The following is a 57671-nucleotide window of genomic DNA, read 5'->3' as shown; positions in this document are numbered from 1 at the left end:
AGAGCGTCCCGAAGCCGTCCTGCTGGTCGGGGATGGTCCCCGAGAGGCGCACGGTGGCGTAGCGGTTCCCGCCCGCGCCGTTGTAGAGCTCGACCGACCAGTCCGAGAGGTCCGTCCCGGCCGGTCCCGCGACCTCGACGAACTCCCCGACGTCTCCGCCCGTGTTGTCGTAGTGGATCTCGTTGACGAAGACGCTCTGTGCAGACGCAGCGGGGCTGGCCGTCATCATGAGGGCGGTCCCCATCAGGAGGAGGAGGCCATGGGACGCGGTCCGCACGTGGGCGGGCGGGGTGGTAGCAGGTGTGAGCATCGTAGGTAGAGAAAGAGGGCGCGCAGGCTTCGCGTGTAAGACGATCAGGATCAGACAAGTAAGCCTGTGTCGGGGTGAGGCACAAGGTCACTTGGTGCTCATTGTCTGCTCATTTATCTACTGCGGATCCAGAAGCCACGTCCACCGTCCAGAAGGTGGTGAGGCTCCGCTCTGGCCCATGGTGGCCCGCCCCGCCCGCGTGGGCGGGGCGGCTCCGGGCGGGGCGGGTCAGCGGACGACCGTAAGCCGGGCCGTCCGCACCCCGCCCTCGGTCGTCACGCGGACGACGTAGACGCCGGCCGGGAGCGCTCGGGCGGGGAGGCCGACCACGTGGCGGCCCGACCCGAACGGGCCGTCGGCGGCCACGGCCACCTCGCGCCCGAGCGCGTCGTAGACGGCCACGCGGGCCGCCCCGCCCGCGGCGAGCCCGAAGGCTGCGGTGGCGGCCCCGCGCGTCGGGTTCGGCCACGCGGCCACCGCCAGGTCGAGGCCGCCGTCCGCTTCCGCGGGCGTGGCCTGGTCGAAGACGGCGGCGAGGGCCTGCTCGAACGCCTGCCTCTCCGCCTCCGTCGCCCCGCCCGCGACCGACGCGGACACCGCCCGGTCCCGGTCGTAGACCACGGCCGCGACGACGCGGCCGAGCACGGCGGCCACGTCGTCGCCGACGGCGGCGGTCCCCTCGGCGAGCGCGAACGCGCCCGGCCCGTCGGGGAGAGTCTGGGCGGGGAGGACCTGGTCGCCGCCTTCGTTCGCGAACACGTAGGCGCCTCCGGCGACGACGGCCCCCGAGGCGGGGGCCGCGTACGTGACCTGTCCGGCCGACGCGTCGAGCGCGACGAACGAGCACGCCGAAAGGTCGACGGCCGCCCCGCCCGCGCCCTCGTGGCGGACTCCGGCAAACTCGCCGAGGGCGTCGCCGTCGTCCGTCGGGTCGAAGTCGTCGGGCGCGACCGGGCCGCCGCTCCCGTCGACGTCGAACGAGAGCGGGGCGGCCCGCGTGCAGGCGAGGGGCGCCACGGCGGCGACGCCCGTGACGGCCACGTCGTCGAGGGCGACGTCCTCGTCCCCGGCGTCGAGCCGGATCGTGATCGTGAGGTCGAGCGTGGACCCGGTCCCGGGGATTGCGGCCGAGAACGCGGCGAACGCCGGCGTCAGCTCGGCGCCGTCCCCGACGCCGTCCAGGTCCGTGTCGACGCGGGGCGCCGTGTTGGTCTCGCCCTGGTCCTCGATCGCGAAGACGCGGACGGCCGCCCCGCCGTCGATCTGCGCGACGACGCGGACGTAGTCGGACGCGTCCCAGTCCTCGTCGCCGTTGGCGGCGTCGTCTTCGGCGAACCGGGCCGAAAACGAGAGGTCGGCGAGGCCCGAAATGTCGATCCCGCTGAACGTGAGCGACTGCGTCGCGCTGCCCCCGTCGCCATCGACGTCCTGGGCCGCAAAGTAGAACGCTCCCCCGGCCCCGGTGACGGCGTACGACGGGTCCACGTCGGAGCCGTCCGTGCGCGTGAAAAAGTCGCTGCCCCCGTCCGTAAACTCAGGCGTCGACGTCACGTATTCGACGGCGCCGTCCTCGAAGTCCTCGAACAGGACCGTTGTTTGGGCGCGCGCGGCGGAGGTCATGACGACGGCGAGGAGGGCGAGCCGCCCCAGCGACAACGCTGAGGCTAGAAGGGCACGCTGCGTCCGGGGAGTAACGGGTGGGGTCATCGGTGGCTGAGGCGGATGGAGAAGAGGGGCCGAACCCGCCGTCCGGCCCGTGCAAGCAACCCGGCACGGACCGGGCGTACAAGCCGCTCCGCTCGGCGACGCTCCGCCGCGACCCTGAAACCAGGGCGCCGTGGCCCCGCCGGGCGCCTGCTCCCGCTCCGCCGTCGCCTAAAACGTCATGGGGATGAGCCGTCGTGGCCGCCCGCGTCCGGTCCTAACGGCTCTCGATCCAAGCTGCCCGCCCCGCCCGCTGCCCGCCCCGCCCCGTCCTGCGCCCGCCCCGCCTGCATGGGCGGGGCGGTCCTGATCTGGTCGCCGCGGCGAACCGCGCCGTCCGGTCGTCGTGAGCGGGGCATGAGCAGCCGCAGCGACGCATGATCGGGAGACGTGGGCGGGGCGGGGCGGACCCGGACGCCGACCTCCGCGGCGAGGTCGGGTTCGGCGCGCTCCTGCGGACGAACGCCGACGTCCGGCGGCTGTGGGGCGGGACCGTCGTGTCGCTCTTCGGCGACTGGTTCAACACGCTCGCGCTGTACCGGCTCGTCCTGGACCTGACCGGGTCCGAGACGGCGCTGGGCGGCGTGTTCCTGACCAAGCTCCTCCCGCTCGCGCTGGCCTCGCCCGTCGCCGGCGTGCTGGCCGACCGGCTCGACCGGCGGAAGCTGATGATCGGGGCCGACCTCGTGCGCGCGGCGATCGTGCTCGGGTTCCTGTTCGTCCGCGACGCGGGCGATCTGTGGCTGCTCTACGTGTTGGCCTCGGCGCAGATCGCGGTGAGCGCGGCGTTCACGCCGGCCAAGAACGCGGTCCTCCCGGCGATCACGAAAAAGGGCGAGCTGCTGACCGCCAACGCGCTGCTCTCGGCCACGTGGTCGATCATGCTCGCCGTCGGGGCCGCGGCCGGCGGGCCGGCGGTCGACGCGTTCGGGACCGACGTGGTGTTCTGGCTCGACGCGGCGACGTACCTCGTGAGCGCCGCCTTTATCGCCCGCGTCCGCGTGCCGCCGCGGGCGCCGGACGCGTCGGGGGAGGGCGACCAGTCGGCCGCGCGGGGCGGCGTGGGCGGGGCGGTGCGCGAGGGGCTCGGCCAGATCGTCGAGGGCTGGCGCTACCTCCGGCGGCGCCCGGCCGTCGGGCGCATCGCGCTCGCCAAGGCGACGTGGTCGGTCGGCGGCGGCGGCCTCGTGCTGGCCCTCGCGCTCATCGGCGACCGCCTGTTCCCGTCGGCCGGGACGACCGGGATCGGCGTCCTGTTCGCGGCGCGCGGGCTGGGGACCGGGCTCGGGCCGATCCTCGCGCGCGCGCTCTTCCGCGACGCCCGGCGGTGGCCGGCGGTCCTCGGCGCGTGCGTGGTCGCGAGCGCCGTCGCCTACGCCGGCGTGGCGGTCGCCGGGGACGTGCGGTGGGCCATCGTCGCGCTCGTGGTCCTGGCCCACGCGGCGAGCGGGACCAACTGGGTGCTCTCGACGACGCTCCTCCATGACCGGGCCGAGGACCGCTACCGCGGGCGCGTGTTCGCGACCGACTGGCTCCTCGCCACGCTCGTGCAGAGCGTGTCGATCGTAACGACGAGCGTGCTCCTGGAGTCGGGCGTGAGCGTCGGGGCCGTCATCCTCGGGCTGGCCGCCGTCGAGGGCGGGGTGGGCCTGCTGTGGCTGGCGACCGTCGTCCCGGCGGAGCGGGCGGCGGAAACGGTGGGTCAGTAGGGTAGTGGGTCTGTGGGTCGGTAGATCGGTGAGGCAGTGGGAGGCGCTGGCGCCCACGTCGGCCGCCCCGCTCGCGCCGACCGCCCCGCCCGCACTACGGGAGGCGCCACGGCAGGGTCGTACGCTGGGGCGGGGTGGGGGAGGAGCCGCCCCGCCCTGCGGTAGGCCAGAGCGACCGTCCTTACTGACCTACCGACTCCCTGATACGCGCTCTGGAGGTTGGCTGTGCACCCGCCCCGCCCTGGCGCCTGCTGCGCGGTGTCCCTCTCCCCGTAGGAGAGGGACACCGCGCAGCGTCGGCGCAGCCAGGGTGAGGGGTCGGGCGGGGTGGCGAGTGCCTTACGAACTCAGCGACCCCGTATGACCCATTGGCTCACCGGCCCTGTTCAAGTCCTGGGCGGGGCGGGCGATACCCCGGCCATGACGACTGCCCCCGAGGCTCTCCCCGCGGCCGCCCTCGCCGAAGCGCCGGCGGCCCTCGCCGTCCTCGACGCCGGGGGCGGGGTGGTGTGGTCGAGCCGCGCGTTCGATGCTCTCTTGGGTTCGCCGGACGCCTGGGGCGACGCGGTGCAGGCTGGGCTCGGACGCCTGGTCGCGGGCGCGGACGCCGCCAAGGTGGTGCGCCCGGGGCACGCGGTCGAACGGCTCGACCTGCGCGCGCACGCGCTCGACGGGGGCGGGGCGGCCGTCGTCGCTGCCGTCGCGGCGGACCCGCTGGGGGCGCGCGTCGCGGCGGCCGAGGCTGCGCTCCACGCGCTCGCTCGGCCCCGCCCGGACCTTCTCGCGCTGCTCGAAGCCGCCGCTGTCCACGTCGGGCAGGCGCTGGCGGCCGGCGTCGCCGTGGCGCTCGTGGGCGGGGCGGACGACTACGTCCGGTGCGCCGTGTGGCCGCCCGACGCCGCGCCCGGCCTCGTCACCGCAGCGGTCCCGCCGGGCGACGGCTCCGGCCGAGCGCGCGACGTGTCCGCCCCGCCCGTGCTCGCGGCGCTCGGGGCGGCCCACGCGCTCGCGGTCCCGGTCGGCGGCGACCTCCCCGCCCTCGTCGTCGTCGGGCGCGGCCGGCCGTGGCGCCCGGACGAGCGCGCGGCGGCCGACCGGCTGGGCGTGCTCGTGGCCACGCTCTGGGGCTGGGCCGAGGCCGAGGACCGCTTCGAGCGGACCGTGGCCGACCTCGACGACGCCCTGTTCACGGTCGCCCACGACGCAGACGGCCGGCGGCGGTACGCGTTCGTGAGCCCGCAGGCCGAGGCGCTGACGGGGCTCGACCCCGACGCCGTCCTCGCCGGCGACGCCGACTGGAGCGCCCTCGTGGTCGACGGCGACCGCGCGGCGTTCGCGGCCCACGACGCCCGGCTCCGGGCGGGGCGGCCCTCGACGGTCGACGTCCGGCTGGTCGTGGGCGGCGACGTCGCGTGGGTCCGCGAGCGGGCGACGCCCGGGCTCGACGCGGCCGGGAACGTCGCCACCGGCGGCCTTCTCGCCGACGTGACGGCCCAGCACGAGGCCGAGGCCCAGCTCCGGCGCGCCCGGCGCGCCGCCGAGCGGGCGGCCCATACGCGGATGGCCTTTCTCCGCACCATGAGCCACGAGCTCCGCACGCCGCTCGGCGTCATCCGCGGGTTCGCCGACCTGCTGGCCGACGAGGTGGCCGATCTCGCCGCCCCGCCCGAGGTGGCCGAGTTCGCGGACGCGATCCAGACCGCCGCCGGCCGCGCGCTCCGCCTGGTCTCCGACCTGCTCGACCTGTCGCGGCTTGAGACCAAGGCCCTCGACCTGCGGCGCATGCCGGTTGCCCTCGGCCCGCTCCTGGCCGCCGTCGCCGGGCGCCACCGCCCCGCCCTCGACGGCCGCGGCGTGGCCCTCCACGTCGAGCCCACCGACGCGGCCGCGCTGGCCGACCCCGCGCGCGTCGAGCAGGTGGTCGAGCAGCTCCTCGCCAACGCCGCCAAGTTCACCGAGCGCGGCGCCGTCGCCGTCCGCGTCCGGGCCGAGGGCGGGGCGGTCCGCGTCGAGGTCGCCGACACGGGCGTCGGCGTCGCCGCCGACGCGCTCGACGACGTGTTCGAGCCGTTCGTCCAGGGCGACGCCCGCGTCAACCGCCGGTTCGAGGGGACCGGCCTGGGCCTGGCCGTCGCCCGCCGCCTCGCTGACCAGATGGGCGGGGGCCTGACGGCGACGAGCGTCGAGGGCGAAGGCTCGACGTTCACGCTCACGCTCCCCAGGGACGAGGGCTGAGCAGGTGCGGCACGCCCCGCCGCCCCGACCGTCGGCGCGGGCGGCCTCGCCCTACGGCCGCTCCGCCCCGCCCCCAGCGGCCCGCGCCGCGTTGCGCACGTTGCGGACGAACCCCTCCCACCCCGCCCGCTTGACCGGGCTCCGGCGGAACCGCTCGCGGAAGGCGGGCAAGTCGATCTCGGCCCACTCGGCCGCCGGCGTGTCCTCGGTGCCCGGGCGCGGGAGGAACCGGGCGTCGCGCGTGGGCTGGGAAAACTTGGTCCACGGGCACACGTCCTGGCAGACGTCGCAGCCGAACGCCCACGCCCCGAACTCGGCGGCGAGGGCGGGGAGGTCCGGCCCGCGGTGCTCGATCGTCCAGTACGAGATGCAGCGCGTGGCGTCGATCTGGTAGGGCGCGTCGAGCGCGCCCGTGGGGCAGGCGTCGAGGCAGCGCGTGCACGAGCCGCAGTGGTCGGCCGCGAACGGGGCGTCGGGCGCGATGGGCACGTCCGTGATCAACTCGCCGAGGAACACGAACGAGCCGTGGGTGGGCGTGATGAGGTTGGTGTTCTTGGCCTGCCAGCCCAGCCCGGCCCGCTGCGCCCAGGCCTTGTCCATCACCGGCGCCGAGTCCACGAACGCGCGACCGCCCGCCCCGCCCGTGCGCCGGTCGAGCCAGTCGAACAGCTCGGCCAGCTTCTCCTTGAGGACGTCGTGGTAGTCGTCGCCCCAGGCGTAGCGGCTGATCTTGGCCGCGCCGGGCTCGCCCCCGCCGGGCCGCCGGTCGGGCTGCCAGTAGCTGGCGAAGACCGAGACCACGCTCCGCGCGCCCGGCACGAGGACCGTCGGGTCGATCCGCTTCTCGAAGTTCCGCTCCATCCACGTCATCGCGCCGCCGGCCCCGCCGTGGCGGCCGTCGGCGAGCCACGCGTCGAGGCGGCGGGCCTCCTCGTCCAGCCGCTCGGCGACCGCGACGCCGACGCCGTCGAACCCGACGCGGCGGGCCTCGGTCTTCAGGTCGCGGGCGAGGGCGGAGGCGTCGTAGCCGGGCACGGGCGGGGAGGGTGGAGCGGGCGGGGCGGTGCAACGGGTCGGGCGGGGCGGTCGGTACGCCGGACCCGCGCCGCGCGCCGCTCCGTAGGCCGGTCCTCCCCGCCCGCTCCGCCCATGCTCGTCCTCCTCACCGGCGCCACCGGCTACGTCGGCTCCTACGTCCTCGACGCGCTCCTCGCGCGCGGCCACACCGTCCGCGCGCTCACGCGGGGCGCGGCGCCGGGCCTCGACGGCCGCGACGGCGTCGAAACCGCGCGCGGCGACGTGACCGACCGCGGCTCGCTGGGCGGGGCGTTCGACGGCGTCGACGCGGTCGTCCACCTCGTCGGCATCATCGACGAGCAGCCGTCGAAGGGCGTCACGTTCGAGCGCGTCCACGTCGACGGGACGCGGAACGTGGCCGAGGCCGCGCGCGCGGCCGGCGTGGGCCGGTTCGTCCACATGAGCGCGAACGGCGCGCGGGCCGACGGCCGGAGCGCCTACCAGACGACGAAGTGGCGGGCCGAGGAGGTCGTCCGCGGCGCGGGCTTCGAGCACCTCGTCGTGTTCCGCCCCTCGACGCTCTTCGGCGACCCCGGCTCGGACAACCCGGAGTTCGCCAAGCGGCTGTGGGAGACGCTCGTCAAGCCGTTCCCCGTCCTGCCCGTGTTCGGCGACGGCGACTACCAGCTCCAGCCGGTCCACGTCGAGGCGTGTGCCGAGGCGATGGCTGAGGCCGTCACGCGCGACGCCTCGGCCGGCCGGAGCTACTGCGTCGCCGGGCACGAGCGGGTCGCCTACAAGGAGGTCCTCCGGCGGATCGCGCGCGGGGGCGGGGTGGACCCCAAGCCGACCGTGCCGGTCCCGATCCCGGTCGCGCGGCTGGGCGTGAACACGCTGGGCAAAGCGGGCGTGCTGCCGATCTCGCCGGCCCAGTTCGAGATGCTCGTCGAGGGCAACACGTGCGACGCGTCGGCCTTTTTCGCCGACTTCGATGTGGCCTCGCCGCCCTTCGACGCCGACAGCCTGGCCTACCTCCGGCGGTACTGACGCCGGCCGTCGCGCCACCCCGCCCCCGGGCGCGGTGGTGGTGCAAGAGGAGGGGAGAGGCGCCACCCCGCCCAGCTCGCACCGGGGCGGCTGGGTGTCTCAAACGACGCGCGCCGCCCCCGGCGTGGGGGCGGCGCGACGGAGCGGGGCGGGGAGGACGCCTAGCCGCGCGAGCCGGCGGCCGACACGCGGAGGCGCTGGCCGGGCCGGATGACGTCGTTGCTCAGGCCGTTCCACTCGCGGATCTGGGAGATCGTGACGCCGTAGCGCTTGGCGATCCCCGTCAGGTTCTCGCCGCCGCGGACGCGGTGCGTCGTCGGGCGGGCGGGGCGGGCCGCCTTGGCGGGGGCCGGCGCCTCGCCCGAGACGCGGAGCGTCTGGCCCGGGTGGACCGTGTCGCTCCGCAGGCCGTTGAGCGCGCGGAGGCGAGCGACCGTCGTCCCATGCTCGCGGGCGATCGAGGTCAGGTACTCGCCGCGCTGGACACGGTGCGTCTCCGGCCGGCGGTCCGAAACCACGCGGACCGGGACGACGGCCTCGGCGGCCGGGGCGGGGCGGCTCGGCTCAGCCGCCGGCGTCGGCTCCGCCTCGGACCCCGGCGTGGGCTCGCGGCGGGCGACGAAGGCGGGCTCGGCCGCCGGCGCCGGCGCGCGCTCCACCCCGCCCGGCGCGTCGGCCTGGGCGACCTGGGCGGCGGTCTGGTCAGCGCGCGCTTCGGCGGCGGCCACGGCGGGCGGGGCGGCGGCGGCGTAGCGCTCGACCGGGACCGCGCGGCGGACGCGCTGCGGGCGGGGCTCGCTGGCGCGGCGCGTCTCGCGGCGGGCGACGAGCGTCGCCACGGCGTCTGAGTGCTCCTGCGGGGCGAGCGGGCGCACGGCGCGCGGGCCGAACTGGACGGTGCCGGCCGCGAACTGCGCCCCGTTCGCCTCGGGCGGGGCGAGCCGGTCGAGGGCCGCGGCGTGCTCGGCGTAGTACCCGGCCGGGATGCGGACCATGTGCGGCAGGCGGACGGCCGGGGCCGAGCCCCGCTTGAGCGACGGGTTGAGCGCGCGGAGCACGGCCTCGTCGACGTCGATCGCGCGGGCCACGCTCGCCAGACGCGTCCCGCCGGCGACGGGCACGCGGTCGAACACGTAGGCCGGCCCCGGCTCGTAGGCGCCGAGCCCGTAGGCCGACGGGTTGGAGAGGACCAGCGACGTCGCGATAAACATGGGCACGTAGGCCCGCGTCTCGCGCGGGATCACGTGGTCGATGTCCCAGAACGTCGCTTGCTGCCCCGTCTGGTTCTCGAACCGGCGCACGCCGCGGGCGATCACGGCCGGGTTGCAGTTGTAGCCGGCGAGCGCGAGCTGCCAGTCGCCGAAGCGGTCGTAGAGGTCGCGGAGGTGGCGAGCCGCGGCGCGCGTGGCGGCCTCGGGGTCGAGCCGGTCGTCGACGTCGCGCTCCGAGCGGAGCCCGTAGGCCCGGCCGGTCGCCCGGATAAACTGCCACATGCCGGCGGCGCCGGCGTGGCTCTGGGCGACGGGGTTGAGCGCGCTCTCGACCATCGCCAGGTACTTCAGCTCGTCCGGCACGCCCTCTTCGGCGAGCACGCGCTCGACCATCGGGAAGTACGTGTCGGCCCGCGACTGGAGGCGGGAGACGTGGCTCGGCCGCTTGAGCAGGAACTGGAGGTAGCGCTCGACCTGCGGGTTCACGTCCATCGGGACCTGCGTCGCGAACGCGCCGAGGTCGGGGAGCGTGACGTGGTCGAGGAGCGGGGCGCCCTGGTCGAACCCGCGCTCGACGGCGTCGGTGCCCGCCGTGCGCACGGCGTACACGTCGCCGCGGTCGAGGGCGGGGCGGTCGTAGAACCGCTCGTACTCGGTGAGTACGGAGCTGTAGACGGCGCGGAGCCGGTCGTCCAGGAGCGCGCCCGGCCGCTGGGCCGCAAGACGGACGTCGCTCACGAGGTCGTCCAGGAGGACGGCGTAGCGGGCGGCGTCACCGTCGGCGTCGGCCTGGAGGAGCGCGGACTGGCGCGTGTAGAACGCGGCGACGCGGCGGGCGAGCTCCTCGTCGGAGACCGAGTCGGCGGGCACGAACCCGGGCAGGAGCGCGTCGGCCGCCGTGGGGAGCGGGGTGGCCGGGCGCACGGGCGCGGTGTCCGTGGTCGCCGTCTGGGCGAGGGCGTCGGGTCCGAGGGCCGGACCCGCGACGAGGGCCGCCGCCGCCAGGAGTGTGAGGCGTGTCATGGGCGGGGGGACTGTGGAGAGCGGGGGGACGTCGAGCGAACGGGCGGCCGACCCCGATGGGCCGGAACGACTTGGCCGGATCAAGAAACGGCGCGTAGGGCCGGAGAACAAGGCCAGAGGCCGATCAGCGGCTTGAGCCGGGGCCGGTGGGTCCCTAAAGTATCGTCTGGGCGGGGCGGCGTCTTGAGAGAGTTCGCGAGACCTGCACATTTGTGCCCGCCCCGCCCCGCCCGTGGCCACCGAAACCGTAAAAGCGAGGCGTCCGCCTGCGCACGATGGGACGGTAGACACGTGCTCAGCAGCGAGGTCGGAGAATGGGGTGCGCGCCCACAGGGCGCTCGGGTACTTTCCACCGACGGCCTGCGCGGCCGGCCTCGATCCCCTTCCAGCGCCGTCACAGTCGCTGTACGAAGCAGCGGGGGCTAGTGCTGTGTCGAGCTCTTGTGGACGCGCTCGCGCTCGGCCTCCTCCGCCACGTGTGCTTCTCCTGGCTGCGCCGATGCTGCGCGGTGTCCAGGAGGGCGGCGTCCCCGCCGATCGCACCCCCGGCAGTAGCCGCTCGGCAAAGCACCAGCCACTCTCCACCTCATCACAGCGGTCCTGCTCCGCACTGCGTCAATGTCCCTCTTTACATCAGCCGTTGGCTACGCCCGAGGCGCCGTCCGCGCCGCCCGCCGGTTCCGCCAAGCAGTCACGCTCTGGCCGGAGGCCGTCCGCAGGGTCCGTGACCCCGAACTGTCGCGGACGTACTACCCCGAGGCCGAGCGGAAGAGCCGCTTGCAGATGGCGGCCGAGAACGTCCGCTACGTCTTCCGGCACGGCCAGCTCGACAAGTACTACTTCAGCTACGGCATGGACCGGAAGGGGGCGCGGACCGACTCGGTCGTGCCCTACCCGACGTTCTGGGCGCTCCGTGACGGCGCGAACGAGGCGCTCCTCGACCAGGGGCACAACTACGTCTGTCTGCTTCGGGACAAGTTCGTGTTTGCCCAGTTCGCCTCGTCGCTGGGGTACCCGACGCCCCGGAACCTCGCGTTCCTGAGCGCCGACGCGGTGGAGTCGATCTCGACTCGGGAGTCCGCCCCGCTCGACGCCCTCCTCGAAGACGATGTCGACGGGATCTGCAAGCCGTTTGACGGGACCTTGGGCCGCGGGGTGTTCATGCTCCGCGTTGAGGACGGGGACATCTTTGTCGACGGGCGCCCGGCCTCGCTCGACGACCTCCGCGCCCGGCTCGGGGGCCGGTCCATCCTCCAGGAGCGCGTGGACCAGCACCCCGTGCTCGCTGGTCTCCACCCCGCCTCGCTCAACACGCTCCGCATCGTGACGGTGATGGATCGGGGCGAGGTCCGGGTGTTTACGGCGCACCTCCGCATCGGGCAGGGCGGGGCGCTCATCGACAGCTGGGGGCTGGGTAGCCTCGCCGTCACCATTGACCCTGAGGCGGGAGCCCTGAAGGGGAAGGGCCTCGTCCGCGCCGGCACCCCCGGATGGGTGACCCACCACCCCGATACCGGCGTCGAGCTCGACGGCCTGGCTCTCCCGTTCTTCGACGAGGGCGTGGAGCTCGTGCGCCGTCTCCACCAGGACATCCGGTACGTCCACACGGTCGGGTGGGACGTGGCCATGACGCCGACCGGACCGTCCATCATCGAGGGGAACGACAGGTGGGGCGCCTCGACCGTGATGGCCCTCGAACCCGACTTCAAGGACCGCTTCCTCGCGCTCTTCGATTGAACGGCCGCCCACCCCGCCCCCGCCTGGACTAGACGGCGGGGCGGGGCGGGGTGGAGGGCGTGGGCGGTCCGGCGGGCGCTACAGCGGCAGGTTGGCTTCGCCGTCCTCCCTCTACAGCGGGAGGTTGCCGTGCTTTTTTCGGGGCAGCGTCTGCACCTTGTTCTGGAGCATGTCGAGCGCCCGGATGAGGCGCCCGCGCGTCTCCGACGGGCGGATCACGTCGTCGACGTAGCCGCGCTCGGCGGCGACGTAGGGGTTGGCGAACCGCTCGCGGTACTCCTCGGTGAACTCGGCCTCGGCGGCGGCGGGGTCCTCGGCCGCGGCGATCTCGCGCTTGCGGATGATCTCGACGGCCCCCTTCGGCCCCATAACCGCGATCTCGGCCGTCGGCCAAGCCAGGTTGAGGTCGGCTCGGATGTGCTTCGAGTTCATGACGTCGTAGGCGCCGCCGTAGGCCTTGCGCGTGATGACGGTGAGCTTGGGCACGGTCGCCTCGCAAAAGGCGTACAGGAGCTTGGCCCCGTGGCGGATGATCCCGCGCCACTCCTGGTCGGTCCCGGGCAGGAAGCCGGGGACGTCCTCGAAGACCACGAGCGGGATCTCGAAGGCGTCGCAGAAGCGGACGAACCGGGCGCCCTTCACGCTCGCGTCGATGTCGAGCACGCCCGCGAGCACGGCCGGCTGGTTGGCGACCACGCCCACGCTCCGCCCGCCGAGGTGCGCGAACCCGACCACGAGGTTGGCGCCGAAGTCGTCGTGGATCTCGAAAAAGCGTCCGTCGTCGACGACGCGCCCGATCACCTCGTGGATGTCGTACGGCTTGTTCGGGTTGGCCGGCACGAGCGAGTCCAGCGCCTCGTCGGCCCGATCGCGGGGGTCGGTCGTGGGGCGGGGCGGGGCGGGGTCCTCGCAGTTCGACGGGAGGTAGCCCAGGAGCTCGCGGACGCCCAGGAGCAGCGCGCCCTCGTTCGGGAACGCCCGGTGGCACACGCCCGACTTGGAGGCGTGCGTGTCCGCCCCGCCCAGCTCCTCCTGCGTGACCTCCTCGTTGGTGACCGTCTTGACCACGTTCGGGCCGGTCACGAACATGTAGCTCGTGCCGCGCGCCATGAACGTGAAGTCGGTGATGGCCGGCGAGTACACCGCCCCGCCCGCGCACGGCCCGAGGACGGCCGAGATCTGCGGCACGACGCCGCTTGCGAGCGTGTTCTGGAGGAAGATGTCGGCGTAGCCGCCGAGCGCGGCCACGCCCTCCTGGATGCGCGCTCCGCCCGAGTCGTTGAGCCCGACGACCGGGGCGCCGTTCTCGAGCGCGAGCTGCATGAGGCGCACGATCTTCTCGGCGTGGGCCAGCCCGAGCGACCCGCCGAAGACGGTAAAGTCCTGGGAGAACACGTAGACCGTCCGCCCGTCGACCGTGCCCCAGCCGGTGACGACGCCGTCGCCGTAGGGCCGCGACTCTTCGAGCCCGAACCCGGTGGCCTGGTGGCGGACGAACGCGCCGGTCTCGACGAACGAGCCTGCGTCGAGCAGGACGTCGATCCGCTCGCGGGCCGTCAGCTTGCCGCGGTCGTGCTGGCGCTGGACGCGGGCCTCGCCGCCGCCGGCCCGGCTCTCGGCGCGGCGCCGGTCGAGGTCGGCGTAGAGGTTGTCGGGGGTGGCGTCGTCGGCCATGCGGGCGGGGCGGCTGGGGGGGAGCGGGGCGGAGGCACAAAGCTACGGAGCGGGGCGGCCGCTCTGTCCCGACCTTGCGCCACCCCGCCCCCACCCGCACGCCGCCCCGCCCATGCCCCCCGCGCCGCGCCTCCGCCTCCTCTCGTTCGACCTCGACGGGACGCTCGCCAACACGGAGCAGCTCAAGGCCGAGTCCTACGCCTGGGCCGCCCACCAGCTGCTCCCCGCCCTCGACCCGGCCGACGTCGAGGCGGCCTACCCGGACTACGTCGGCCGGTCGCGGGAGGAGATCTCGCGCGGGCTCACCGAGCGGTTCGCGCTCGCCGACGCGGCCCGCGCGCGGGACAGCTCCGTCGAGCCGTGGGAGGCCTATGTCGTCCTCCGCCTGGAGCGCTACCGCGCCATGCTGGCCGACCACGCCCTCGTCGGCCGCTACGCCCGCCCCGCGGCCATCGCGCTCGCGCGGGCGGCCCCGGACCTCGCCGAGACGACCGCGCTCGTGACGACCAGCGACCGCCAGAACGCGGACGCCGTCCTCGACGCGCTCGGGCTGACCGGCGCCTTTGACACGGTCGTGACGGCCGACGACGTCGAGCGGACGAAGCCGGACCCCGAGGGCTACCGCCTCGCGCTCTCGCGCCTGGGCGCCGACGCGTCGGACGCGCTCGCGGTCGAGGACTCGCCGGCCGGTCTCCACGCCGCGCTCGCCGCCGGCATCGACGTGCTCGCCGTGCCCACAGACTTTACGCGCGACGCGATCCGGGACCTGGTCGCCCGCGGCGAGCTTGGCGCCGACGCCGTGACCGAGCCCGACGAGTTGGACGCCGCCGTCCGCCGGCGTGTGGCGCAGGCTCGCCGAGCGTAGGGGCGGCCGCCCCGCCCCGCCCGTTCGTGCTCGTGGCGTGCGTGGGCGGGGCGGCTACCGGCGGCCGAGGCTGGCCTCGACGGCGTCGGTAAACGCGATCGCCGGGTCGCTGTAGATGTTGACCTGGTGCTTCTGGAACACGTCGCGCGCGATGGTCTGCGTGGCCTCGGTCCACGAGCGGGCGCCGTCGAGCGCGGCGAGCGTCCGGCGGTAGTCGTCGGCGGAGCCGCCGAAGAGGTCGGCCACGAACGCGTCGCGGCGCTCGACGGAGACGTCGCCGAGCACGCGGCGCTCGACGGCGTCGAACGCGTCCGCCGGGGGCGCCTCGCCGGTCTCCGGCTCCGCGTCCGGGGCGGCGGGCTGCGCGAACCGCTGCCAGAGCGGGACCGCCCCGCCCTCGTCGGGCGCGTCGTCGGGCGCCGCCTCGACCACCTCGACGCCCTGCTGGCGGGCGATCTGGCGCCACAGCGGCTCGTCCTCGGTAGAGGCCGGTAGGAGCGGGGCGGCTCCGTCCGCCTCGTCGTCGGGGAACACGAGCGGCTCCTCTGAGACCTCTGGCGCCTCTTTGGGCGGGGCGGGGCGGGGGGCGCCCAGGACCGCCGAGTCTTCGGGGAGCACGTCCGCGAGGCTCCGCCACTTGGAGCCGATCACGGGCGCGAGCGCCGCGCGCGGGGCCGGCTCCGGGGCGGGCGGGGCGGCCTCCTCCGTCTCGCCGTCCACCCCGCCCTCGTCGGGGGCGGAGCCCGCGCCGTTTTGGCCCGCGGGCTCTGACTCGCCCGCCCCGCCCGCCGCGCCGGCATGAGAGGGAGCGGGCTCGGGCGGGGTGGGCTCCGCCGTCGGAGTGGGGAGGGCGGATGCGAGGCGCGCGCGGAGCGCCTCGGCGGTGACGGCCTCGTCGCCCGTGAACGGTTCGGCGAGGGCGCCGGCGCCGCGGGCCTCGAACGCCGCGCGCAAGAGCGGGGCGGGGACGGCCGCGCCGACGACGTCGTAGAGCGGGCCGAGGAGGGCTACCCACTCGTCCGCCCCGAACGAGGCTGCCATCCGGCGGTCGATCTGGTCGAACAGCCGCTCGAGGCCGGCCCGGTCGATCCGCTCGGCGCCCTTGCGGTCGGCGTAGCGGGAGGCGATCTCGGGGAGGTACGGGAACGGGCCGAACGCCCGTGAGCGCTGGATCGCGAGCGCCGTCGGAAGGTCGCCGCCGTCCTCGGGCTCGTCGCGGAAAGCCCACGCCGCGAGCGCCGGGGCGGGGCGGACGAGGTGCCCGAGCGCCTCGCGGACGGCGTCGGCGAGCGTCTCGGCCCACGCGTCGGCGGGGACGCGCGCGGCCGCGTGCGCGGCGGTCTCCCACGCCTGGGCCGCCGCCTGCACCTCGGGCGCGTCAGCGTCCACCCACGGCGTCGCCGGGAGCGCGGCGTCGCGGGCGACCTGCCGGTCCAGCACGGCGAGGAGCCGGCGGCCAACGGGGGCGGGGAGCGCGTCGAGGTCGGCTCGCGCGCGGGATCGGTCGGCCGGAAACGAGTCGAGGAGCCGGGCAGAGACGGCCCCGGCGGTGGCGTCGAGCGCGGCCCCGTCGGGCCGGGGTGCAGACACGTCGGACATGGTCGGTCGGGGGGAAGCCTGGAAGCTACCGAGTCCGGCCGCGTGAGGCCCTGGCCGCGGGACGGCAACGGCGGGCGGGGCGGCCGGCTCCCTGAGCACCCGCTGAGAGCGCCCAGCCTCGTCCACCAGAGGGCACGGGGCCAGCGAACTGTCCCGTCTGGAGGCTGGGTCTGCGGCAGGAGAGGGGAGGGGACTCCGTTTGCACCTCCACGTTTGTAGGACAGAGGGCATAAAGGGCGCGGCGACCCGACAAATCAGGACGAGCCGGATCATTCGGTCCCGCAGAGTCTTTAGGTTGAGAGACCCTGAGGAAAGCGTCCACTCTTCCCTAGGGGTAACCCCTACTAGGCGTTCCCACCACACGTCCCGCCCGTGCTCCGCTCACAGAAAGACCTGTTCGCGCTCCCGCCGGACCTCCACTACCTCAACGCGGCGTACCTCAGCCCGCAGCTCCGCGCCGTCGAGGCGGCCGGAGTCTCTGCCATCCGCGTGCTCCGCGACCCGACGCAGGTCGGGGCCGCCGACTTTTTCGACGACTCGGACCACGTCCGCGCTCTGTTCGCGGACCTCGTCGGCTCGCCCGGCTCCGCCGACCGCGTGGCACTCGTGCCCGCCGCCTCGTACGGCGTCGAGACGGTCGCGCAGAACGTAACGCTCGGGCCGGGCCGGTCGGTCGTGGTTCTGGGCGGGCAGTTTCCGAGCCACGTCTACCCGTGGCGGCGGCTGGCCGCCGAGACCGGCGGCGAGGTCCGCACGGTCGAGGCGCCCGCCCCGCTCGGGGCCGAGGGCCGCGGGGCGGGGTGGTCCGAGCGGCTGCTCGACGCCATCGACGCCGACACAGCCGTCATCGCCGTCCCCCACGTCCACTGGGCCGACGGGACGCGGTTCGACCTGGAGGCGGTCGGGGCGCGGGCGCGCGAGGTCGGGGCCGCCCTCGTCGTCGACGGGACGCAGTCGGTGGGCGCGCTCCCGTTCGACCTCGACGCGATCCGCCCGGACGCCCTCGTGTGCGCGGGCTACAAGTGGCTCCTGGGGCCGGCGGGGACCGGCACGCTCTACCTCGGCGAGCGGTTCGCCGACGGCCGGCCGCTCGAGGAGACGTGGCTGGGGCGTGCGGGGAGCGACGACTTTAGCGGGCTCACCGACTACGCCGACGATTATGGCCCCGGCGCGGTCCGCTTCGACATGGGCGGCCGGGCCAACGGGATCTTGCTCCCCATGCTCATCGCCGGGCTCCAGCAGCTCCGCGCGTGGGGCGTCGGCGAGGTGCAGGCCACGTGCGCGGCGCGCGCCGACGTCATCGTGGACGGCGCCCGCGCGCTGGGCTACGCGGCCGAGGACGCCGCGTGGCGCGCGGGCCACCTGTTCGGGCTCGCCCCGCCCCCAGGCATCGAGGCGGACGCCGTGCGCCGGGCGCTGGCCGAGCGCAACGTGGCCGTCTCGACGCGCGGCGGCGTCGTCCGCGTCTCGCCCCACGTCTACAACGACGGCGCCGACGTGGACGCGCTGCTCGGAGGTCTCGCCGCGGCGACGGGGCGCGGTCGCGCGGTCGCGGCCTAAAGCGGACGGGGCGGGGCGGTCGGGCGGGGCGGCCCGCTACCGCTCCGGCGCCGCGGCCCGGAACGCCGGCCCGGCGCCCAGCGCCACGGCCAGCGCGAGCACGATCAGGAGCGCGAACGCCACGCGCAGCCCGGCCGCCTCGGCGACGAACCCGAGCGCGGGCGGCCCGGCCAGGAAGCCGGCGTAGCCCGTCGTCGTAACCGCGGCGATGCCCCGCCCCGCCCCCAGGCCCGGCGCCCGTGCGGCGGCCCGGAACAGGGTCGGCACGACGGCCGCGAACCCCAGGCCGACCACGGTGAACCCGGCGACCGCCCCGCCCACGGCCGGGGCCGCGACGCACAGCGCGAGGCCGCCCGCCCCGGCGAACGCGCCCACGCGGACGAGCCGCCGGCTGCCGACGCGGGCCGTCAGGGCGTCGGCGGCGAAGCGCGCGGCGGCCATCGACGCCGAGAACACGGCGAACCCGAGCGCGGCCGTCTCGGCGCTCGCGCCCAGCCCGCGGCGGAGGTAGACGGCGCTCCAGTCGGCCATGGCGCCCTCGATGATGAGCCCGCAGAAGGCGAGCGCGGCGAGCCCGGCCACCGGCCCCACGGGCAGAGCCACGACCGGCCCGGCCGCCCCGCCCCGCGCCCCGCTCAACGTGTCGGGCGGGGTGGAGCGCGCGGCCCAGCCCTGCGCCAGTGCCCCGCCCGCGAACGCGGCGCCGCTCGCCCCGAAGTGGAGCGCGAGCGGGAGGTCGTAGGCGGCGGCGAGCGCGCCGAGCCCGGCCCCGGCCATCCCGCCCAGGCTGAACATGCCGTGGCACGCGCCCAGGACGGTGGCGCCCTCGGCCGCCTCGACGTCGGTCGCCCACGCGTTCATGGCCACGTCGGTCAGCCCGCTCGTCAGCCCGACCAGGGCGAGGGCGAAGGCCAGCCCGGCAAAGCTGGTCGCCAGCCCGGGGCCGACGACGACGGCCGCGAACAGGGCCAGGCCGGCCAGCGTCACCCGGTGCGCCCCGAACCGCCCGACGAGCGCGCCGGCGACGGACGCCGAGACGACGAGGCCGACGGCCGAGCCCAGCAGCGCGAGCCCGAGCGCGCCCTCGCTCAGCTCGGCCTGCGCCTGGATCTCGGGGATGCGCGCCGCCCACGTCCCGTAGAGCACGCCGTTGGCGGCGAACGGGAGCGCGGCCGAGCGGAGCCGGGGCGTGGCGAGAAAGCGGGGGACGAGGGCGATGGAGGCGCGGGCGGGGTGGCGACGGAGCAGGGCGGGGCGGCGCCAAGATCCCACCCCGCCCGCCTGCGAACCGCCGCGGGGGACCATCGTTCTCCCGACTCCGCTTCTGCCCGCCCCGCTCCACCCCGCCCCGCATGGCCACGCTCTCCGGCAAGACCCTCTTCCTCACCGGCGGCAGCCGCGGCATCGGCCGCGCGATCGCGCTCCGGGCCGCCCGCGACGGCGCGAACGTGGCGATCGCCTCGAAGACCGCCGAGCCGCACCCCAAGCTCCCCGGCACGATCCACTCTGTCGCCGCCGAGATCGAGGAGGCCGGCGGCCAGGCCCTCGCCCTCCAGGTCGACGCCCGCGACGAGGACCGCGTGGCCGAGGCCGTCGCCGAGACGGCCGAGCGCTTCGGCGGCATCGACGTCGTCGTCAACAACGCGAGCGCCATCTTCCTGGCCGACACCGCGAGCACGCCCATGAAGCGGTACGACCTCATGCAGGACGTGAACACGCGCGCCACGTTCTGCGTGACGCAGGCGGCCCTCCCGCACCTGAAGGAGAGCGCGCGGGCGGGGCGGCACCCCCACGTCCTCGTGCTCAGCCCGCCGCTGAACCTGGACCCGGCGTGGTTCGGCCCGCATGTGGCCTACACGATCTCGAAGTACGGCATGTCGATGTGCGTGCTCGGCTGGGGCGAGGAGCTCCAGGACGACGGCATCGCCGCCAACGCGCTCTGGCCCCGCACGACGATCGCGACGGCGGCCGTGAAGTACGCGCTCGGCGGCGAGCCGATGATGGAGGCCAGCCGGACGCCCGAGATCATGGCCGACGCCGCGCACTGGGTCCTCACGCAGCCGGCGACCACGACGGGCAACTTCTTTATCGACGACGAGGTCTTGAAGACGGCGGGAAAGACCGACCTCTCGGAGTACGCCGTCGTCCCCGGCACCACGGACTTTATGCCGGACCTCTTTCTGTAACGCGGGGAGGTAGGAAGGTGGACGGCCGCGGGCGGCGGCCGTCCACGCGGCTACGCGCGGGAGGCGGGGGCGGCCTTCTCGCCGGCGGCCCGGGGTGCGGCCTTGGGCTGCGCGTGCGGGCGGGGCGGGGGGGCCGCCGAGGCGCGGCGGGCGGCGAAGGGCGCGCGCGTGCCGGCGCGGCGCCGCGAGGAGGAGGGGTTGGTCAGGAAGACGTTCGAGGTCATTGGGGGCGGGGTGGGGGGAAGGAGTCCGCCCCGTTGCAACGGCGGTGCCGTCCGGCCGGGCGGCCCGACTCGCCTGATCTTGGCGGTCCGGGTGTGCGGCGGCGCCCATCTTGCGCGCGCCGCCGCCCGGTCCCGCCATGCCCGCCGCCCCGCCCCGCCCCGCCCGCCTCGAAGCCGACGTGGACGCCCAGACGCTCACGGTCGGGTGGACCGACGGCCACACGTCGACGTACTCGTACGAGGGGCTCCGGCGGGCCTGCCCGTGCGCCGAGTGCCGCGGCGGCCACGCGGGCATGGCCGAGCCCGTCGATCCCATCGTGTTCGACCTCCCCGCCCTCATGACGTACGAGGTGAAGGAGCTCCGGCCGGCGGGCCACTACGCGCTCCAGATCGTGTGGGGCGACGGGCACGGGTCGGGCCTGTTCCGGTGGGAGGCGCTCCGCGACTACTGCCGCTGCGCCGCCTGCACCGGGGGCGACCGGGCGGAGCCCTAGGGCGCTCCGCGTGTTGGTACGGGCCACCGCTCGCCACCCCGCCCCGGCGGGGACCAGCTGCGGAACGGGGGCGGGGCGATCTCCGTGGCAACCCGCGGCACCACCGGGCGCCCGTTTGGAACGGGCTCCGCCTGCCGTTCCGAACAAGGCGAGATGACCGCCCGGGGCTTGGGGTTCCGCCTGAAGCCAGAAGCGCCGCGATCTGGGGGCGCGGCGCACGTTCGAGCGGGCTCGCCCCGATAGGGCGGAGACATCTCCAGCCGCACCTTGAGGGCACGCTACCGCCCCGCCCATGACCCGCCGCGTGCTCCTCATCGACCCCGTGTCCCCGGACTCGTACCAGGCGCGGACGCTCTACGACCGCGCGCTCAGCGCCCCCGAGGCCAGCGTCGTCCGCGTGGCCGAGGGGCTGGCGCAGGCGGGCCACCGCGTGACCGTGGCGCAGCGCGGGCGGACGTGGCCGTCGCGCTCGCCGGGCGGGGTGGCCTACGTCCCGTTCGCCTACGGCGGCGACTGGGGGCACCTCCCGCGCGCCGAGGCCGTCGTCGTGGTGCGCCAGGCGAAGGTGCTGGCCCGGACGCGGGCGCACTTCCCGGACGCGCGCCTCGCGCTGTGGCTCCACGAGACGCCGGGGAGCCGGCAGCGCGCGCTCGGCCCGGCCCTGCTCGCGGCCCGCGCCACGGCCGTCTGCCCCTCGAACGCCCACCGCGCCGCGCTCCACGACTTCCTCCTCCGAAAAGCCGGCGACGGCCCCGCCTCGGCGCCGTCCGCCCGCGTCTACAGCCCGGTCGACGACGACCTCCGCCCCGACCGGACGGCGGTCGACCCGGACAAGCTCGTCGCGTTCGCTGGCCCACGCGGCGCGCTCGACGAGGTGCTCGCCGCCTTCGCCCACGTCCGCCGGCGGCGGCCGACGGCGCGGCTCGTCGTCCTGGGCGGGCGGGGCGGCCGCCCCGCCCTGCCCGAAGGCGCCGTCGCGCTAGGGCCGCTCCCGCACCGCGGGGTGCTCCGCCACGTCCGCGAGGCGTTCGCTGTGTTCGCCCCGCAGACCCGGGTCGAGGGGCCGCTCGCGCTCGCGTTCGCCGAGGCCAACGCAGTCGGCACGCCGGTCGTCGCGCACCCGGACGCGGCGGCGTGCGAGGCGCTGGCCGAGGCGGTCGGCGAGCAGCGCCAGCTCGTCGACGCCCGCGACCCGTCGGCCGCCGCGCGGCGGCTCGCGCGATGGTGGGACGAGGGGCGGCCCGAGGTCGACGGCGCGCCCCGGTTCCGCACGCACCGGGTCGTCCGCGACTGGGAGCGGCTGCTGGGGCTCGACCGGACCGACCGCCCCGCCCTCCGCGTGCCCGTCGCCGTCCCGGCCGCCCCGCCCGTTGCCGTCCCGGCCGCCCCGCCCGTCGCCGTGGCCGCCCCGCCCGCCGCCGCATAAGGCACGGGCGGGGCGGGGTGGTCAGTAGCCGGCCTCCAGGTCGACCGCGTTCGCGAGCGGCTGCCCGCGCCGGTACCGGCCCAGGTTGTCGAGGAAGATGGCGAGCGCGCGGTCGGCGTAGTGCGGCGCCTGCCCGGCCACGTGCGGCGTGACGACCACGTTCTCCATCGCCCACAGCGGCGAGTCGTCGGGGAGCGGCTCGTCCTCGAACACGTCGAGCCCGGCCGCCGCGAGGCGCCCCGATTCGAGCGCGGCCACGAGCGCGCCCTGGTCGACCGTCTCGCCCCGCCCCACGTTGACGAGGACGGCGCGGGCGGGGAGGGCCGCGAACGCGCCGGCCCCGACCATCCCCCGCGTCGCGTCGGTGAGCGGGAGCGACATCACGAGCACGTCGGTCTCGGGGAGCACGTCGAGCAGGCCGTCGTTCGTCACCGTCCGGTCCACGCCCGGCACGTCCGAGCCGTCGGCGTGGTGCTGGACGGCGGTCACGAACATCCCGAACGCCGACGCGAGCCGGGCCACGCGCGCGCCGATCTCGCCCACCCCGAGGAGCACCACGCGGCGGCCCTCCAGCTCGAACGTGCCCTCGGCGGCGTCCGGGTTCCACCGCCCCGCCCGCTGGCCGATGACGTGGGCGGGGAGGCGCCGGCCGAGCGCGAGGAGCAGCGCGAACACGTGCTCGGCGATGGGGACGGCGTGGACGCCCGACGCGCTCGTCACGAGGAGCCCGGCGGGGACGTCGGCGCCGCCCTCCAGGAGCCAGTCGAGCCCGGCGCTCCACGACTGGATCCACCGGAGGTCGCTGGCCTGGGCGACGTGCGCGGGCTCGGCGTAGCCGAGCACGATCTCCACCCCGGCCAGGCTGTCGCCGGGCGCGCCGCGGCGGACGTCGTAGCCCGCGGCGGCCTCGCGGACGAGCGCGAGCCGGTCGTCCGGCAGCCGGTCTTCGGGGACGGTGACGAGGAGGACGGGGGCGTCGGCCATAGCGGAGAGGGCGGGGTGGCGTGGACGTCTCGGGCACCGCCCCGCCCCGCCCGGGTTCCGAGGCGCCCGAGTTCGGAGCCGCCCCGCCCGAGCCCCGATCTTCAGCCGCCCGATTCCCGCTCCGCTCGCTGGACCCGCGGGCGGGGCGGCCCGTTCTTGGCGCTGCCCGCTGCCCGCTGCCCGCTGCCCGCTGCCCGCTGCACCCCGCCCACACCACCCCGCCCCATGTCCGACGCCGCCCTCGACGCCGCCCGCTCCGCCGGGCTCACCGACGTCCACGCCCACCGGGTCGCGCTCGTCGAGCGGCTCGTGCTCCGCGTCGCCCGCGAGCGCTACGGCGACGCGGTCGTGGGGCACGTCGAGGACTGGCTCGCGCGCGTCCGTGCGGGCGGGGCGGCGGCGTTCGACGGCGTGGCCGAGGCCGTCGCCGAGACGTCCGTCGAGGCGCTGGCCGGCGTGCTCCGCACGCTGACGGCCTACTTCCACCTCGTCAACAAGGCCGAGCAGATCGAGATCGTCCGCGTCAACCGCGAGCGCGAGGTGGGCGCGACGGCCGAGGACCCGCGCGGCGAGTCGGTGATGGAGGCGGTCGCCGACCTGAAGCGGGCGGGGCGGTCGCTCGACGAGGCGCGGGCGCTCGTCGCCCGGCTCGACATCCAGCCCACGCTGACGGCGCACCCGACCGAGGCCCGGCGGCGGACGGTGCTCCACCACCAGGACCGGGCGGCCGCTGCGCTCGACCGGCTCACGTCGGCCGGGTCGGGCCAGGCCCTCACGCCGGCCGAGGCCGACGCCGCCGAGGCCGAGGCGCTGGGCCGGCTCCGGCTCCTGCTCGCCACCGACGAGGTCCGCCCCGCCGCCGTGACCGTGCGCGACGAGGTCCGCCACGGGCTCTACTTCGTGGCGACGTCGATTTGGGACGTCGTGCCGCGCATCCACGCCGACCTGCGGCGGGCGTTCGCGGACGTCTACGGGGCCGAGGGCCTGTCCTTCCCGCCCGTCCTCCGCTACCGCTCGTGGATCGGCGGCGACCGCGACGGCAACCCCAACGTGACCGCCGAGGTGACGGCGTGGACGCTCCGCGCGCACCGCGAGGACGCCCTGCGCCTCCACCGCCGCGCGCTCGACGCGCTCCGCCTGGACCTGTCCGTGAGCGACCAGCAGGCCGAGTTCCCGGACGAGCTGTGGGCGTCGGTCGAGGCCGCGCGCGAGACCGTGCAACTCCCCGAGCGGCGGTGGCGCCAGAACGCGCACGAGCCGGTCCGCCTGAAGATTATGCAGATGGCCGAGACGCTCGACCGCCTCCTCGACGCGCTACCCGAGGGCGGCTCGGGGCAACGGCGGACGGGCGCCGCCCCGCCCGACTACAGCGCCGCCGACTTCCGGGCCGACCTCGACCTCATCGCGCGCTCACTCGAAGCGGCCGGGCTGGGGGCGCTGGCCGAGACGGGCGGGCTAGCCGACGCCCGCGTCCGCGCCGAGACGTTCGGGTTCCACCTGGCCGCCCTCGACCTCCGGCAGCACAGCGCCACGCACGAGGCGGCCGTCGCCGACCTCCTGCGGCGCGCCGACGTCGAGCCGGACTACGCGGCGCTGGGCGAGGACGACCGCGTGGCGCTCCTGACGCGCGAGCTGAACAACCCGCGCCCGTTTATCCGCCTGGGCGGGGCGGTGGGGCCGGACGCCGACCGCGTGCTGAGCGCGCTCCGCGTGGCGAAGGCGGCGCTGGACCAGGAGCCCGACTCGATCGGCTCCTACATCGTGTCCATGACGGACGCGGTAAGCGACGTGCTGGAGGTGCTGCTGCTCGCCAAAGAAGTCGGCCTGTGGCGGCGGCACGCGGACGGGACCGTCGAGTCGGCCGTCGACGCCGTGCCGCTCCTAGAGACGGTGGCCGACCTGGAGGCCGGGCCGGACCTGATGGCGGCCCTGTTCGAGAACGAGGTCTACGCCGCCCACCTCGCCGCGCGCGGCGGGCTCCAGGAGATCATGCTGGGCTACTCGGACTCGAACAAGGACGGCGGCTACTGGCAGGCCAACTGGTCGCTCCACAAGGCGCAGGGCGCGCTCGCGCGGACGTGCCGCGAGCACGGCGTCGACCTCCGCTTTTTCCACGGGCGGGGCGGGACCGTCGGGCGGGGCGGCGGGCGCGCAGGCCAGGCCATCCGCGCCATGCCGCCCGAGGCGCAGACGGGGCGCATCCGGTTTACCGAGCAGGGCGAGGTCATCTCGTTCCGCTACGCGCTCCCGGGCATCGCGCGGCGGCACCTCGAGCAGATCGTCCACGCCCAGATTGGCGCCCTCGCCGACGCGCCGGACGAGAACGCCGACGTGTGGGACGGTCCGCAGGGCGGGGCGGCCCGCGACCTCATGGAGCGCCTCGCCGACCGCGCCATGACGACCTACCGCGACCTCATCGACGCCCCGGACTTTTGGCCGTGGTACGTGAAGGCCACGCCCATCGAGCACATCGCGAACCTGTCGATCGCGTCCCGCCCCATCTCGCGCAAAGGGGCGGCGGACCTGGACTTTGCCGGCCTCCGCGCGATCCCGTGGGTGTTCTCGTGGACGCAGCCGCGCTACACGGTCCCCGGCTGGTACGGGGCGGGCACGGCGCTCGCCGAGGCCATCTCGGGCCAGGACCTCGACCTTCTCCGCCGGCTCCAGGCCGAGTGGCCGTTTTTCCAGGCCGTCTCGGGCAACGCCATGCGCGAGCTGGCCCGGGCGCGGCTCGTGGTCGGCCGCCGCTACAGCGCGCTCGCCGAGGCCGCGGGCGCCCACCCCGCCCCGTTCGAGCACGTCGAGACGGAGTACGAGCGCGCCGAGGCCGCCTTCCTCCGCGTGACGCGGCAGGACACCCTGCTCGCGCAGAGCCGGACGATCGCGGCGACCATCCGCTACCGCAACCCGGCCACGGACGTCCTCAACCTCGTCCAGCTCGACCTCATGCGCCGCTGGCGGGGCGGCGACCACGGCGACGAGATCGGGCGGGCGCTGCTGGTCTCGGTCAACGGCATCGCGGCGGCCATGCAGTCGACGGGATGAGGGAAAAGGGATGAGGGAAAAGGGAAAAGGGAAAAGGGAAAAGGGAAAAGGGAAAAGGGAAAAGGGAAAAGGGAAAAGGGAAAAGGGAAAAGGGAAAAGGGAAGCGCGGGCGGGGTGGCGCCGGTTTTGTTCCGCCCGCCCCGTCCACATCTGGGCGGGGCGGTCGTGGAAGTCGTCGAGGCCCACGAAGGACGGCGGTAGTTCCCCTCCTGGACACCCCGAAGGGACGGCGCAGCCAGGAGGGGCTAGGGGTGGTTGTCGGGAGGGCGGGGCGGTCGGAGAAAGGCACCGCCCCGCCCGTGGCCGCCCCGCCCGTGGCGGGCTCGCGCCTGGGCGGGGTGGGAGAACCCTGAAGAACCCGCGCGGGGCGGACCGTGGGGCGGGGCGGGGCCGTCCAACCGTGTCCGACCTCTCCTCCCTTCCCCTCGCCCATGTCCGTCTCGCTCAAGCCCCTCGACCAGCAGACCCTCGTCATCACCGGCGCCTCGTCCGGGATCGGCCTCGCGACCGCCCTGGAAGCCGCCAGCCGCGGCGCCGACCTGTTCCTCGTCGCGCGCGCGCCCGAGGACCTCGACGAGGCCGCCGAGCGGTGCCGCGCGCTCGGCGCCGACGTCGAGACGATGGCCGCCGACGTGGCCGACCGCGCGGTCCTCGACCTCATCGCCCAGACGGCGACCGAGCGGTTCGGCGGGTTCGACACCTGGATCAACAACGCCGGCGTCTCGATCTACGGCGAGATCAAGGACGTCCCCGAGGAGTCGGCGCGGCAGCTGTTCGAGACGAACTACTGGGGGACCGTCCACGGCAGCCTCGTCGCGGCCGAGCACTTCCGCACGCGCAGAGGCACGGGCGGGGCGATCATCAACGTGGGGAGCGTGCTGGGCGACCGGGCCATCCCGCTCCAGGGCCACTACTCCGCCTCGAAGCACGCCGTCAAGGGGTTCACCGACGCCTTCCGCATGGAGCTTGAGAAAGAGGGCCTGGCGGTGAGCGTGACGCTCATCAAGCCCAACGCCACCGGCACGCCGTACACGGAGCACGCGGCCAACTACATGGACCGCGAGGCCGCCCTGCCCACGCCGGCCTACGCGCCCGAGACCGTCGCCCGCGCCATCCTCTCGGCCGCCGAGCGCCCGGTCCGCGACGTGACCGTCGGCGCCAAGGACGGCGCGCTGACCGTGCTGGGGACGATCGCCCCGCGCCTGACGGACAAGCTCATGGAGGCCTCGTTCTTCGACCAGCAAAAGGGCGACGCCCCGTACACCGGCGACCGCTCGGGGACGCTCCAGGAGCCCGTGCCCGGCAGCGGCCGCGTCCGCGGCACCGTCGACGGCCACGTGTTCCAGTCGAGCCCGTGGGCGCAGCTCCAGGCCCGCCCGCTCGCGACGACCGGCCTCGCGCTCGGCGCGGCGCTCGCGCTCACGCTTGGCCTCCGTCGGAACTAGTCCGCCACGCCTGCCGAGCGCCCCGCCCCGCCCCGCCCCACGCGCCGGGCGGGGTGGGGCGTTGTGCTGGGTCCGGGCGGGGCGGGGTGGCCGCTCGCGCCGTCGGCGGGCTGGAGAGGTCGTGGGAAGACGAGCGCCGCCGGGGCCGCCCCGCCCGGCGTTATCGTTCACGCACACCCCGCCCCGCTCCGATGCCGTTTTCGCTTCCCACTGGGCGCCCGCTGGCGCTCGCCCTCGCCGCCCTGGTCGTCGCCGCCCCGCCCGTGGCGGCTCAGAACACCGACCCCGTGCGGAGCGCGCCGGGCACGGTGATGGGTGTGAACGCGGTCGCGCCGACGCCGGCCGCCGAGCGGACGCGGGCCGCGGCCGTGCGCGCCGACCTCGCGCGGCGCTCGGCAGTCGCCGAGGTCCCCTTCCGGTCCGTCGGGCCGACGGTCATGAGCGGGCGCGTGACCGACGTCGAGGGCAAGCCGGGCGACCCGAGCGACTTCTACGTGGCCTACGCCTCGGGCGGCCTGTGGCGGACGCAGAACGCGGGCGGCTCGTTCGAGCCGCTCTTCGACGACCGGCCGCAGATCACGATCGGCGACATCGCCGTCGACTGGCGCGACCCCGAGGGCGACGGGCCGACCGTCTGGGTCGGCACCGGCGAGTCGAACTCGTCACGGTCGTCGTACGCCGGCTCCGGCGTCTACAAGTCGACCGACGGCGGCCAGACGTGGGCGCACCTGGGGCTCGACGAGACCCACCACGTCGGCCGCGTCGTGGTCCACCCCGCCGACCCCGACGTGGCGCTCGTGGCCGCGGTCGGCCACCTGTACTCGCCGAACCCCGAGCGCGGCCTCTACCGGACTGACGACGGCGGGGCGACGTGGACCCACGTCCTCTCGGTCGACGACGACACGGGCGCCATCGACGCCGTCCTCGACCCGACCGACCCGGACCGCGTCTACGCGGCGACGTGGACGCGCGCGCGCCGGGCGTGGGACTTCCGCGAGGGCGGGGCGGGCTCGGGCCTCTGGGGCTCGACCGACGGCGGCCAGACGTGGGCGCGCCTGAACGTCGAGGGCTCCGGCTTCCCGACCGGCGCCGACGTCGGGCGGATCGGCCTGGACGCGCACCCGAGCGGGGCGCTCTTCGCCGTCGTCGATAACCAGGCGCGGCGGCCCGAGGAGGAGCCGGACGAGGACGCGCCGGCCGTGACCCGCGACCTCCTCCGCGCCATCTCGACCGAGGACTTCCTCGCGCTCGCCGAGGACGACCTCAACGCGTTCCTCGACGCCAACAACGTCCCCTACAGCTACACCGCCGAGTCGATCCTGGAGATGGTGCGGGCGGGGCGGATCCAGCCGGCCGACCTCGTGGCGTTCCTCGAAGACGCCAACGCCCAGCTGTTCGACACGCCCGTCGTCGGCGCCGAGGTCTACCGCTCCGACGACCACGGCGCGACGTGGACGCGGACGCACGAGGGCTTCCTCGACGACCTCTTCTACAGCTACGGCTACTACTTCGGCGTCCTCCGCGTGGCGCCCGACGACCCCGACCGGCTCTACGTCCTGGGCGTCCCGCTCGTGGCCTCGTCCGACGGCGGGGCGACCTGGGCGCGCGCCGACGCGCCGCAGGTCCACGTCGACCACCACGCGCTGTGGTTCGACCCGACGCGGCCCGGCTACATGATCTCGGGGAACGACGGCGGCCTCAACGTGAGCTACGACCGCGGCACGACGTGGTCGAAGCTGAACACGCCGGCCGTCGGCCAGTTCTACGCCATCCAGGTCGACGACGCCGAGCCGTACAACGTCTACGGCGGGCTCCAGGACAACGGCGTCTGGGTCGGCCCGAGCACCTACGAGGCGTCGCGCGGGTGGCTCGCCGAGGGCGAGTACCCCTACCACCGGATCATGGGCGGCGACGGCATGCAGATCCAGGTCGACGACCGCGACGGGACCGTCTACACGGGCTTCCAGTTCGGGAACTACTTCCGCACAGACCGGAGCGGGGAGGGGGAGGCCGAGCGCGTCGTGCCGCAGCACGAGCTGGGCGAGCGGCCGCTCCGGTTCAACTGGCAGGCGCCGATCTGGCTCAGCCGCCACGTCCCGGACGTCCTCTACCTGGGCTCCAACAAGGTCCACCGCTCGCTCAACCGGGGCGAGGACTGGGAGGCGTTGTCCGACGACCTCACGGGCGGCGGCACGCCGGGCGACGTCCCGTTCGGGACGCTGTCCTCGCTCCACGAGTCGCCGCTCGAGTTCGGGCTCCTGGCCGCCGGCACCGACGACGGCCACGTCTGGGTGAGCGAGGACGGCGGGCGGACGTGGCAGGACCGCTCGGCCGGGCTCTCGCCCGACCTCTGGGTAAGCCGCGTCGAGCTCTCGGGCCACGACCGCGGCCGCCTGCTCGTTGCCCTCAACGGCTACCGCTGGGACCACTTCGAGAGCTACGTCTACGCCTCCGACGACCTCGGGCGGACGTGGCAGCGTGTCGGGCTCGACCTCCCCGCCGAGCCGGTCAACGTGGCCAAGGAGGACCCGAGGAACCCGGACGTCGTGTACGTGGGCACTGACGGCGGGCTCTACCTCTCGCTCGACCGGGGCGCCTCGTTCCAGGCCTTCCACGGCCAGCGCGCCCGCCCCGCCCCCGGCGACGGCGACCGCGGCCCGTTCATGGGGCCGGACTCCGGCGCCGATTCGCCCGCCCTCCCGTACGCGCCGGTCCACGACCTCGTGGTCCAGGAGCGTGAGGCAGACCTCGTCGTCGGCACGCACGGGCGGTCGATCTGGATCGTCGACGTGGGCCTCGTCCAGCAGATGACGCCGGCGGTGCAATCCTCTGCGCTGCACGTGTTTGCGCCCGATACGCTCACGCACAACGAGAGCTGGGGCTCGCGCGGCTACACCTGGTCCGACCCGCGCGAGCCGTCGGTCCAGATCGGCTACACCACGACGGCGACGGGCACCGCCCGCGTCCGCGTCCTCGACGCCGAGGGCGGGGTGGTGCGCCAGATGGACGACGCGGCCGAGCCCGGGCTCAACCTGCTCGCCTACGACCTCCGCGCCGACCGCGCACTCGGCGACGACCACGAGCCGGGAGAGGACACGGGCGCGTTCACCCTCGTCCCCGGCGAGTACGTCGTCGAGGTGACGCTGGCGGGGCGGACTGAGACCGCCCCGCTCGTGGTGGAGGCCGGGCCGGAGCCGCGGAGCCGGGCGCGCAAAAAGGCCCCGTGACCGACCGCCCCGCCCCGGAGGGCGGCCGAGAGGAGAGGGGAGAGGCGGCCCCGCCGTCTCCATCCCGCCCCGCCCTCTGGCTCGGCGACCGCCGCGGCGCCGCCGTCGACTGGACGACGCAGCAGTGGGTCAAGGCGACGGGGCGCCGCGTGGACGTGGCCGAGACGCCGTGGCTGGACGGGCCGACGGGTGAGCCCTCGGGGATCGGCGAGGAGTTTTTCGAGGCGTGGGCGGCCGCGAACGGCCTAAGCGTCGAGGAGGACCTGGGCGCCGAGGCGGGCGGGGCGGCGCGCGGGCTGCTCCCGTCCCTGGACGCGCTCTCCGGCCCCGGCTTCGACGCGGGCGCGGTCGACGCGTCGGTCCGCGACTTCTACGGGCGGACGTCGGCGTACGAGGTCGAGGCGTGGGCCGAGTGGAGCGGCTTGTTCCGGCCGTTCGGCGGCCTCGTCGCCACGCTGTTCAGCCGGCGGCTCGACCAGCTCAACCTCCCCCTCGGCGCGCTCGACACGAGCCGGGGGACCACCTCGCGCGTGCTCCACCTGGTCCGCCCGGGGGGCGGGGTGGCGATGGCGGCGTGGGTGCGGACGCTCCGCGCGACGGGCCGCTCGCTCTATGTCGGGGCGTACTCGGCGGCGCGCGTGCCCGGCCACCCCGCCCCGTGCGTCCGCGTGGTGTTCCCGCTCCCGAACGGGGCGTGTACCGTGCTCCTGCGGCCCGAGGTGGACGAGGGCGGCGCGCTCCGGCTCGTGTCGAGCGGGGCGGCGTGGGGCGATCCCGGCCTCTACCTCAACGTCCACGACGGCGGCCGCGTGTGGGGCCGGGCCGTCCGCTCGCTCCGCGAGACGATCCGGGTGTACGCCGCCCGCGACGGGGTCCGCACGGACCACACGCTGCGGCTGGGCGGGCGCGTGTTCCTCCGCCTCCACTACCGCCTGACCGCCCCGCCCGCGGCGTAGGGCGGGGCGGGTCAGCGGCCGGCGCGGACGCGCTCGAACGCCTCGACAAACCGCTCGGCGTCGGCGGGGTCGAAGGCGGGCGGCCCGCCGTCGTCGCCGGTGTGGAACGTCCCGCTCCCCTCGCCGTCGAGGGACTCGATGTCGAGGCGGCCGTCGCCGTCGTGGACCACGCGGACCTCGTCGACCGGGAGCTGCACGGCCCGGTCGAGCACGCCGCCGACGGCGTCGGTGAGGGTCTCGGCGATAAACCCGCCCACCCCGCTCCGCTCGGTCTCCAGCTCGGCCGCGAGGTCCTTTTCGATCTCGGCGCGCTGCGCGTCGGAAAGGTGGAAAAAGACGACGCGGTCGGTGAGCCCGAGGGTCAGGACCCCGTCCGTGCTCGTGATCACGAGCTGCTCCGTGCCCGGGGGCGGGGCGTCGGTAAAGGCGGCGTCGGCCGGGGGCGGGGCGGCGTCGGCGCTCGGGTCGGGCGTGACGTCGGACGGCTCGGGCGCGCAGGCGGCGGCGAGGAGCGCGAGGGCAAAGAGCAGGGCGAGGCGCATGGCGGGGCGGCCGCGAGGGCGGGGCGGTGGCGTGCGGGCTCTGACGGGCGGGGCGGTCTAGGGTTACGCCTCCCCGCCCCGGTGGCGGGCCTGTGCCGCGCGGTCCGCTTACCGCCTCGCCCGCGCGGGTGCGAGAGCGTCGCCGGTCGAGGCCAAAAAAACGCCCCGACCGGCATACGCCAGTCGGGGCGGAGCGGGCGGGTCGTGCCGGTTGTCGTCCCCCCGGACAGATCGCCAGGCTCGACCTCGCTCGATGCCTGAACGTAGGGATCAGAACGCGTCCCGTCAAGGGGTCTTCGCATATTGAGTGAAGCATCAGGTGAAACCCCTGCCGCCCGTCAGCGATATTGCGGCCCCCTCCCGCTGGGCCGCCCCGCCCGCCCCGTCTCAATGCTCCTCCGCTCGTTCGAGAACCGGGCGTTTATCGCGCTCGTCCTCCTCGTCACCGTCGCGCTCGTGTGGACGCTCTCGGGGTTCCTGCTCCCCGTGTTCTGGGCGACGGTCCTCGCCATCCTGTTTACGCCGCTGTTCCAGTGGGTGCGGCGGGGGATGCGGGGGCACAACTCGCTGGCCGCGCTGACGACGCTCCTCATCGTGTTCGTGCTCGTCATCGTCCCGCTCGTGGTGCTGGGCGGGGCGGTCACGCAGGAGGCGCTGGGCCTCTACAACCGGGTCGTGTCGGGCGACATCAACGTGACGGAGCCGCTGCACACGGCCGAGCAGCTGCTCCCCGAGCTGACGCAGCGGGCCGAGGAGCTGGGCGTCGACTTCGACCGGATCCGCGAGAACGCGGCGCAGGCGGCCCTCGCGGTGGGGCAGGGGCTGGCCACGCGCCTGCTCTCCGTGGGCCAGCAGACGCTCCAGTTCGTGCTGCTCCTCGCGGTCACGCTCTACGTCCTGTTCTTTTTCCTCCGCGACGGCGACCGCCTGACGGACACGCTCATCCGCGCGCTCCCGCTCGGTGACCCCCGCGAGCGCCGGCTGCTGACGAAGTTCGTCGCCGTCACGCGGGCGACGGTCAAGGGCACGTTCGTGATCTCGGCGGTCCAGGGCGCCATCGGCGGGGTCACGTTCGCGCTCCTCGGGCTGGGGTCGCCCGTGCTCTGGGGCGTCGTGATGACGGTGCTGTCTTTTATCCCCGCCATCGGCGCCACGATCGTCTGGGGGCCGGTCGCGCTCTACCTCCTCCTGACCGGACAGGTCGTCGAGGGCCTCATCCTGATCGGCGTCGGGGCCGGCATCATGGGGACGGTCGACAACGCGCTCCGGCCCATCCTCGTCGGCCGCGACGCGGGCATGCCCGACTACGTCATCCTGCTCTCGACGCTGGGCGGGTTGGGCACGTTCGGGGTCTCGGGCCTCGTGATCGGCCCGGTCGTGGCTGGCCTCTTCCTGACCGTGTGGGAGCTGTTCACCGAGGAGTTCGCCACGGCCGACACCGACGACCCCGACGTGCCGGGCGACGACCCCGAGGAGGCCGCCGCCGCCGAGCCCGACCCGGCCGCGCTCACGGGAGCGCCCAAGACGTCTCCCGACGACGAGGCCCCCACGTCGGACGTGGTCCTCGACCTGTAGCGGGCCACCCCGCCCCAACGTCTCGGCGTCTGGCGGGGCGGCGGCCGGGCCGGGCGATCTGCCCTTGGCGCCCGGGCGGGGCGGCGGTACCGTCTCCGCCACCCCGCCCCGCCCATGCGCGCGCTCCTCGCCGGTCTCGTCCTCGTCTCGCTCGCCGCGGGGTGCGACTCAGCCTCCGACGAGACGGCGGTCGACGTCACGTTCCGCGACGAGGGCGGGGCGGTCGTCTCGACCGGCCGGCTCCGCCTGGACGAGCCGCTCAGCACGGGCGCGACGGTGTCCGGGACGTACCGGCTCAGCGACGCCGGCCTCACGCCCAACCAGAGCGGGCGGCTCCGCGCGACGTGCGAGAGGGGCGGGGTGGTCAGCGTGGGCCGGCTCAGTGTCGCCGTCGACCTCGACGCGAGCGACGCGGGCCTCACCCTGGAGGGCGCCTGCGGCGTCGACTCGCCGAGCAGACTGGGTGGCGGCACGTGGAGCCGGATCACCGTCGCCGGCGCGGTCCCCGGCGGCCGGTTCGAGGTCGAGTAGCGCCGCCCCGCTCGGCGCCGCCTCGTGACCGTCCGCCGACGCCCCGCGACCGCTCGCCGCCCCGCCCTTGCGGCGCGGGCGGGGCGGCCGGACGTTGGCGGCCTCGCCACCCGGCCCTTTGGGTCCGGCCCGCCCATGCACCGTCTCCTTCTGCTCTTGCTCCTCGCCGCCCTCACCGCCTGCGACAGCGGCGCGGATGGGCCGCTCGGCGGCCGCTACGACGTCACGCTGTTCGAGGGCGGGGCGGCCGTCGCCACCGGCACGCTCCGGCTCAACGTGGAGGACCTGACCGTCTCCCCGGCGGCCGTCTCGGGGCGGTGGCAGCTGGAGCCCGCGGGCGACGGAGACGCGCCGGGCATCCCGGGCGACGGCGTCCTGCGCGGGACGTACGACGGCGAGGCCGTCCGCCTGTCGCTGCTCGTCGGGCCGGAGGGGGCGCCCGAGTTCGACGCGGGCGTCGGGCTGGACGGGACGGTCGCGGGCGACGAGATCCGCGGAGAGTGGGGGGCCGGTTTCAGCGACGGACCCGCGGGCACGTTTGAGGCCCGACGCTAGACCGCCCCGCCCACGGCCGAGGGCGGGGCGGTCGTCGGCGGCCTCTCCACCCCGCCCCGCCCGAGCACGGCTCAGCAACAAAAAGCGCCCCGGCGGCCGAAGCTGCCGGGGCGCTCGCGTGCGCGGTCGGACCCGAAGGCCGGACCCCGAGGGCGGACCCAAAGGGCGGGGCGGTTAGCTCTGCGTGCCGCCCTCGTCGACGACCTCGAAATCGGCGTCCTCGGCGCCGTCGCCGCCGGGCGGGGTGGCGCCGGCCTGGGCGTCGGCGGCGGACTGGGCGCCGCCGGCCTCGGCCTCGGCCTGCTGGGCCTTGTACAGGTCCTCGGACGCGGCGCTCCAGGCGCCGTTGAGCTGCTCGACGGCCGACTCGATCTCGTCCAGGTTCTGGTTCTTGTGGACCTCCTTAAGCCGTTCGAGGGCGCCGTCGATTTGCGCCCGCTTGTCGGCCGGGATCTTGTCGCCGTACTCGGCCAGGTTCTTCTCGGTCGAGAAGATGAGGCTGTCGGCCTGGTTGAGCTTGTCGACCGACTCCTTCCGCTTGGCGTCCTCGGCCGAGTTCTCGCGGGCCGCCTTGCGCATGGCCTCGATCTCCTGCTCCGAGAGCCCGGACGAGGCCTCGATGCGGATCGACTGCTCCTTGCCGGTCGCCTTGTCCTTGGCGCTCACCGACAGGATGCCGTCGGCGTCGATGTCGAACGTGACCTCGATCTGCGGCACGCCGCGCGGGGCCGGCGGGATGCCGTCGAGGTGGAAGCGCCCGACAGTCCGGTTGTCGACGGCCATCGAGCGGTCGCCCTGGAGCACGTGGATCTCGACCGACGGCTGGCTGTCGCTCGCCGTCGAGAACGTCTCGGACTTCCGCGTCGGGATCGTCGTGTTGGCCGGGATGAGCGGCGTCATGACGCTGCCCAACGTCTCGATGCCCAGGTTGAGCGGGGTGACGTCGAGGAGGAGCACGTCGGAGACGTCGCCCGAGAGCACACCGCCCTGGATGGCCGCGCCGAGGGCCACGACCTCGTCCGGGTTGACCGACTTGTTCGGGGCCTTGCCGAAGAACTCGCGGACGACCTCCTGGATCTTCGGGATGCGCGTCGAACCGCCGACGAGGATGACCTCGTCGACCTGCTCCTTCGAGAGGCCGGCGTCCTTGAGCGCCTTCTGCATCGGCGGGATCGTGCGCTGCACGAGGTCGTCGACGAGCTGCTCGAACTTGGCGCGTGTGAGCTCCAGCGTGAGGTGCTTCGGCCCCTCCTGCGTGGCCGTAATGAAGGGGAGGTTGACCGTCGTCGCGGCGCTGGCCGAGAGCTCGATCTTGGCCTTCTCGGCCGCCTCCTTGAGGCGCTGGAGCGCCATCGGGTCGTTGCGGAGGTCGATCCCCTCCTGCGACTTGAACTCGTCGGCGATCCAGTCGATGAGGCGCTGGTCGAAGTCGTCGCCGCCCAGGTGCGTGTCGCCGTTCGTGGACTTGACCTCGAAGACGCCGTCGCCGAGCTCTAGGATGGAAATGTCGTAGGTGCCGCCGCCCAGGTCGTAGACGGCGACGACCTCGTCCTCCTTCGTCTTGTCGAGGCCGTAGGCGAGGGCGGCCGCCGTGGGCTCGTTGAGGATGCGCTTGACTTCGAGCCCCGCGATCTGGCCGGCCTCCTTGGTCGCCTGGCGCTGGGAGTCGTTGAAGTAGGCGGGGACCGTGATGACGGCCTCCGTCACGCGCTCGCCGAGGTAGTCCTCGGCCGTCTGCTTGAGCCGGCCGAGCACCATAGCCGAGATCTCCTGCGGCGTGTACAGCTTCTCCTCACCGCCAGCGTCGACGCCGATCCGAGCCACCCCGCCCTCGCCCTTGGTCACGGTGTAGGGGACCGTCTTGGTCTCCTCGGCGACCTCGGAGAGCTGGCGGCCCATGAACCGCTTGACGGAGAAGATGGTGTTCTGCGGGTTCGTGATGGCCTGGCGCTTGGCCGGGGCGCCAACGAGCCGCTCGCCGTCCTTCTTGAACGCGACGACGGACGGCGTCGTCCGCCCGCCCTCGGCGTTGGGGACGACGACGGGTTCGTTGCCTTCCATGACGGCGACGACGGAGTTCGTCGTGCCTAAGTCGATGCCAATGATCTTGCCCATGAGAGTGGAGGGGGTCTGTCTACAGGTAAAAAAAGAGGGGACGCCGACGGGGCCAGGGCGGTCGCTCGTGGGCGGGGGACCTACGTCCGCGCCGCTGCCGAGGATCCGCCGGCCGCCCCGCCCAGGCCGCCCCAGCGGGGGCGGGATGAGCCACGGGAGCGGCCAGTCCTGCCGGGGCGTCACCCGGTTCGTATCGCCCAAACAGAGGACAAGAGCCGTGCCACCCCGCTTCTGCTGCCGTTGTGGCAGAGGGTGGCGCAGGAGTCCGGCCGCCCCGCTCCAGCGGGCGGGGCGGGGTGGCCGGGCGCTCGGGGTCTGCCCCGGCCTCTCCTCCTCGTCGGCCTGAACGGGCGGGTCGGACGTGCCAGGCTGCTGGATCATGAGGGGGGGGCGAGGGCGCTGCCCCGCCCGATGCCGCCCCGCCCGTGCGCCCCGCCCGTGCGCCCCGCCCGTGCGCCCCGCCCGTGCGTGGGCGGGGTGCGGTCAGGAGCGCCTCGTACTCGGCCTTCACCGACCGCCCCGCCCGTGCGTGGGCGGGGTGGTGCATCTTCTGCCCGCTGCCCGCTGCCCGCTGCCCGCTGCCCGCTGCCCGCTGCCCGCTGCCCGCTGCCCGCTGCCCGCTGCCCGCTGCCCCGGGCGGGGTGGAGGCGGCCCGGCGGGGGGCGCTATCTTGGCCGCCCCGCCCGGTGAGCCGCGCCCCACGGGTCCCGTCCCCTGGATCGCCCCGATGAAGCACGTCCCCAACGCCCTCACCGTCGGTCGCATCCTGGTCGCGCCGGTGTGCCTGTACCTGCTGTGGACGGGGACGCTGGGGGGGCAGGTGGCCGGGGCCGCCCTGTTTATCGTGGCCGCCATCACGGACTGGCTCGACGGCCACTTTGCCCGGCGCTACGGCGTGGGCTCGCGGCTCGGCCAGTTTCTCGACCCGCTGGCCGACAAGGTCCTGGTGCTCGGCGGCTTCTTTCTCGTCCCCTTCCTGGACCCGCTCGACCAGGGGCTCGCGAGCCTGGGCGGGGCGTGGCCCGCGTGGCTCGCGATCGCGGCCATCGCGGTGCGCGACCTCGCCGTGACCGTCCTCCGCGTGGTCTACGAGCGCCGCGGGCGCCCGCTCCAGACGTCGTCGGCGGCCAAGTGGAAGACGGCGTGGCAGCTCACGTTCCTCATCACGGCGTTCGTGTTCCTGGCCGGCACGCACATGCAGGCGCTGGGCGGCGCGCTGGGCGCGCTGGGCCGGTTCCTCTCGGCGGCGCTCGCGAGCCCCGCCCCGCTCGTGTTCCTGCTCGCGACGGCCGCGGTGACCGTTTACACGGGCGTCCTCTACTTCCGCTCGTCGTCGGCCACGGCCGTTTAGCGGGAGCCCGCCCCGCCCAGCGGAGACGTTCTGCGGACGGACCTGGCGGGCGGGGCGGCGGCTCCTCCATCCTTATGTCGACTTCCGAGACCCTCGCCCGCGACCTGCTCCGCATCGGGGCCGTCGCGCTCCGCCCCGACCAGCCGTTTACGTGGGCGAGCGGGCGGCTCGCGCCCGTCTACACCGACAACCGGCTCGCGCTGTCCCACCCCGCCGTCCGCGACCGAGTGGTCGCCGGGTTCGTGGACCTCGCCGGGCGCGTGGGCAGCGTCGAGGCCGTCTCGGGCACGGCCACGGCCGGCATCGCGCCCGGGGCGCTCCTGGCCGACCGGCTGGGTGTCCCGTTCAGCTACGTCCGCGCGGCGGCCAAGGGGCACGGGCGGGAAAACCGGATCGAGGGCCGCGTCGAGCCGGGGCAGCGCGTGGTCGTGGTCGAGGATCTGGTGTCGACGGGCGGCTCGGTCGTCTCGGCCGCCGAGGCGCTCCGCGAGGCGGGCGGGGCGGTCGTCGGCGCGCTCGCCGTCTTTACCTACGGGTTCCCCGAAGCCGACCGCGCGTTCGACGACGCCGGGCTGGATCTCCACACGCTGACGGACTTCGAGACGCTCGCGCGTCTCGCCGCCGAGACCGGCGCGCTCGGTGAGGGCGCGTGGAGCGTGCTCCGCGCCTGGCGCGACGACCCCGCCGGCTGGAGCCGCGAGCGGGGCGGGGCGGGGTAGGGGAGCCGCCCCGCCCCTGCGCGATGTGGGCGGGGTGGTGCACCGCCTCCGCCCCGCCCACACCGCGCGGACCGACGGCGTTGCCCGGCGGCGTTGCATGCAACGCCGCTACGGCGTCCGCCCCGCCGGCGCCGTGGGCGGGGTGGTCATCTGCCGCCCGCCGACCTTCCGGCCGTCTTCCGCCCCGCCCGCGCGCTGGGACCGGGCGGGGTGGGCATCTTCCGCCTTCCGCCTTCCGCCTTCCGCCTTCCGCCTTCCGCCTTCCGCCTTCCCGCATGACCGGACACCTGCTCACCGTCGGCGACGAGATCCTGCTCGGCCAGATCGTTAACACGAACGCGGCGTGGCTGGGCGAGCGGCTGGCCGGCGCCGGCGTCGACCTCCGCCGCGCCGAGACGGTCGGCGACGACGTGGACGTGATCGCGGCGGCCATCGAGCGGGCCTACGCCGACGGCGCCGCGGTCGTCGTGGTCACCGGCGGGCTCGGCCCGACGCACGACGACGTGACGCGGGCGGCCGTGGCGCGCGTCTTCGGCCGCGACCTCACGTTCCACCCCGACCTGTTCGCCGCCATCGAGGCCCGCTACACCGAGCGCGGCCGGACGATGCCGCCCATCGGCCGCGTCATGGCCGAGGTGCCGGACGGGTTCGACGTGCTCGACAACCCGAAGGGCACGGCGCCCGGCCTCTGGGGCACGCGCGAGCGGGCGGGGCGGCGCGACGTGGTCGCCGTCCTCCCGGGCGTCCCGTACGAGATGGAGGCGATCACCGAGGGCTCGGTCCTCCCGCGCCTCCGCGCGCTCCAGGACGGGTTCGTCCTCAGCCGCACGCTGCTGACCGTGGGACGGGGCGAGAGCGACTTGGCCGGGATGCTCGACGGCTGGACCGCCCCGCCCGGGCTGGCGCTCGCCTACCTCCCCAGCCTAGGCACGGTCCGCCTGCGCGTGACGGCGCGCGGGCCGGACCGCGAGGCGGCGCAGGCGCTCGTCGACGAGGGCGCGGGCGCCCTCCGCGACCGGCTCGGGACGCTCGTCTTCGGCGAGGGCACGACGACGCTGGAGGCCGTCGTGAACGACCTGCTCGCGGAGCACGGGCGGACGGTCGCGTTCGCCGAGAGCTGCACGGGCGGGGCGGTCGCCGCGCGCGTGGCGTCGGTCCCCGGCGCCAGCCGCGTGCTCCGGGGCGGCGTCGTGGCCTACGACAACGCGGTCAAGGCCGACCTGCTCGGCGTGGCGTCGGACGCGCTCGACGACTTTGGCTCGGTGTCCGAGCCCGTCGCGCTCCAGATGGCGCGGGGCGTCCGCGAGCGCCTGGGCGCCGACGTCGGCGTGGCGACGACGGGCGTCGCGGGGCCGACCGGGGGCACGCCCGAGAAACCCGTCGGCACGGTCTGGGTCGCCTACGCGGACGCCGACGGCGAGCGGGCGGTCGGCCTCCGTCTCACGCGCGACCGGACCGTCAACATCGGCCTCACGACGACGGCGGCGCTGGACCTCCTGCGGCGCCAGACGCTGCGGTCGGTGGGGGAGGGATGAGGCGCGCGGGCGGGGTGGTGCCCGTTTGATTCCGCCCCGCCCTTTGGGTCCGCCCCACGACGGGCACCCGTAGGAACACGGCTTGCCGTGTCCGGGGCGGGCGGGGCGGCCGGAGCCCACGCCGCGCTAGAAGCAGGCTGCCACCCCGCCCCGCCGGCTCCTGGGCGGGGCGGCCCACCACCCCGCCCGCCGAACGTTTGCGGGCGGGGCGGGTACTCCAGCGCGAGGGCACCCCGACAAGGCGGGCCGTGACGCGGAGGTGTCACCCGACGTCCGTATCGTGGGCGCTCTCCCTCTTGCACCGCGCGGCCCCGCCCCGGCCCCGACCTCCAGCCCGCTCCCTAGAGCCCGACCCCATGGCGAAAACGACCACCGCCCCGCCCGCCGACTCCGCCGCCAAGGCGAAGGCCCTCGATCTGGCCATGAAGCAGATCGACAAGCAGTTCGGGAAGGGCGCCATCATGAAGATGGGCGACGCCCCGCCGGTCGAGATGGACGCCATCTCGACGGGGTCGCTGACCCTCGACCACGCGCTCGGGATCGGGGGCGTCCCGCGCGGCCGCATCATCGAGATCTACGGCCCCGAGTCGTCGGGCAAGACGACGCTGGCGACCCAGATCATCGCCGAGGCCCAGAAGCGCGGCGACCAGTGCGCGTTCATCGACGCCGAGCACGCCTTCGACCCGACCTACGCCGAGAAGCTGGGCGTGAACACGGACGAGCTGCTCATGTCGCAGCCCGACACCGGCGAGCAGGCGCTCGAGATCTGCGACATGCTCGTGCGCTCCGGCGCCCTCGGCGTCGTCGTCATCGACTCGGTCGCCGCGCTCGTGCCCAAGGCCGAGATCGAGGGCGAGATGGGGGCCAGCCACGTCGGCATCCAGGCCCGGCTCATGAGCCAGGCGCTCCGCAAGCTGACCGGCACGATCAAGCGGACGAACACGATCCTCATCTTCATCAACCAGATCCGCATGAAGATCGGCGTCATGTTCGGCTCGCCCGAGACGACCGCCGGCGGCCGCGCGCTCAAGTTCTACGCGTCGGTCCGCATGGACATCCGCCGGATCGGGGCGCTCAAGGACGGCCAGGAGGTCGTCGGCAACCGGACGCGCGTGAAGGTGGTCAAGAACAAGGTGGCGCCCCCGTTCCGCCAGGCCGAGTTCGACATCGTCTACGGTGAGGGCGTCTCGTCCTTGGGCGAGCTCGTCGACCTCGGGCTGGAGCACGACATCATCCAGAAGTCGGGGTCGTGGTACAGCTACGGCGAGGAGAAGATCGGCCAGGGCCGCGACGCCACAAAGGAGTGGCTGCGGACGAACGAGGACCGGCGCGAGGCCGTCAAGCAGTCGGTCAAGGAGGCGCTCGGGATGGTCCCCGGCCCGGCCCCGTCCGACGACGACAGCGACGACGTGGAGGTGGAGAGCGCGCAGGAGGCGCTCCTAGAAGACTAGGCCGCCCCGCCCCGACTCCGACGCCGCCCGGTCCACACCGGACGGCGTCGCTCGTTAGAGCGGACCCGAAGGGCGAGACGCGGGGCAGACGCCGGAGCGGGCGGGGTGGTCGGTTCTCCGGGTCCACGCCTCCGCCGTCACACGTCCCCCAGGGCGGGGCGGATCAGGACCTCCTCGACGACTGAGCGGGGCGAGAGGCCGGCCACCTCGACGGCCACGCGGGCGACGTCCTCCGGCGGCATGAGCCGGTCGGCCTCGACGCCCGCGCCCTCCCACGACGGCGTGAGCGTGGCGCCCGGCAGGAGCACCGTCACGCCGACGCCGGTCCCCTTGGTCTCCTCGCGGAGCGCGCGCGCGAGGCCGAGGACGGCGTGCTTGGCCGCCCCGTACGCCGCCCCGCCCGGGTAGCCGCGGACCGACGCGACCGACCCCATCATGAGCACGCGGCCGGAGCCGCGCGCGAGCAGGGCCGGCAGAAAGGCGCGCGTGACCAGGAACGCGCTGACAGCGTTGACCTCGATCTGCCGCCGGAACGTCTCGGGCGACGTGTCCAGAAACCCGCCCGGCGTAAACAGGCCGGCGTTGTTGACGAGCACGTCGGGCACGCCGAGCTGATCGGCCACGTCGCGGCCGAGCGCCTCGACGGCCGCGTCGTCGGTCACGTCGCACGGGAACACGTCGGCCTGGCCGCCCCGCCCGCGGCAGTCGGCGGCGACGACCTCCAGCTTCGCCTCGTTCCGGCTGACGAGGGCGAGGCGCGCGTCGTCCTGCTCGGCGAAGGCGCGGGCAATGGCGGCGCCAATCCCTTGGGAGGCGCCGGTGATGAGGACGAGCGACATGGCAGGCGGAGGGGCAGCGGGCGGGGTGGCCTCCAACGCAGCGGGCGCGCGGCGCCGTTCCCGGCCGGTAGCTTCGGACCGCCCCGCCCGCCGACTGCGCGGGCGGGGGGGTACCGACCTCGTTCCCCCCAGCCCGTCAGCGCCTCCCTATGCCCGCTTTGCCGTCCGACACCGTCGCCCTCGTCACCGGAGCCAGCCGCGGGGCGGGGCGGGCGATTGCTCGCGCGCTCGCCCGCGAAGGCGCCGCCGTCGCCGTGAACTACCTCCAGAGCCAGGACAAGGCCCAAGCCGTGGTGGAAGAAATCGAGAGCGCCGGCGGCCGCGCCTTTGCGCACCAAGCCGACGTCACGGACGCCGACGCGGTGCAGGCCCTCGTCGACGCCGTCGTCGAGCGGTGGGGCCGCCTCGACGTCGTCGTGTCGAGCGCGCTCCCGCGCTACTCGTTCGACCCGAGCGCGCCGTACGTGAGCGTCGAGACGGTCGAGTGGGACCACTTCCAGCGCCAGTATGAGGGGGCCGTCCGCGCGGCGTTCCACCTGGCGCGCGCCGCGCTCCCGACGATGAAGGCGCAGGGCGGCGGCTCGCTCGTCCACGTCGGCACCAACCTCGTCTACAACCCGGTCGTGACGTACCACGACTACACGGCGGCCAAGGCCGGCCTCGTAGGCCTCACGCGGACGCTGGCGAAGGAACTCGGGGCCTACGGCGTCCGCGTCAATCTCGTCGCCGGCGGCCTCCTCCAGACGACCGACGCGAGCGCCGTCACCACGGACGAGGTGTTCGAGTTCGTCCGCCAGGGGACCCCGCTCCAGGAGACCGTGACGCCGGAGCAGTTTGCCGACGCCGTTCTCTTTTTCGCCTCGCCCTGGAGCCGGTCGGTCACCGGCCAGTCGCTCGCTGTCGACGGCGGCCTGACGATGGCGTAGGGGCGGGGCGGCGTAGGGGACGATGGCGTAGGGGCGGGGCGGCCCACGCAGGCTCGGGGCGCCACCCCGCCCCGCGGTCGTGGCTCCGGGCGGGGCGGCCGTCCACCCCGCCCAGGCGCTGCCGCCGGCCGGGGCGGGGTGGGCTCGGCGGCGGGCGCCACGGCGGGCGGGGCGGGCTCGGTGGCTACGACGATGGAGACCTGACGGTTAGGTGAGGGAGGACGATAGGCGCTCGTTAAGCGGAGAAATGGATTGCGCGAAGTGAGGATGAACCTTACCATCGTTGCTCCAGCCACCCCGCCCTGGTGTCTCCAAACGGGTGGTGTTCCTGTCGGTCTCCCTGGCCCTTTGCCCCATGCCCCTTGCTCCTTTCCGCCCCACCGCCTGGTGGGTGCTCGCTGCGGCGCTCGCCGTCACCGTTGTCTCTCCCGCCGCCGCGCAGGACGCGGACGCCCGCTTGTCGAAGGCCGCCTTCGACGCCTCCACGCTGACCCGCGTCGCGTGGGACGGCGAGCGGGGCACCCCGCAGTTTCTCGCCGGCGACCTCGGCGTGTACGACGCCGCGCCCGCAGCGGCGGCCCAGGCGTTCCTGAGCGCGAACGCGGCCGCGTTCGGGTTCGACGAGGACCCCGATGTCCGCCTCGTGCGCGCCGAGCGCGACGACCTCGGGCTCGAGCACGTCGTCGTGCAGCAGGAGGTCGGCGGCGTCCCCGTGTGGGGCGCCCAAAGCGCGCTCCACCTCGACCGGTCGGGCCGGGCCTACGCCTGGGGCGGCGCGCTCCACCCCGGCGCTGAGAGCGTCGCGACCCGCCCCGCCCTCAGCGCGGCGTCGGCGCTCGACGCCGCCCGCGCGGCGGTGGCGGTGACCGAGGAGCGGGCGTCGGTGCCCGCCGACGCGCTCGGCGAGGCCATCGACTGGACGCCCCAGGCCGAGCTCGTGGTCTACCCCGGCGACGACGGCTACGCGCTCGCCTACCACGTCCGCCTGTTCGCCGAGCGGCCGGTGCCGGCCAACTGGGAGGTGTTCGTCGACGCCCAGACCGGCGCCGTCCTCCACCACTTCAACTCGATCCACACGACCGCCCCGCCCTCGGCGGGCGCGGCCGGGCGGGGCGGGGCGGCGGCCAGGGCGGCGGCCGGCTCGCCCGTGTTCGTCGACGGCTCGGCGAACGGGACCGGGACGACGCTCTACGCTGGGACGACCTCCATCCCGACGTTCCTCTCGCAGGGCACCTACTACCTCTACGACACGACGCGCGGGCCGGATTACATCCGCACGCTGTCGGCGAACGGCCAGAACACGCTGCCGGGCAGCTACGTGACCGACGCCGACAACAACTTCTCGGCCTCCAACCAGCGGATCGCCGTGAGCGCCCACACGGGCGCCGTCCAGGTCTTCGACTACTTCAAGGGGACGCACGGCCGGTCGAGCTACGACGGCAACAACGCCTCGATCACCTCGACCGTCAGCTACGACGACGTGCCGGGCGGCGACGGGTACAACAACGCCTTCTGGAACGGCCAGCAGATGGTCTACGGCGACGGCGACGGCCGGACGTTCTCGCCGCTCGTCGAGCTCGATATCGTCGCCCACGAGCTCACGCACGCCGTGACCGGCGCCTCGGCCGGGCTCATCTACCAGAACGAGTCGGGGGCGCTGAACGAGGCCGTTTCCGACATCTTCGCCGTCATGGTCGACCGCGACGACTACCGCGTCGGCGAAGAGTCGTACACGCCGGGCACGTCGGGCGACGCGCTCCGCTACCTCGACGACCCGCCGGCCGGCGACCAGCCGGACCACTACGCCGACCGCTACGTCGGCAGCCAGGACAACGGCGGCGTCCACATCAACTCGGGGATCGCCAACAAGCAGGCGTACCTGATGATGGCCGGCGGCACGTTCCGCGGCCAGTCCGTCCAGAGCGTCGGCCGGGGTGTGACCGAGAAGGTGTGGTACCGGGCGCTCACGCGCTACTTCACGGCCTCGACCAACTTCGCGGGCGCCCGCGAGGGGACGCTCCAGGCGGCGGCCGACCTCTACGGCGCCGGCTCGTCGCAGGCCCGCGCGGTCGCCGACGCCTGGGCGGCTGTCGGCGTCGGCTCGGCGTCCGGCGGCTCGGACGGCGGCACCGGCGGCGGCACGCCCGAGTGGCGCTACGAGACGCAGACGATCCAGAGCCCGCACCCGTACAGCAACAGCCTCAACAACACGAAGTCCTACTCGAAGTCCGGCGCCCAGCGCGTGGCGATGTACTTCGAGCGGTTCGAGCTCGAGGCGAACTACGACTACGTCTACGTCAAGGACCAGTCGGGGACGACGCGGGCCACCTACACCGGCACGAAGGACGCCTTCTGGGCCATCGTCGACGGCCCGGTGATCTCGGCCAACCTCGTCACCGACCGGAGCGTGACCGGCTACGGCTACCGCGTGACGCGCGTGGCCTACTTCTCGGACCGCGCGCTCCTCGCGGCCGACGCCGAGGGGACGCCGCTCGCCGAGGCCCCGACCGCCCCGCCCTCGGACCCGGTCCTGGCTCTCCAGAAGGCCGAGGTCGTGGAGCTGTCGCTGGCCCTCGCCCCGAACCCGGCGCGCTCGGCCGCGACCGTGACGGTCGGCCTGCCCGAGGGCGGGGCGGTCCGCGTGGCGGTCTACGACCTCCTCGGCCGCGAGGTGGCCGTGGCGGCCGACGGCACGTTCGAGGCGGGGCTCCACCCGGTCGCGCTCCAGACGGCCGCGCTCCCGGCCGGCGCCTACGTCGTCGTGCTCGACGCGGCCGGCGAACGGCGGACGTCGCGGCTGACGGTCGTGCGCTAGCCGCCCCGCCCGTGGGGACCGCCCCGCCCGGCGTCCCGAGCGCCCCCGCCCCGCCCGGGCGGGGGCGTTTTTTTGTAGAGGGATGGGGGATGCGCGCTCCGCGCGCTCGGGATGGGGGATGGGCAGAGGCGCGGCCCGGACCGCCCCGCCCTCGGCACGGGGCGAGGCGCGGCGAGGCCTGGAGCCCCCCCCCGCCGGTCGGATCCCGAGGGCGGGGCAGACCCGGAGGGCGGGGCGGGAACGCATTCCCCACATCCCTCTATCCCTCCATCCCCCATCCCTCCCCATTGTGAACCGCCTCGCCCAGACCAACAGCCCGTACCTGCTCGGCCACGCCGGCAACCCCGTCGACTGGTGGCCGTGGTCGGACGCCGCCTTCGAGGAGGCCCGCCGCCGCGACGTGCCCGTGTTCCTCTCCATCGGCTACGCGACGTGCCACTGGTGCCACGTCATGGAGCACGAGTCGTTCGAGGACGCCGAGGCCGCGCGCGCGCTCAACGACGCGTTCGTGTGCGTCAAGGTGGACCGCGAGGAGCGGCCCGACGTCGACGGCGTCTACATGGCCGCGGTCCTCGCGGCGACCGGGCGGGGCGGGTGGCCGCTGACGGCGCTGCTCACGCCCGACACGCGCGAGCCGTTCTGGGTCGGGACCTACCTCCCGCGCGAGAGCCGCGGCGGCCGGATCGGCGTGCTCGACCTGGCCGAGAACGTGTCGCGGTTCTGGCGCGAGAACGCCGACGGCGTGCGCCAGTCGGCGTCCGAGCTGGCCGGCGTCGTCCGCCGCATGGGCGAGGGCGGGTCCGAAGGCGACGCGCTGGGCGCGGCCGACGTGGACGCCGCGGCCGAGGCGCTCCGCCGACGGTTCGACCCGGCGCACGGCGGGTTCGGGGCGGCCCCCAAGTTCCCCACGCCGCACCACGTGCTGTTCGCGCTGCGGCGCGGGGCGCAGACGGGCGACGAGTCGCTCACGGCGCTCGCCGTCGCCACGCTCCGGGCGATTCGGCGAGGCGGCGTCTACGACCAGCTCGGCGGCGGGCTCCACCGCTACGCGACCGACCGGGCGTGGCTCCTGCCGCACTTCGAGAAGATGCTCTACGACCAGGCCGGCTACGCGCTCGCCTGCACCGAGGCGTGGGCGGCGACCGGCGCGCCCGACCTCCGCGAAGCGGCCGAGGCCACGCTGGACTACGTGCTCCGCGACCTGCGCTCGCCGACCGGCGCCTTCTTCTCGGCCGAGGACGCCGACTCGCTGAACGCCCACGGCGAGCGCGAGGAGGGCGCGTTCTACGTCTGGACCGAGGCCGAGATCGACGCCGCGCTGGATGCCGACGACGCCCGGATCGCCAAGGACATTTGGGGGACCGAGCCCGCGGGCAACTACGCCGACGAGGCGACGGGCCAGAAGACGGGCGCGAACGTGCTCCACCACCCCGCCCCTGACCTCTCAGCAGACGATCCGCTCGCGCCCGCGGCGGAGCGCCTGGGCCTGGACACCGACGACCTGCGCGCCCGTCTCGGCCCGATCCGCCGGGCGCTCCTCGACGTCCGGGCGGGGCGGCCGCGCCCGCTCCTCGACGACAAGGTCCTGACCGACTGGAACGGGCTCGCGATCGCCGCCCTCGTCGTCGCCGCGCGCACGTTCGGGCGCGACGACTACGCCGACGCGGCGGGCGGGGCGGCCGCCTTCCTGCTCGGCACCATGCGGACGGACGCGGGCGGCCTCCTCCATCGCTACCGAGACGGCGAGGCCGGCATCGACGGGCTCCTCGACGACTACGCGTTCCTCGTCTGGGGCCTCACCGAGCTGTACCAGACGACGTTCGACGAGGCGCACCTCGCGGCGGCCCTCGACCTCCACGCCCAGATGCGCGAGCGGTTCGAGGACTCGGAGGGCGGCTACTTCGTCTCGCCCGCCGACGCGCCCGACCTCATCGTCCGCCAGAAGAGCCCGGACGACGGGGCGCTGCCGGCCGGCGCGAGCGTGGCCGTCTACAACGGGCTCCGCCTCGCGCGCCTCACGGGCCGCCCCGCCCTCGAAGAGGCCGCCCGCCGCGGGCTGCGCGCGCCGGCCGTCGTCCGCGAGCACCCGTCGGGCTTTACGCACCTCCTGACGGCGGCGGCGTTCGCGGCCGGCCCGGCGCAGGAGGTCGTGGTCGCGGGCGAGCGGGGCGGGGCGGACACGGCGGCCGTGCTGGCGGCCGTCCGCTCGGTCTACGCGCCGTTCGCGGTCGCGCTGCTGCGGGCGCCCGGCGTCGGCCCGGCGCCGATCAGCGAGCTCGCGCCGTTCGCCGAGGCGCAGACGGCGCTGCCCGCCCCACGCGGGCGGGGCGGGGCGGCGACGGCGTACGTGTGCCGCGACCACGTGTGCAGCGCGCCGACCATGGACCCGGAGGCGGCGCGGGCGCGGCTGGCCGAGGCGGTCGCCGCCCCGCCCGCCGGCGGCTGAGGGCCGCCCCGCCCGCGCCGGCGTTCGTGGGCGGGGCGGGCGTTACGCCGGCTCCCCTCCGTAGTAGAGCGAGTCTCGATGGAGGTCCGCCCCGCCCGGCCACTCCAGGCCGAACCCTCCGGGCTCCACGGCCACGCGCGCGAATGCGTCGGGGGTGGCCGGCGGCGCGACCGGCCCGGTGCCGACGCTGTCTGCGAGATCGAGCCGCCGGCGCTCCCCGGTCCCGAACGTAGCGACGAGGACGAACGGGGGGTCGGCCCGGACTGCGATGATCCTCGGGGCCAGGGGGAGCGGGGCGGGGCGGTCGCCGGGAGGCGGGGCGGGGGAGGCAGTGACTGACATGAAGGCGAGGCGCTAGCGAAGTGGAACGATCGTGCCGGGAGCCTCTCCGTTCACGGCCCGACTCCACGCCCGTTCCAACTCCTCAGCGTGAAGCTCGGCCCACGCTTGGACGAGGCGCCGTTGTCTCCGTGGGAGTTTGCCGGCTAAGACCTCTGCATCAGGGATCGAGAATGCTGCCTCGTGCTCGGCGTAGCGAGCGTGAAAGTGAGGAGTTTGGTGACGGTCGGTGTCGCGCCAGTAGAGTCGGATGAGGATGCCGTAGAACTCAGAGACGGTAGGCACAGGTCGGGCGGGGCGGGACGAGAAAATAGGGGTTTCAGCTTGCGGGGCGGGAACGCCGCCCGCCCCGCCCGTGACGCGGCGATGGCACCGGCCGCGCCGACGTTGGGGGAGGGCCGGACCCGAAACCGCCCCGCCCCGCCGTTACCTTCCGGTCCACACCCCAGAGCACCATGTTGGGATTAAAGAGCGGGCGGATGGCCCAGCCGCGGCGGTTCGAGTACACGCCGCGGTTCTACGACCCCGAGGCCGAGGCCCGGCGCAAGCGCCAGCTCCAGTTCGTCCGCCCCAGCGAGCGGCGGTCACGGAAGACGAAGCAGCCGCAGTTCATCGCCGTCGGCCTCGCGCTGGCCGTCGCGTTCTACCTGTTCCTGAACATCGACACGATCGTTGAGCGCGTGTCGGCCTTTAGCGGCTGGTTCTTCACCGGCTAGAGCGAGCGGGGCGAGGGGACGGGGAAAGAGCCTTTTTCTCGTCACCCCTCGCTCGTCACCCGCACCTTTCCCCCCGTGCCCACCCCGCCGCCCGGCCACCCCGCCCCGCCCGACGCGCCCGACGACGGGGGCGGGGCGGACGACGGGATCGTCCGGGCGCTCCCGGACACGCTGGCCTCGAAGATCGCGGCCGGTGAGGTCGTCCAGCGGCCGGCCAACGCGCTCAAGGAGCTGGTCGAGAACGCGCTCGACGCCGGCGCCTCGCGCGTCGATGTCACGCTCAAGCGGGCCGGCTCCGAGCTCATCCAGGTGGCCGACGACGGGGGCGGGATGGGGCCGCGCGACGCCGTGGCCAGCTTCGGGCGCCACGCGACGAGCAAGCTCCGCCACTTCGAGGACCTGGAGCGGCTCCAGACGCTCGGGTTCCGCGGCGAGGCCCTCGCCTCGATCGCGTCCGTCGCCCAGGTCGAGCTCAAGACGAAGCGGCGCCAGGACCCGACGGCGTGGTGCGTCCGCGTCGACGGCGGCGAGGTGGTGTCGGAGGCGCCGTGCGCGGCGCCCGACGGCACGTGCGTCTCGGTCCGCAACCTGTTCTACAACGTGCCCGCGCGGCGGGCCTTCCTGAAGACGCCGGCGACCGAGTTCAAGCACCTCGTCGAGACGTTCCAGGCGCTCGCGCTCTCGCACCCGGCCGTCGCGTTCTCGCTCACGCACGACGACACCGAGGTCTGGCGGCTCGCGCCGGGCGTCCCGCAGACCGGCGGGGCGGGATCAGGCGGCGGGGAAGGCGGCGGAGCGCAGGCCGACCGGGAGGCCGCCCTCGTCCGCCGCCTGTCGGACCTCGCGGGCGGCGTCGACGCGTCCGAGCTGACGGCCGTCGAGGAGACGACGAGCTACCTCTCGGTCCGCGGCGTCGTCGCCGGGCCGGACCGCGCGCGGCGCTCGCGCGGCGACCAGTACCTGTTCGTGAACGGCCGCTACGTCAAGAGCCGGTCGCTCGACCACGCCGTCGCGCAGGCGTTCGGGGCGCTGCTCCCCGAGCGCCGGCACCCGCTCTTCGCCCTGTTCCTGACCGTCGACCCGCGCCACGTCGACGTCAACGTGCACCCGACCAAGACCGAGGTCAAGTTCGACGACGACCGCGGCGTGTACAGCTTCGTGCAGGCCGTGGTCAAGCGGGCGCTGGCCGAGGACGGGCTGGGGCTCACGTTCGACCCCAACGCCCGGGCCGTCGGGGCGCCGACTGTCGGGGCGCCCACCCCGCCCGCGCCGTCCGGCGACGGGTTCCGATCACAAGCCGACGAGTCGCACGCTGGCGGACCGCAATCCAACCAGCCGCCGTCCGACGAGTGGGCTGCCCCGCCCGTGTTCACGGTCCCCTCCGCGGCCACGCCGCCCCGCTCGGCCCCGCCGCCCGGCGGCCCGCGCTTCGACGAGGCACAGCCTGCCGTCCGGCGTCCTGACGGCCCGCGTCTTGACGGCTCGCGTCCCGAAGCGCCCGCCCCGCTCCCCGCCGGGGGCGGGGCGGGGTGGACCGACCACCCCGCCCCGGGTGGCCGTCCGCCCGCCGGCCTCCCGCTCTCCGGCGCGCCGTTCGCGGGCGGGGCGGCGGGAGGCGGACCGATCCCGGCGCGGGGAGGGGGCGCCGACATCGACCTCGACGCCGACGCTGACCGGACGCTGTGGCAGCTCCACGGCCGCTACCTCCTCTCGCCGGTCCGCTCCGGGCTCCTGGTCGTCGACCAGCGGGCGGCTCACGAGCGCATCCTCTACGAGCGCGCCGTGTCCGCGATGGAGGGCGGGATGGCCCCGACGCAGCAGCTCCTGTTCCCGTTCACGGTCGACCTCACGCCGGCCGACGCCGAGCTGCTGGGCGAGATCACCGGCGACCTCCGCGCGCTCGGGTTCGACCTCGACGCGCCCGCGGGCGGCCCCGTCCTCGTCCGCGGCGTGCCCGCGGACGTCCGGCTGGGCGACGAGCGCGAGGTGCTCGACGACCTGCTCGCGCAGGTCCGCCGGAACAGTCGGCTCCTGCACCTCCCCGCCCGCGAGAACCTCGCGCGGAGCATGGCGGCGCGCAGCGCGATCCGGCCCGGCCAGGCGCTCGGGCCGGTCGAGGCGCGGTCGCTGGTTGACCAGCTGTTCGCGTGCGGCGACCCGTTCACGGACCCGGCCGGGCGCCCGACGATGATCCGGCTGTCGTCGGACGAGATCGACCGCCGGTTCCGCCCGTCGTGAGCGGGCGCCGGTCGTGAGCGGGGCGGGGCGGCCGTTCGCCGCCCGCGTCGCCGCGTCGCTCACAGGCGAGGGCGGGGTGGCGGAGGGCGCACGCCTGGTCGTCGCCGCGAGCGGGGGCGTGGATTCGACCGTCCTCCTGCGGACGCTGGTTGGGGCGGGTTGGTCCGTTATTGCAATTCATGTCGATCACAGCCTCCGCGACGGCGAGCGCGAGGCGCAGTTTGTCCGCGACCTGGGAGAGAGCCTGGGCATTGAGACGGAGACGGTCCGCGTCGAGGTCGCGCCCGGCAACGTGCAGGCGCGGGCGCGCGAGGCCCGCTACGCCGCGCTCGCCGACGCCGCCCGCCGCCACGGTGCCGCCGCCGTCGTGACCGGGCACACGGCGACGGACCAGGCCGAGACGGTCCTCCTCAACCTCGTGCGCGGGAGCGGCCTGCGCGGGCTCGCCGGCATGGCCGTTCGCCGCGACCTGGGCGGCGTCGCCCTCGTCCGCCCGCTCCTGTGGGCCACGCGCGCCGAGGTCGAGGCCGAGGCCGCCGCGCGCGGCTGGGGCTGGATCGAGGACCCGACGAACGCGACCGGCCGCTACCGCCGCAACCGGCTCCGCCGCGACGTGCTCCCGCTCCTGGAGGCCGAGGGCGGGTCGCGCACGGCCGCCCGGATCGCCGCCGCCGCCGCCGCCGCGCGCGCCGCGCTCGACCGCCCCGCCCTCCTCGACCTCGTCGGCACGGCCGACGGGCGGGGCGGCGTCGTGGACCTCGACCGAGTCCGCGTGCTCGACCGCCCCGCCCGCCTCGCCGTGTGGGCCGACGCGCTCCGGCGGTGGGCGCCCGGCGCCGCCGCGTCGGCCGCGCTCCTCGACCGGATCGACGCGCTCCTCGACGCGCCGGTCGGCCAGCGCGTCGGCGCTGCCGGCGCCGTCGTGTGGCGAGAGCGGGGCGCGCTCGCGTTCACCACGCCGACCGCCCCGCCCCCGCCCGTTGTGGTCGAGGCGTCAGGGCGCTGGTCGGCCGCGGTGGGGGCGGGGTGGGTTGAGGGTCGCCCGTTGGGCGCCGTGCCCCCGTCGTTCCCGTCGTCGCCCAACGCCGAGGTGGTCGACGCCGACCGCGTGCCGGGCCGGCTCGTCGTCCGCCCGTGGCGCGACGGCGACCGGGTCCGCCCGCTGGGGCGGGGCGGCTCGGCGCTGGTCTCGGACCTCCTGGCCGACCGCCGCGTGCGGCCGTCGCGGCGCCGCGATGTGCTCGTGGTCGAGGGCGGCGGCGAGGTGCTGTGGGTGGTCGGCCATCGGCTCGCGCGGGCCGTCGCCGTCACAGACGCCACGCGCCGCGCCGCGCGGTGGACAGTTAGCACGGGCTTCTAGTGCAGCGCCGAGCCACACGTGACGGGTCGGCGGGTGTTGCGTACGGCGTGTTGCGTCGGCCTCGAACACGCGACACGAACCACGCAACACGGGCGGCCGACCCCATCAGAACCTCGTTGAGAGACCACAGGTGGAGCCCGGTCTGGTCCCCCGCATTCCTCCACCCCGTCTCCCTCCGCATGCCGGTGGCGGCGCCGGGCGGGGCGGGGTAGCTTCGGTCTCCGCTGCCGCCCCGCCCGATGGAGTCCGTCGCTGCCCCCGAGACTGTCACCTGCCGCGGCGAGCGGTTCCGGCTCTACCTCGACGAGGTGACGATCGCGCGGCGCATCCGCGAGATGGGCGAGCAGATCGCGGCCGACTACGAGGGGCTCGGCCCGCCGATCCTGGTCGGCGTCCTGAACGGGGCGTTCATCTTCACGGCCGATCTCCTCCGCGCGATCCCGGGCGACTGCGAGGTCGACTTCTACAAGCTCTCGAGCTACGGCGAGAAAAAGGTGTCGAGCGGGGCGATCACCGAGCAAAAGGCGGTCTCGGCCGACCTCTCGGGCCGCCACGTGATCGTGGTCGAGGACATCGTGGACACGGGCCTCTCGATGAAGTACGTGCTCGACCAGATCGCCGCGCGCGGGCCGGCCTCGCTCCGCGCGGCCACGCTCCTCCGCAAGCCGGACGCGGCCAAGGTCGAGGTCGAGGTCGACTACGTCGGGTTCGACATCGACAACCTGTTCGTGATCGGGTACGGCCTGGACTACGGCCAGCTCGCGCGGAACCTGCCGGCGGTCTACATCCTGGACGACGAGGGCGGGGCGGGGGTGTAGAGGCTCCGAGCGAGCCTCCGGCGGCCGCTCCGCGGGCGGGGCGTGGACACTGGTCGCCGCGCGCGCGGCCGCCGGAGCGCGACGCGCTGCCACACGGTTCGCGGGCGGGGCGGATTCCATGGAGACTGCGGCCCCTTCGCGCCGGACGCACCCACACGCCGAACTGCCCACGGCCCCGCGAGTTGGCCGAGCCTCTGCCGCTCCCTCTGTGCCCGACGCCCCCCGCCCTTCTAGCGCCATCCTCGAAGGCCCGATCGCTCGGGCGCTGCTGCGGCTGGCGGGGCCGGTCGTGCTGGCGAACGTGTTCCAGACGCTCTACCAGCTGACCGACACGTTCTGGGTGGGCCGGCTGGGCGCCGAGGCCGTCGCCGCGGTCTCGTTCAGCTTCCCGGTCGTCTTCCTGTTTATCGCCGTCGCGGGCGGGGTGACGATCGCCGGGACGATCCTGGTGGCGCAGGCCGAGGGACGCGGCGACGCCCGACAGGTGGACTACGTGGCGGGCCAGACCTACGCCATCGTCCTGCTCCTCTCGGTCGTGCTCGCGGGCGCGGGGTACGCGCTCGCCGAACCGCTCCTGCGCCTGATGGGGGCCGACCCGAACGTGCTCGGCATGGCGGCCGAGTACCTCCGCCTGAGCTACCTCGGCCTGCCGTTCGTGTTCGGCTACTTCGTGTTCCAGGCGCTGCTGCGCGGCGTCGGCGACGTCAAGACGCCGCTCTACATCGTCGGCGTGACGGTCCTTCTCAACCTGGTGCTGGACCCGCTGTTCATCCTGGGCTGGGGGCCGATCCCGGCGCTGGGCGTGGCCGGCGCGGCGGCGTCCACGATCGGGACGCAGGGGCTGGCGGCCGCCGTCGGGGCGTGGCTGCTGGTCAGCGGCCGCCGCCCGGTGCGCGTTCGCCGGGGCGACCTCCGGCCGGACCTCGCGCTCGTCCGCGAGATCGCCCGGCTGGGCTTCCCGGCGTCCGTCGACCAGGCCATGCGCGCGCTCGGGCTGACGGTCCTGGTGACGCTCGTGGCCGGGTTCGGGAGCGACGCCGTGGCCGTGTACGGCGTCGGCACGCGGATCTTCTCGTTCGTGCTCATCCCGGCGCTGGGGCTGGGCATCGCTACCTCGACCGTCGTCGGGCAGAACGTGGGGGCGGGGCAGCGGCTCCGTGCGCGGCGGACGACGGCGATCGGCGCCTGGATCGCGTTCGGTGCGATGACGGCGGCGGGCGCGCTGGGCTTCGCTTTTGCCGAGCCCCTCGTGGCGGCGTTCGTGCCCGACGAGCCGGCCGTAATCCGCGAGGGCGCCCGCTTCCTCCGCATCATGGCGCCGGGCTGGGGCCTCATCGGTGTGCAGGTGGTGATCGGCGGCGGCTTCAGCGGGGCGGGGCGGACCTACGTCTCGATGCTCATCTCGATCGCCAGCCTGTGGGTGCTCCGCTTCCCGCTGGCGTGGTTCCTCTCGTCGCGCGGCGGGCTCGGCACGGACGGCATCTGGTGGGCCTTCCCGGTTTCGTACGCCGGCGGGGCGCTCGTGGCCGTGGTGTGGTTCCTCCAGGTGCTCCGCACGCCGGCCGAGGACGAGGTGGCCGAGGAGAAAGCCGTCGCCGAGTCGGCGGTCGGCCATCCATACGGCCGCTGAGGCCGCCCCGCCCGCGCGACGGAGGCGGGGTGGGGATCAGGGCACATTGCCCCGCCCGGCCACTTCGGTTCGGCGGCGGGTGGACACGCTCGACCGAGCCTGTGGACCGCGGGCCGTTCCGGGGGCGGGGTGGCAGAGCGGGGCGCAGAGGGCGTCACTGCTCCGCCCCGATCGGCTGGAATCGGCGCCGGCCCCTCGACGGCTACCACCAGCGGCAGGCTACACCGCGCGACCTAACCGCGCGACCTACTCGCGACCGAGCAGCTGATCGACTGTCGAGCCGATGTCGCGCGCGATCTTCCGCAGCAACGACGGCGACACGTCGCGCCCTTTGTGGAACGGGACCGTCGTAGCCCGGCCATCGGGGTGGCGGAACTGTTTGTGCGAGCCGCGCTGGCGGACTTCCTCGAACCCGAGAGCGAGGAGGAGCTGGATGACTTCTTGTGGCGAGAGGACGGGGACGTTTCCCACGACTACACCGCGACGGCGATGAGTTGCGTGCCGACGAACTCGCCTTCGAGGGTCGGCTCGCCGTCTTCGAGAAGCATCTCGACCACCTCGCGCATGTTGGACTGTAGCTCGTCCAGCGTTTCAGCCTGGGAGTGAGCACCCGGGAAGCCAGGAACGTGTCCTACTAGAAGCGAGGTGTCGGGGTCTCGCTCGACGACGACGGTATAGGTTCGCATGAGGAGGGCGGCTCGTTTTCAGGTCGAACGGCGAGAGCGCTGGGGGGTTGCCGCCGAGCGAGCGCGCTGTAACGAGAACCCCACCCCGCCCCGCCCTTAGTCCGGGTAGAACCGCTTCAGCCGCGCCGGCGGCACGCCCGCGTTCCAGGCCGCCCACAGCGCCAGGTTGCGGAGCTGCTGCCGGACCGCCCCGCCCCGCCGGAACCGCCGCGCCGACGTCACGACGGCCGCGTCCAGGAACACGAACCGGCCGCGCCGGCGGACCGCCCGCACGGCGTCGAGGTCCTCGAAGATCGGCTGCTCGGGGAAGCCGCCGACGGCGTCGAACACGTCGCGACGCACGAACAGCGCCCGGTCCCCGAACGCGAGGCGGTGCCACCGCATCCACAGGCGGGCCTCCCACAGCCGCATCGCCGCCCGCCCGAGCGGCCCAAACGCCGGCTCGCCTGGGGCGGGGCGGTCGAAGGTGACGGCAAAGCAGCCGCCGGCCACGCCGGGCTCGGCCAGCGCCCGGCGCACCCGGTCGAGCGCGCCCGGCGGCAGCGCCGTGTCCGCGTGGAGGAACAGGAGCGCGCCGCCCCGCCCGTGCGCGGCGCCCGCGTTCATCTGCCGCGCCCGGCCCCGCTCCGACGCGATCACGCGGGCCGAGGCGAGGGCGGGGTGGACCGCCGCGGCCGTCCCGTCCGTCGAGCCGCCGTCCACGACGACGACCTCGACCGGCCCCGGCTGCGCCGCCACCGACGCCAGCGTCCGCCCGATGCCGGCCGCCTCGTTGAGGGCGGGGATCACGACGGTGACGGTCTGGG

At 74.9% G+C, this 57671-nt stretch carries 44 protein-coding genes (2 of these 44 cut by a window edge); 28 read left to right on the top strand and 16 right to left on the bottom strand.

The window, feature by feature from the left end; genetic code table 11:
* Both RQM47_RS13160 and RQM47_RS13155 read right to left on the bottom strand, forming a co-directional pair.
* Window positions 1-310 carry the start of a choice-of-anchor Q domain-containing protein gene (locus RQM47_RS13160; RefSeq protein ID WP_314009260.1) on the bottom strand. It extends 3536 nt beyond the left edge of the window, so 310 of the gene's 3846 nt are visible here — the first part of the coding sequence; the start codon lies at window positions 308-310; its stop codon lies off the left edge, out of view.
* 228 nt (window positions 311-538) lie between these two features.
* A complete protein-coding gene (locus RQM47_RS13155; RefSeq protein ID WP_314009259.1) occupies window positions 539-2017 on the bottom strand; it encodes a T9SS type A sorting domain-containing protein in 1479 nt (492 codons plus the stop codon).
* A 374-nt stretch (window positions 2018-2391) separates the two neighbouring features.
* On the opposite strand from RQM47_RS13155, the gene RQM47_RS13150 reads away from it, so the two are divergent.
* Both RQM47_RS13150 and RQM47_RS13145 read left to right on the top strand, forming a co-directional pair.
* Entirely contained in the window at window positions 2392-3723 is a 1332-nt protein-coding gene (locus RQM47_RS13150) for an MFS transporter (protein WP_314009258.1), read from the top strand.
* Window positions 3724-4143: 420 nt separating this feature from the next.
* Window positions 4144-5958, top strand: coding sequence for a PAS domain-containing sensor histidine kinase (locus RQM47_RS13145; protein ID WP_314009257.1), 1815 nt, complete (start codon window positions 4144-4146; stop codon window positions 5956-5958).
* A 51-nt stretch (window positions 5959-6009) separates the two neighbouring features.
* On the opposite strand, the gene queG is transcribed toward RQM47_RS13145, so the two are convergent.
* On the bottom strand, window positions 6010-6993 hold the full coding sequence (queG, locus tag RQM47_RS13140; RefSeq protein WP_314009256.1) for a tRNA epoxyqueuosine(34) reductase QueG: 984 nt from the start codon (window positions 6991-6993) through the stop codon (window positions 6010-6012).
* A gap of 114 nt (window positions 6994-7107) precedes the next feature.
* Between queG and RQM47_RS13135 the strand changes: the two genes are divergently transcribed.
* Entirely contained in the window at window positions 7108-8022 is a 915-nt protein-coding gene (locus tag RQM47_RS13135; RefSeq protein WP_311661527.1) for an NAD-dependent epimerase/dehydratase family protein, read from the top strand.
* A gap of 161 nt (window positions 8023-8183) precedes the next feature.
* On the opposite strand, the gene RQM47_RS13130 is transcribed toward RQM47_RS13135, so the two are convergent.
* Window positions 8184-10256: a lytic transglycosylase domain-containing protein gene (locus RQM47_RS13130; protein ID WP_314009255.1), complete on the bottom strand. Its 2073-nt coding sequence runs from the start codon at window positions 10254-10256 to the stop codon at window positions 8184-8186.
* Window positions 10257-10874: 618 nt separating this feature from the next.
* On the opposite strand from RQM47_RS13130, the gene RQM47_RS13125 reads away from it, so the two are divergent.
* Window positions 10875-11993, top strand: coding sequence for a sugar-transfer associated ATP-grasp domain-containing protein (locus tag RQM47_RS13125; protein WP_314009254.1), 1119 nt, complete (start codon window positions 10875-10877; stop codon window positions 11991-11993).
* 111 nt (window positions 11994-12104) lie between these two features.
* Here the strand turns inward: RQM47_RS13125 and RQM47_RS13120 are convergent, their stop codons facing one another.
* The gene (locus tag RQM47_RS13120) at window positions 12105-13667 is read right to left on the bottom strand and encodes an acyl-CoA carboxylase subunit beta (protein WP_314009253.1); all 1563 of its coding nucleotides are present in this window, start codon (window positions 13665-13667) and stop codon (window positions 12105-12107) included.
* Between the two features lie 112 nt (window positions 13668-13779).
* Between RQM47_RS13120 and RQM47_RS13115 the strand changes: the two genes are divergently transcribed.
* A complete protein-coding gene (locus tag RQM47_RS13115) occupies window positions 13780-14532 on the top strand; it encodes an HAD-IA family hydrolase (RefSeq protein WP_311661533.1) in 753 nt (250 codons plus the stop codon).
* 54 nt (window positions 14533-14586) lie between these two features.
* Here the strand turns inward: RQM47_RS13115 and RQM47_RS13110 are convergent, their stop codons facing one another.
* Entirely contained in the window at window positions 14587-16131 is a 1545-nt protein-coding gene (locus RQM47_RS13110; protein WP_311661534.1) for a hypothetical protein, read from the bottom strand.
* Between the two features lie 372 nt (window positions 16132-16503).
* Between RQM47_RS13110 and RQM47_RS13105 the strand changes: the two genes are divergently transcribed.
* Complete coding sequence (locus RQM47_RS13105; RefSeq protein WP_311661536.1) at window positions 16504-17691, top strand: aminotransferase class V-fold PLP-dependent enzyme; 1188 nt, start codon at window positions 16504-16506, stop codon at window positions 17689-17691.
* A gap of 36 nt (window positions 17692-17727) precedes the next feature.
* Here RQM47_RS13105 and RQM47_RS13100 read toward each other — a convergent pair whose 3' ends face one another.
* The gene (locus tag RQM47_RS13100) at window positions 17728-18996 is read right to left on the bottom strand and encodes an MFS transporter (protein ID WP_314009252.1); all 1269 of its coding nucleotides are present in this window, start codon (window positions 18994-18996) and stop codon (window positions 17728-17730) included.
* A 47-nt stretch (window positions 18997-19043) separates the two neighbouring features.
* Between RQM47_RS13100 and RQM47_RS13095 the strand changes: the two genes are divergently transcribed.
* The 3 genes from RQM47_RS13095 (at window position 19044) to RQM47_RS13085 (ending at window position 22021) form a co-directional block, all read left to right on the top strand.
* Window positions 19044-19877 carry an NAD(P)-dependent oxidoreductase gene (locus RQM47_RS13095; RefSeq protein ID WP_311661539.1) on the top strand — a complete coding sequence of 278 codons (834 nt, stop codon included), beginning with the start codon at window positions 19044-19046 and terminating at the stop codon, window positions 19875-19877.
* 361 nt (window positions 19878-20238) lie between these two features.
* Window positions 20239-20595, top strand: coding sequence for a DUF971 domain-containing protein (locus tag RQM47_RS13090; protein ID WP_311661540.1), 357 nt, complete (start codon window positions 20239-20241; stop codon window positions 20593-20595).
* A gap of 292 nt (window positions 20596-20887) precedes the next feature.
* The gene (locus RQM47_RS13085) at window positions 20888-22021 is read left to right on the top strand and encodes a glycosyltransferase (RefSeq protein WP_311661541.1); all 1134 of its coding nucleotides are present in this window, start codon (window positions 20888-20890) and stop codon (window positions 22019-22021) included.
* A gap of 21 nt (window positions 22022-22042) precedes the next feature.
* Here RQM47_RS13085 and RQM47_RS13080 read toward each other — a convergent pair whose 3' ends face one another.
* A complete protein-coding gene (locus RQM47_RS13080; protein WP_311661543.1) occupies window positions 22043-23005 on the bottom strand; it encodes a D-2-hydroxyacid dehydrogenase in 963 nt (320 codons plus the stop codon).
* Between the two features lie 225 nt (window positions 23006-23230).
* On the opposite strand from RQM47_RS13080, the gene RQM47_RS13075 reads away from it, so the two are divergent.
* The 4 genes from RQM47_RS13075 (at window position 23231) to RQM47_RS13060 (ending at window position 31678) form a co-directional block, all read left to right on the top strand.
* Window positions 23231-26050, top strand: a complete 2820-nt coding sequence (locus RQM47_RS13075) for a phosphoenolpyruvate carboxylase (RefSeq protein ID WP_314009251.1) — start codon at window positions 23231-23233, stop codon at window positions 26048-26050.
* Between the two features lie 431 nt (window positions 26051-26481).
* Entirely contained in the window at window positions 26482-27495 is a 1014-nt protein-coding gene (locus RQM47_RS13070; protein WP_314009250.1) for an SDR family oxidoreductase, read from the top strand.
* Window positions 27496-27686: 191 nt separating this feature from the next.
* Window positions 27687-30722, top strand: coding sequence for a VPS10 domain-containing protein (locus tag RQM47_RS13065; protein ID WP_314009249.1), 3036 nt, complete (start codon window positions 27687-27689; stop codon window positions 30720-30722).
* On the top strand, window positions 30719-31678 hold the full coding sequence (locus tag RQM47_RS13060; protein WP_314009248.1) for a hypothetical protein: 960 nt from the start codon (window positions 30719-30721) through the stop codon (window positions 31676-31678). Before RQM47_RS13065 ends, RQM47_RS13060 begins: the two co-directional genes overlap by 4 nt.
* Before the next feature lie 11 nt (window positions 31679-31689).
* On the opposite strand, the gene RQM47_RS13055 is transcribed toward RQM47_RS13060, so the two are convergent.
* Window positions 31690-32220: a hypothetical protein gene (locus RQM47_RS13055; RefSeq protein WP_314009247.1), complete on the bottom strand. Its 531-nt coding sequence runs from the start codon at window positions 32218-32220 to the stop codon at window positions 31690-31692.
* 390 nt (window positions 32221-32610) lie between these two features.
* Here RQM47_RS13055 and RQM47_RS13050 point away from each other — a divergent pair, with 390 nt between their 5' ends.
* From RQM47_RS13050 to RQM47_RS13040, 3 genes are all read left to right on the top strand, one after another.
* Complete coding sequence (locus RQM47_RS13050) at window positions 32611-33795, top strand: AI-2E family transporter (RefSeq protein WP_314009246.1); 1185 nt, start codon at window positions 32611-32613, stop codon at window positions 33793-33795.
* 114 nt (window positions 33796-33909) lie between these two features.
* Complete coding sequence (locus RQM47_RS13045; RefSeq protein WP_314009245.1) at window positions 33910-34326, top strand: hypothetical protein; 417 nt, start codon at window positions 33910-33912, stop codon at window positions 34324-34326.
* Between the two features lie 135 nt (window positions 34327-34461).
* Complete coding sequence (locus RQM47_RS13040; RefSeq protein ID WP_314009244.1) at window positions 34462-34881, top strand: hypothetical protein; 420 nt, start codon at window positions 34462-34464, stop codon at window positions 34879-34881.
* Window positions 34882-35055: 174 nt separating this feature from the next.
* Here the strand turns inward: RQM47_RS13040 and dnaK are convergent, their stop codons facing one another.
* Window positions 35056-36996, bottom strand: a complete 1941-nt coding sequence (dnaK, locus tag RQM47_RS13035) for a molecular chaperone DnaK (protein WP_311661558.1) — start codon at window positions 36994-36996, stop codon at window positions 35056-35058.
* Window positions 36997-37723: 727 nt separating this feature from the next.
* On the opposite strand from dnaK, the gene RQM47_RS13030 reads away from it, so the two are divergent.
* From RQM47_RS13030 to recA, 4 genes are all read left to right on the top strand, one after another.
* Window positions 37724-38347, top strand: a complete 624-nt coding sequence (locus RQM47_RS13030; RefSeq protein ID WP_311661560.1) for a CDP-alcohol phosphatidyltransferase family protein — start codon at window positions 37724-37726, stop codon at window positions 38345-38347.
* Window positions 38348-38421: 74 nt separating this feature from the next.
* On the top strand, window positions 38422-39066 hold the full coding sequence (gene pyrE, locus RQM47_RS13025) for an orotate phosphoribosyltransferase (RefSeq protein ID WP_311661562.1): 645 nt from the start codon (window positions 38422-38424) through the stop codon (window positions 39064-39066).
* A gap of 275 nt (window positions 39067-39341) precedes the next feature.
* Window positions 39342-40601, top strand: a complete 1260-nt coding sequence (locus tag RQM47_RS13020; RefSeq protein WP_311661563.1) for a CinA family nicotinamide mononucleotide deamidase-related protein — start codon at window positions 39342-39344, stop codon at window positions 40599-40601.
* 356 nt (window positions 40602-40957) lie between these two features.
* Window positions 40958-42052: a recombinase RecA gene (gene recA, locus RQM47_RS13015; RefSeq protein ID WP_311661564.1), complete on the top strand. Its 1095-nt coding sequence runs from the start codon at window positions 40958-40960 to the stop codon at window positions 42050-42052.
* A 137-nt stretch (window positions 42053-42189) separates the two neighbouring features.
* On the opposite strand, the gene RQM47_RS13010 is transcribed toward recA, so the two are convergent.
* Window positions 42190-42891 carry an SDR family oxidoreductase gene (locus RQM47_RS13010; RefSeq protein ID WP_311661566.1) on the bottom strand — a complete coding sequence of 234 codons (702 nt, stop codon included), beginning with the start codon at window positions 42889-42891 and terminating at the stop codon, window positions 42190-42192.
* Window positions 42892-43040: 149 nt separating this feature from the next.
* Here RQM47_RS13010 and RQM47_RS13005 point away from each other — a divergent pair, with 149 nt between their 5' ends.
* From RQM47_RS13005 to RQM47_RS12995, 3 genes are all read left to right on the top strand, one after another.
* Complete coding sequence (locus RQM47_RS13005) at window positions 43041-43817, top strand: 3-oxoacyl-ACP reductase (protein ID WP_311661568.1); 777 nt, start codon at window positions 43041-43043, stop codon at window positions 43815-43817.
* Window positions 43818-44172: 355 nt separating this feature from the next.
* The gene (locus RQM47_RS13000; RefSeq protein WP_311661569.1) at window positions 44173-46632 is read left to right on the top strand and encodes a M4 family metallopeptidase; all 2460 of its coding nucleotides are present in this window, start codon (window positions 44173-44175) and stop codon (window positions 46630-46632) included.
* A 289-nt stretch (window positions 46633-46921) separates the two neighbouring features.
* Window positions 46922-49078: a thioredoxin domain-containing protein gene (locus RQM47_RS12995; RefSeq protein WP_311661571.1), complete on the top strand. Its 2157-nt coding sequence runs from the start codon at window positions 46922-46924 to the stop codon at window positions 49076-49078.
* Between the two features lie 42 nt (window positions 49079-49120).
* On the opposite strand, the gene RQM47_RS12990 is transcribed toward RQM47_RS12995, so the two are convergent.
* Window positions 49121-49420: a DUF2442 domain-containing protein gene (locus RQM47_RS12990; protein ID WP_311661573.1), complete on the bottom strand. Its 300-nt coding sequence runs from the start codon at window positions 49418-49420 to the stop codon at window positions 49121-49123.
* Between the two features lie 12 nt (window positions 49421-49432).
* Window positions 49433-49702, bottom strand: coding sequence for a DUF4160 domain-containing protein (locus RQM47_RS17465; RefSeq protein ID WP_349256286.1), 270 nt, complete (start codon window positions 49700-49702; stop codon window positions 49433-49435).
* Window positions 49703-49872: 170 nt separating this feature from the next.
* Here RQM47_RS17465 and RQM47_RS12985 point away from each other — a divergent pair, with 170 nt between their 5' ends.
* From RQM47_RS12985 to RQM47_RS12965, 5 genes are all read left to right on the top strand, one after another.
* Entirely contained in the window at window positions 49873-50133 is a 261-nt protein-coding gene (locus tag RQM47_RS12985; protein ID WP_311661574.1) for a hypothetical protein, read from the top strand.
* Between the two features lie 75 nt (window positions 50134-50208).
* Complete coding sequence (mutL, locus tag RQM47_RS12980) at window positions 50209-52371, top strand: DNA mismatch repair endonuclease MutL (RefSeq protein ID WP_311661575.1); 2163 nt, start codon at window positions 50209-50211, stop codon at window positions 52369-52371.
* Between the two features lie 13 nt (window positions 52372-52384).
* Window positions 52385-53731, top strand: a complete 1347-nt coding sequence (gene tilS / locus RQM47_RS12975) for a tRNA lysidine(34) synthetase TilS (RefSeq protein WP_311661576.1) — start codon at window positions 52385-52387, stop codon at window positions 53729-53731.
* A 239-nt stretch (window positions 53732-53970) separates the two neighbouring features.
* Entirely contained in the window at window positions 53971-54549 is a 579-nt protein-coding gene (gene hpt, locus RQM47_RS12970) for a hypoxanthine phosphoribosyltransferase (protein ID WP_311661578.1), read from the top strand.
* Between the two features lie 208 nt (window positions 54550-54757).
* Window positions 54758-56179: an MATE family efflux transporter gene (locus RQM47_RS12965; RefSeq protein ID WP_311661580.1), complete on the top strand. Its 1422-nt coding sequence runs from the start codon at window positions 54758-54760 to the stop codon at window positions 56177-56179.
* Window positions 56180-56425: 246 nt separating this feature from the next.
* On the opposite strand, the gene RQM47_RS12960 is transcribed toward RQM47_RS12965, so the two are convergent.
* From RQM47_RS12960 to RQM47_RS12950, 3 genes are all read right to left on the bottom strand, one after another.
* Window positions 56426-56650, bottom strand: a complete 225-nt coding sequence (locus RQM47_RS12960; RefSeq protein ID WP_311661582.1) for a type II toxin-antitoxin system HicA family toxin — start codon at window positions 56648-56650, stop codon at window positions 56426-56428.
* 2 nt (window positions 56651-56652) lie between these two features.
* Entirely contained in the window at window positions 56653-56865 is a 213-nt protein-coding gene (locus RQM47_RS12955; RefSeq protein WP_311661583.1) for a type II toxin-antitoxin system HicB family antitoxin, read from the bottom strand.
* 96 nt (window positions 56866-56961) lie between these two features.
* Window positions 56962-57671, bottom strand: the 3' portion of a protein-coding gene (locus RQM47_RS12950) for a TIGR04283 family arsenosugar biosynthesis glycosyltransferase (protein WP_311661732.1). It continues 13 nt past the right edge of the window; only the last 710 of its 723 coding nucleotides appear in the window; its start codon lies off the right edge, out of view — the gene reads right to left on this strand; its stop codon occupies window positions 56962-56964.

It is taken from the genome of Rubrivirga sp. S365 (assembly GCF_032248475.1).
Classification (GTDB): Bacteria; Bacteroidota; Rhodothermia; order Rhodothermales; family Rubricoccaceae; genus Rubrivirga; species Rubrivirga litoralis.
This window is presented reverse-complemented; position numbering and strand designations above follow the sequence as displayed.

Excerpts from the sequence above, each read along its gene's own strand:
- RQM47_RS13075 (WP_314009251.1), top strand. The coding sequence starts at position 23,231 with ATGTCCGACGCCGCCCTCGACGCCGCCCGCTCCGCCGGGCTCACCGAC.
- RQM47_RS12985 (WP_311661574.1), top strand. The coding sequence starts at position 49,873 with ATGTTGGGATTAAAGAGCGGGCGGATGGCCCAGCCGCGGCGGTTCGAG.
- recA (WP_311661564.1), top strand. The coding sequence starts at position 40,958 with ATGGCGAAAACGACCACCGCCCCGCCCGCCGACTCCGCCGCCAAGGCG.
- RQM47_RS13045 (WP_314009245.1), top strand. The coding sequence starts at position 33,910 with ATGCGCGCGCTCCTCGCCGGTCTCGTCCTCGTCTCGCTCGCCGCGGGG.
- RQM47_RS13050 (WP_314009246.1), top strand. The coding sequence starts at position 32,611 with ATGCTCCTCCGCTCGTTCGAGAACCGGGCGTTTATCGCGCTCGTCCTC.
- RQM47_RS13020 (WP_311661563.1), top strand. The coding sequence starts at position 39,342 with ATGACCGGACACCTGCTCACCGTCGGCGACGAGATCCTGCTCGGCCAG.
- RQM47_RS13145 (WP_314009257.1), top strand. The coding sequence starts at position 4,144 with ATGACGACTGCCCCCGAGGCTCTCCCCGCGGCCGCCCTCGCCGAAGCG.
- RQM47_RS13100 (WP_314009252.1), bottom strand. The coding sequence starts at position 18,996 with ATGGTCCCCCGCGGCGGTTCGCAGGCGGGCGGGGTGGGATCTTGGCGC.
- RQM47_RS13030 (WP_311661560.1), top strand. The coding sequence starts at position 37,724 with ATGAAGCACGTCCCCAACGCCCTCACCGTCGGTCGCATCCTGGTCGCG.
- RQM47_RS13110 (WP_311661534.1), bottom strand. The coding sequence starts at position 16,131 with ATGTCCGACGTGTCTGCACCCCGGCCCGACGGGGCCGCGCTCGACGCC.
- RQM47_RS13005 (WP_311661568.1), top strand. The coding sequence starts at position 43,041 with ATGCCCGCTTTGCCGTCCGACACCGTCGCCCTCGTCACCGGAGCCAGC.
- RQM47_RS13130 (WP_314009255.1), bottom strand. The coding sequence starts at position 10,256 with ATGACACGCCTCACACTCCTGGCGGCGGCGGCCCTCGTCGCGGGTCCG.
- dnaK (WP_311661558.1), bottom strand. The coding sequence starts at position 36,996 with ATGGGCAAGATCATTGGCATCGACTTAGGCACGACGAACTCCGTCGTC.
- RQM47_RS13055 (WP_314009247.1), bottom strand. The coding sequence starts at position 32,220 with ATGCGCCTCGCCCTGCTCTTTGCCCTCGCGCTCCTCGCCGCCGCCTGC.
- RQM47_RS13150 (WP_314009258.1), top strand. The coding sequence starts at position 2,392 with ATGATCGGGAGACGTGGGCGGGGCGGGGCGGACCCGGACGCCGACCTC.
- RQM47_RS13120 (WP_314009253.1), bottom strand. The coding sequence starts at position 13,667 with ATGGCCGACGACGCCACCCCCGACAACCTCTACGCCGACCTCGACCGG.
- hpt (WP_311661578.1), top strand. The coding sequence starts at position 53,971 with ATGGAGTCCGTCGCTGCCCCCGAGACTGTCACCTGCCGCGGCGAGCGG.
- RQM47_RS13040 (WP_314009244.1), top strand. The coding sequence starts at position 34,462 with ATGCACCGTCTCCTTCTGCTCTTGCTCCTCGCCGCCCTCACCGCCTGC.
- RQM47_RS13115 (WP_311661533.1), top strand. The coding sequence starts at position 13,780 with ATGCCCCCCGCGCCGCGCCTCCGCCTCCTCTCGTTCGACCTCGACGGG.
- RQM47_RS13080 (WP_311661543.1), bottom strand. The coding sequence starts at position 23,005 with ATGGCCGACGCCCCCGTCCTCCTCGTCACCGTCCCCGAAGACCGGCTG.
- RQM47_RS13000 (WP_311661569.1), top strand. The coding sequence starts at position 44,173 with ATGCCCCTTGCTCCTTTCCGCCCCACCGCCTGGTGGGTGCTCGCTGCG.
- RQM47_RS13125 (WP_314009254.1), top strand. The coding sequence starts at position 10,875 with ATGTCCCTCTTTACATCAGCCGTTGGCTACGCCCGAGGCGCCGTCCGC.
- RQM47_RS13065 (WP_314009249.1), top strand. The coding sequence starts at position 27,687 with ATGCCGTTTTCGCTTCCCACTGGGCGCCCGCTGGCGCTCGCCCTCGCC.
- RQM47_RS13010 (WP_311661566.1), bottom strand. The coding sequence starts at position 42,891 with ATGTCGCTCGTCCTCATCACCGGCGCCTCCCAAGGGATTGGCGCCGCC.
- RQM47_RS13085 (WP_311661541.1), top strand. The coding sequence starts at position 20,888 with ATGACCCGCCGCGTGCTCCTCATCGACCCCGTGTCCCCGGACTCGTAC.
- RQM47_RS13135 (WP_311661527.1), top strand. The coding sequence starts at position 7,108 with ATGCTCGTCCTCCTCACCGGCGCCACCGGCTACGTCGGCTCCTACGTC.
- pyrE (WP_311661562.1), top strand. The coding sequence starts at position 38,422 with ATGTCGACTTCCGAGACCCTCGCCCGCGACCTGCTCCGCATCGGGGCC.
- RQM47_RS13090 (WP_311661540.1), top strand. The coding sequence starts at position 20,239 with ATGCCCGCCGCCCCGCCCCGCCCCGCCCGCCTCGAAGCCGACGTGGAC.
- RQM47_RS13155 (WP_314009259.1), bottom strand. The coding sequence starts at position 2,017 with ATGACCCCACCCGTTACTCCCCGGACGCAGCGTGCCCTTCTAGCCTCA.
- RQM47_RS13070 (WP_314009250.1), top strand. The coding sequence starts at position 26,482 with ATGTCCGTCTCGCTCAAGCCCCTCGACCAGCAGACCCTCGTCATCACC.
- RQM47_RS13095 (WP_311661539.1), top strand. The coding sequence starts at position 19,044 with ATGGCCACGCTCTCCGGCAAGACCCTCTTCCTCACCGGCGGCAGCCGC.
- RQM47_RS12955 (WP_311661583.1), bottom strand. The coding sequence starts at position 56,865 with ATGCGAACCTATACCGTCGTCGTCGAGCGAGACCCCGACACCTCGCTT.
- RQM47_RS12990 (WP_311661573.1), bottom strand. The coding sequence starts at position 49,420 with ATGTCAGTCACTGCCTCCCCCGCCCCGCCTCCCGGCGACCGCCCCGCC.